Origin of the sequence: Microbacterium sp. P03, from assembly GCF_043556235.1 — a bacterium.
GTDB lineage: Bacteria > Actinomycetota > Actinomycetes > Actinomycetales > Microbacteriaceae > Microbacterium.
This window is the reverse complement of record NZ_JBIGIM010000003.1, coordinates 55,693-113,363: the sequence shown is the minus strand read 5'-3', so window position 1 is coordinate 113,363 and position 57,671 is coordinate 55,693. Positions and strand designations below refer to the sequence as shown.

The window sequence follows — 57,671 nt, the reverse complement described above, 5'->3', positions numbered from 1 at the left end:
TTCGAGCAGGGCGCTAAGGGCGTCGACGGAGGAGCGGTGCGCCTCGTGGGCGCGTACACGGACGGCCCCTCGTCTGCCGCCGCTGAATTAGATGGAGCGAACTGACACCCCATGTGCGGAATCGTCGGCATGGTGGGCCGTGGGCCCGTCAACCAGGAGATCTACGATGCCCTCCTGCTCCTCCAGCATCGCGGTCAGGATTCCACCGGCATCGCCACCGCCGAGAAGAACGGCGTGTTCCACATCTCGAAGGCCCGCGGCCAGGTGCGCGAGGGCTTCCGCACCCGCGACATGCGCAACCTGCTCGGTGAGATCGGTCTCGGTCACGTGCGCTACGCCACGAAAGGCGCGGCGACGAACGAGGAAGAGGCGCAGCCCTTCTACGTGAATGCGCCGTACGGCATCGTGCTGGTGCACAACGGCAACCTCACGAACACGCGCGAGCTGACCGACGACCTGTTCCACAAGGATCGCCGGCACCTGAACACGACGTCCGACACCGAGCTGCTGGTGAACGTGCTCGGCAGCGAACTGCAGTCCGAGATCGCCGGTCTGGAGCTCGACCCCGAGCAGGTCTTCGGCGCCGTCGCCCGCGTGCACGAGAGGGTCGAAGGCTCGTACGCCACCATCGCGCTCATCGCCGGGTACGGCCTGCTGGCGTTCCGCGACCCGTTCGGGATCCGCCCGCTCATCATCGGCACGCGCGCGTCCGACGAGGGCGGATACGAGTGGGTCGTGGCCTCCGAATCGCTCGTGCTCGAGAACGCCGGGTTCGAGGTCGTCCGCGACGTGATGCCCGGCGAGGCCGTGTTCATCGACCTCGAGGGACGTCTGCACACCAAGCAGTGCGCCGCGAAGACCCAGCTCGCACCGTGCTCGTTCGAGTACGTCTACCTCGCGCGCCCCGACTCCGAGATGAACGGCATCTCGGTCTACGAGGCGCGTCTGCGCATGGGTGAACGCCTTGCAGACACGATCGCGAAGTACACGCCGACCGGATCGATCGACGTGGTGATGCCCATCCCCGATTCATCGCGACCTGCGGCGATGCAGGTCGCCCGCAAGCTGGGGCTCGAGTACCGCGAGGGCTTCTACAAGAACCGTTACGTCGGCCGCACGTTCATCATGCCCGGACAGGCGGTGCGCAAGAAGAGCGTGCGACAGAAGCTGAACGCGATGTCGAGCGAGTTCAAGGGCAAGAACGTGCTGCTGATCGACGACTCGATCGTGCGCGGCACGACGTCGAAAGAGATCATCCAGATGGCACGGGATGCCGGGGCCAAGTCGGTCACGTTCGCCAGCGCCGCCCCGCCCGTGCGTTTCCCGCACGTCTACGGGATCAACATGCCCTCGCGTCAGGAGCTCGTCGCGCACGGCCGGACGATCCCCGAGATCGCGACCGAGCTGGGCGCGGACTATCTCGTCTACCAGGAGGTCGAAGATCTCAAGGCCGCGATCATCGAGGGCTCCGACCTCGACGATCTCGACATGAGCTGCTTCGACGGCCGCTACGTCACCGGAACCGTGACCGAGGAGTATCTGGCCTGGGTCGAGGGCTCGCAGGAGAGCTGACGCCCTTCCTTTCGCGCCCTTCCCCGGCTGCCCTTCCTCGCCGACGGTGAGGGTTGCCGCCGCATCCGTTCGCCTGCTGTTCAGCTGCCGCACCCGCGGCGTTCCGACGACACGGGGCAGCGGTTCTTCCCGGCGGTGTTGCCTGAGGGCAGCGCCGCGACTTCGTGGTGCGCCGACCGCGAAGGACGACAATGACACTCAGCAGCACAACTTCACGGCGAGTGGCGGCCTGGCTGGCCGTCGCCGCCCTGGCGGCAGGCGGGATCGGCCTGGCCGCTCCCGCGGTCGCCGCCGAGAGCGACGATGACCCCTCGATCACCGAGAACGGCGGCGCCGCGCGCCGCGATGGAGACCACACGCAGGCTCTGCGGGACTCCATCAAGGACACCCCCGCGAAGAACGTGATCCTGCTGATCGGCGACGGCATGGGCGATTCCGAGATCACGGTCGCGCGCAATTACGCCGAGGGCGCCGCGGGCGAATTCGCCGGCATCGATGCGCTGCCGCTGACAGGCAGCTACACGACCTATGCCGTGAACGATGACGGCACGATCAACTACGCGTCCGAGTCCGCATCGACCGCGAGCGGGTGGTCGACCGGCACGAAGACCGTCAACGGCAAGCTGAGCGTGGACTACCTGGACAACCCGCAGTCGACCCTGCTCGAGCTCGCCAAGGCGAACGGCAAGAAGACCGGCAACGTCTCGACCGCCGAGATCCAGGATGCGACGCCCGGTGCCGAGATCGCGCACATCTCTGCGCGCAGCTGCTACGGCCCCGTCGCCACGGCGCTGACCTGCCCGGACGAGACGGTCGAGGCAGGCGGCCTCGGGTCGATCAGCGAGCAGCTGCTCAACGTGCGTCCTGACGTCACCCTCGGCGGAGGCTCGAAGAGCTTCCTCGAGACGGCGACGGCCGGCCCGTGGGCGGGTCAATCGCTCTTCGCCCAGGCCGCCGACCGCGGCTACCAGGTCGTCGGCGACGCCGCCGGTCTTGACGCGGTGACCGCCGCCGACCAGACGCAGCCCGTGCTCGGACTGTTCAGCGAGGGCAACTTCCCCGTGCGCTGGGAGGGTCCCGCAGCGACCATCGGCGGCGGAGATCTGCCCGCGGCATCCTGCACCGAGAACCCCGCCCGCCTCGACACCGGCCTGTCGCTCGCCTCGCTCACGACGAAGGCGATCGAGCTGCTCGACAACGAGAACGGCTTCTTCCTGCAGGTCGAGGGCGCGAGCATCGACAAGCAGGACCACGCCGCCAACGCCTGTGGTCAGATCGGTGAGACGGTCGACCTCGACGAGGCCGTACAGGCCGCACTCGCGTTCGCCGAGCAGGACAAGAACACGCTCGTCGTCGTCACGGCCGACCACGCGCACACCAGCCAGATCGTCGGCGCGACGCCCCCGGGCGCGAGCGTCAACCTGCTGACCACCGAGGGTAACCCGATGATCGTGTCGTACGGCACGGCGCCGGTCGGCTCGTCGCAGCAGCACACGGGTTCCCAGGTGCGGATCGCGGCCTACGGCCCGGGCGCGGGCAACGTCGTGGGCCTGCTCGACCAGACCGACCTGTTCTTCATCTCGGCCGACGCGCTGGAGCTGAACCGCGATCTCGGCGCGCTGAGTGCGGGGGTCACCGTCACGGCCTCGCCCGCCGAAGTACGTCCGGGCGATGAGGTGACGATCACGGTCAGCGGCCTGGCGGGAGATCACCAGGTGACGGCGACGCTCGGGTCCGATCCGGTCGACCTGGGCCAGCGCGATCTCATCAGCGGCACCACCACCTACACGGTGACCGCGCCGGAAGAGGTCGGAACCTACGGCGTGACGGTCACGGGCGCGCAGACCGGCACGACGGCGCAGGCGACCTTCGCGGTCACCGAGACGCCGGCATCGCCGGCGCCGGCGCCCTCGACGTCGGAATCGCCCGCGGCAGCGGCCGGCGGCGTCTCCTCGGGCGGCATGCTCGGGAGCACCGGTGGCGGCGTCCCCGCAATGGCCATCATGGCGGCGATCGCTCTCATCGCCACCGGTATGGTTCTGCGCGCACGCAAGCGTCAGCGGAGCATCGTCTGATCCGTAGGACCTGAGGGGAAGGGGGTGGGGTGCTGCGGCATCCCACCCCCTTCTGCCGTGACGCCCCTTGCGCTCCTCTAGGCTCGGGAGGTGAGTAACGCCCCCGCCCGTCCTGTGTGGCAGGGGCGAACCCTCGCCCTGGTGGGCATCGTCCTCTTCGCGTTCACCCTGCGCACCGCCGTCGCCTCGCTGTCGCCCCTCACCGGGTACATCGCCGAGGATTTCGACCTGCCCGCCGTGGCGATCGGTCTGATCGGGACGGCACCCCCCGTCTGCTACGCGATCTTCGGGATCCTCACCCCGCAGTTCGAGCGCCGCTTCGGGCTCGAGCGGCTCGTCGTCCTCGCGGCAGCGGTGGCGGCGGTGGGCATGGTCGCGCGTGCGCTGTCGAACGACGCGGTCACGCTCCTCCTCCTCACCGCACTGACGTTCGCCGCCGTGGGGGTGGGCAACATCCTGCTGCCGCCCCTGGTGAAGACGTACTTCCCCGACCGGGTCGGCCTCCTCACGACGGTGTACACGAGCACGATGGCGACCGCGACGTTCCTGCCGCCCCTGATCGCCGTGCCGGCGGCGGATGCTGTCGGCTGGCGCGTCTCGTTGGGGATGTGGGCCCTCTTCGCCGTGCTGGCCGCCCTCCCGTGGATCGCGCTGGTGGCGCGGGAGCGCGCCGCGGCCGAGGACGACGATGACGACGTCCTGGGGGAGATCGCCCCCGGAGTGTTCGGCAGGCTGTGGTCGCTGCCTCTGGCATGGGCGCTCACCGCGACCATGGTGGTCTCGAGCACGGTCGCCTATACGTGTTTCGCCTGGCTGCCCACGATCCTCGTCGACATCGGCGGGGTGCAGCCCGCGACGGCGGGGCTGCTTCTCTCGCTCTTCGCGATGATCGGCCTCCCGTGCTCACTGGTGGTGCCGATCCTTGTGGCGCGACTGCAGATCGTCCGCACCCTCTTCGCGGTGGCGATCGTGTCGGGCCTCCTCGGGGTCGCGGGACTCGTCCTCGCTCCCGCAGCGGCGCCTGGCTCTGGACCGCACTGCTCGGCGTCGCGCCGCTGCTGTTCCCGATGGTTCTCGTGCTGTTGAGCCTGCGCTCGCGCACACACGAAGGCGCGGTCGCCCTGAGCGGGTTCGTGCAGAGCGTGGGCTACGCGATCACGGCGACGATCCCGCTGCTCTTCGGCCTGCTGCACGACGCGACGGACGGCTGGACGCTGCCCCTCGGCCTGCTGGCGCTCGTCATCCTGATCGGGATCCCGGCGTCATTCATCGTCGCGCGCGGCGGCACCATCGAATCCGCATGGGAGCGGCGTCACGGTGCATGGTGATCGCCGAGGGCGGCGATCCGTGCATGGTGATCGCCGAGGGCGGCGATCCGAGCGTGGAACAGACCTGGGTCAGGCCTTCTCCAGCTCGTCCTCGTCTTCGCCCTCGTATTCATCCGACCACTTGTCGACGTAGAGCTCGCTGTCGCCCGCGGGGTGCAGTTCGCGTTCGAGCGCACCGTAGTTCACCGTGGGGCTGTAGGACTTCAGCTCCCGGGCGATCTTGGTGTGCTTCGCCTTTTGACGGCCACGACCCATGCGAGACCCCCTCATATCTGAGATGCGAGCTGTGTGCGATGCCCGCCGCGTTCACGAAACCGGTAAGAGCCGGTAAGAGTAGCATTCAGAATAACACGGAGCATCCGGTCACCCGCGGCTCCGCCGACGATTCGGAAAGGGTCGTGACGAATATGTCGCAAGAGGCATCCGTTCCCGCAGATGAGACGGCGGCCGCTGCGCCGACCAACGCCGACGTTCAGGGGGCGGTCATCGTCGGGGTCATTCCCGGCCAGCCGAGCCGCGTGCTCAAAGAAGGAGCGCGCTACGCCCGGCTGATGAACGCCCCGCTGCTGGTCGTCTACGTCGACGTCACCCGATTCGTCACCTACGAGGACCCGGACGGCTACGTGCACTCCGCACCGATCGACATCAACATCGCCGCCGGCGACAGCGCGTTCGCCGAGGTGACGGCGACCGCCGCCGCAATGCTCGACGGTCACGACGTGCGCTGGAGCGCGCGCCAGCTGGTCGGCGATCCCGCGCTCGCGATCAAGCACCTGGCGGAACAGGTCGACGCAAAGCTGCTCGTGATCGGCACCCGCCGCCGCGGCTTCGGAGAGTCGATCCGCGAGTTCTTCACCGGCGCGGTCGCGGCCCGGCTGGCTCATCGGCAGCACCGACCGATCCTGGTGGTGCCGCTCGGCGAGCCGGTGGCCGACGATCAGGACATCTGGCCGGAAGGCTGATCGGCCGGTCGAGAACGGCCGGTCGACGACGGTCGCCGGACGAGAGGAGGGCCCGACGATCCGCCGGGCCCTCCTCTCGTGACCGGTCGCTCAGCTGCGCAGGGAGCGCGTCAACGCGCGTGCGGCGTCATCGAGACCGGAGACGAGCGCATCGACCACGTCGGCGGCCAGCGCACCTCCGCGTGCGACATGCGTGCGCAGGTCGGCACGGATCTGACCGCGGAACTCGTTGATCGCAGCATCCGCCCTCGCCAGCTGCTCGCGACTGGCGGCACGCGGCACGTCTTCGGGTGCGCTCCGGGTCGTGCGCGCGCGGTCCTCGTTCGCTGCCGCGGCGAGGTCGGCGCGAAGACTCCGCATGGCCTCGCGGACGCTGCCGCGCACCTCGTCGGCGATCAGACGCACGCTGTCGGCGAGTCCGGCCTCGATGCCCTCGAGGTCGCCCGCGCGGGAGGCGACTTCGGCGCGCCCGGCGTCGGTGATCTCGTACACGGACTTGCGCCCGTCGACGGACTTCGTGACGAGGCCCTCTTCTTCGAGCTTCGCCAGTCGTGGATAGACGGTCCCGGCGCTCGGTGTGTACGTGCCACCGGTGCGGTCCGACAGTGCCTGCATGATGTCGTACCCGTGGCGCGGGCCCTCATCGAGCAGATTGAGGAGGTAGAGGCGAAGGTCGCCGTGGGAGAAGACGGGACTCATCACCACTCCTGTCCGGCGTCTGCCGACGTGCTGTCGTGCGAGGCGGTCTCGGGCTCGGGCTCGGCGAGGGAGGACGCGGGTTCGGATGCTGCGACCGCGGTCCTGCGCAGCACCGTGATGTCGCCCGAGACGGAGTTGGCGCGGACGTCGACGAAGGACCCGCTCAGCTCGCCGGCGGAGCCCACGTAGTTCGTCGTCGGTCCGGTGCCCTTGCCCGATCGCTTGACGCCGTCCACCAGCACGCGTCCGCTGACGCTGCGAACGACGAAGTTGGCGGGCAGACTGTCGTCGATGCGGATCGTGCTCGCACCGCTCACCGTGTTGAGACCGACCTGGTGGATCGATCCGGTCGAGTCGACGAGCATCGCGCCCGACACGGTGTCGATCGTCGCCTTGCTGATCGACCCGGTGACGGCGACGTCGCCGGAGACGCTGTTCGCGCTGAGGGCACCGACGACCTCGCGTGCCTGCACGTCGCCCGAAACCGCATTGACCGTCAGGTCGCCGGTCAGGCCGTCGACGATGATGTCACCCGAGACGGTGTTCAGACGGGCGTCGTTGACGATGCCCGACACCAGAGCGCTCGCCGAGACGACGCCGAGGGTGAGCGCTACGTCGCGGGGTACGGCCACGCTGATCTCGGCCTTGGGCCCGCCGGCTCCGAAGTTGCGGAACACTTCGAGGAAGTTGTCCCAGCGCAGCTGCGGGTGGTCGATCTCGACGGTGTCGCCGGTGGCCTCGATGCGGAGGTCCTTGATGGTGACGCCGTGCACCTCGATGCGAACGCCCGGCTCGTCGTGTCCGACCACGTCGATCTGTCCGCCGACGAGGCCCACTTTGAGCTTGCGGATGGACTCGATGTCGATGACGCGCGTCTCGCCCGGGTGGATGATCCACTTCTCGAGGGTCATGAGTGCTCCTGGTGATTCGATGATGAAGACGCGATATATCGCGATAGCCGACGGTAACACGATATATCGCGTCTGGGCAACGTGCGGGGGCTGAGAGTTCACCGAGCACGGTTGACCTTGACGTTGCGTCAATCCCTATGGTCGAAAGAGATCGAGAGAGGAGAAGGCGATGGACTGGTCGATCCAGCAGGTGGCCAAGCTCGCGGGCACGACGAGCCGCGCCCTCAGGCACTACGACGACATCGGGATCCTGCGCCCGACCCGCATCTCGGCGAACGGCTACCGGCACTACGACGAGCTCGCCCTCGTGCGCCTGCAGCGGATCCTGCTGCTGAGGGACCTCGGGCTCGGCCTGCCTGCGATCGGCGAGGTGCTCGACCGGAATCAGAGTCCCCGAGACGCACTCACGGGGCACCTCGGATGGCTTCGGCAGGAGCAGGACAGGCTCGCCCGCCAGATCGCGGCGGTGCGATCGACGATCGAGACCCTGGAGGGAGGTGAACAACTGATGGCAGAGAACATGTTCGACGGGTTCGATCACACCGTCCACAAGGACGAGGTCACCGCGCGCTGGGGCGCCGACGCGTACGCGCAGGGCGACACCTGGTGGCGATCGAAGAGCGCCGAGGACCGGAGCGAATGGAAGCGACGTCTGTCCGACCTCACCCGCGACTGGGTATCCGCTGCGGAGAGTGGCGTCGCGGCCGACTCCGCGGAGGCGCAGTCGCTGGCCGCCCGTCACGTCGAGTGGCTGGGTTCGGTTCCCGGAACGCCCATGGCGACGGGTGAGGCGAAGGCCTACGTGCAGGGGTTGGGTGAGATGTATGTGGCAGACCCTCGCTTCGGCGAGAACTACGTCACGTCGGCGGGCGGATCAGCCGGCGCGGAATTCGTGCGCGACGCTCTCCAGGTGTTCGCGGACACGCGCCTGTAGACGCCGACACCGGCCTCACGAACGAAACCCCCGGCCGTATCGGCCGGGGGTTTCGTCGAAGGGATGACCCTAGGTGCGGTTGCGTCCGCTGATGACGCGGAACAGGAACGCGATCAGGGCGATGACGCCCACGATCAGCGCGACCCACAGAAGCCACTGGAAGGCGGCGTTCAGTCCACCGACGATGGCCAGCACGATGGCGACCACGATGATGATGATGAGGGCGAGGTTCATGGAGGGTTCTCCTTCTGATAGTCCGGCGCGGTGGGGGTGCTCCGCGCTCGGGCGCCTCGAAAGGCACGGGGTGATGTTGCCATACCTGCGGATTCGCCCGGAAGGGGTTGACGATTCACATCGTCGGTGGTATCCGGAGCCAGCCGCGTGGGCGCCTTAGCGACACGGCCCGGCACTGTCAACCGCGCCCGGGTGCGCGCGGTGCCGTTCTATCGTCGGCGAAGAAGAGAGAGGGCGCGGATGCCTGAACGACGGTCACACGGATCTCGGGAGAACGCTCCCGCTCGGCGTCGGCCGACGCGGGAGCACTGATCGGATGCCTCGGCTCACGAGGGTCGTCCCCTTCATGGATCCCGGCTACACGCGCGTGCGGGTCGGCACGTCCCATCAGTTCGTCACGGCGCGCGGGCGCACCGCCGGGAAGAAGGATCAGGCGCGCATCCAGGCGATGGTCATCCCGCCGGCCTGGACCGACGTGTGGATCAGCGCGCGACCCGACGGGCACATCCAGGTGGTGGGCACCGACGCCGCGGGTCGCAAGCAGTACATGTACCACCCGCAGTGGAGCGCCCGGCGCGACAAGGGCAAATTCGCCCGCGCCCTCGCTCTGGCGGAAGCGCTCCCGCGCGCTCGCGCCCGCGTGACCGCGGCGCTCCGGACCACGGGCATCACGCGGGAGCGCACACTCGCGGTGGCCTTCCGGCTGCTCGATCAGGCTGCGCCCCGCGTCGGATCGACCGCCTACCTCAAGGCCAACGGCAGCCGTGGTCTGTCGACGCTGCAGCGCCGCGACGCGACGGTCGCGGCATCCGTCGTCACCCTGTCCTTCCCCGCCAAGAGCGGCAAGCACGCGCTGCTCCGCATCGACGACGCCGACCTCGCGGCCGCAGTGACCGAGCTCAAGACCGGGCGACCCGGTGCGCCGCTGCTGGCTCCGCGCCGTGGGCGGAAGCGCGTCGCCCTCGGCGCGGGCGACGTGAACCGCTACGTGCACGAGGTGACCGGGGGCGCGTTTACGGCGAAGGACTTCCGCACGCTCCGCGGCACGGTCGCCGCGGCGGAGGAGCTGGCCAGGATCGGCGTGGCGCACAGCGAGAAGGAGCGGAAGCGAGCCGAGCTCCAGGCGGTGCGGGCCACCGCCGACGCGCTCGGGAACACCCCCGCGGTGGCGCGCGGCAGCTACATCGACCCGCGGGTGTTCACGGAGTACCGGAGGGGTCGTGTGATGACGCTGAGCGGTTCGCGGGACGCGGCGATCTGTGCCTTGCTGAAGCGGGACCCTCCTCCGGGCCGGTAGGTCACGCGCCTAGGCTGACCGCATGAGTCCTGCGCCGATGATCGACGCGCGCACCCTCGGCCTCGTCGTCCTCGGGGGGGTCCTCGGCGTCGGATTGCGCGCGCTCATCCTGCTGCCGCTCGGCGCTCCCGTCGCGCCCCTGGTCGTGCCGGCCGTGACCCTCGTCGTCAATGTCGTCGGCTCGCTCCTGCTCGGCATCGTCGTCGGCACCCTCGACGACCGGCACCCACGTCTGCGCGCCTTCCTCGGCACCGGCGTCATGGGCGGTTTCACGACGTACAGCGCCTTCGCGGTGCAGACGGCCGAGCTGTCGGCGGCGCAGCCTCTCTTCGCCCTGGCCCTCGCCGCGCTGAGCGTCGTCGTCGGGGTGCTGGCCGGTGCCGCAGGGTTGGCGGTGGGGCGGGTGATCGCCCGTACGCGCGGCCACATCGAGGAACCGGAGGAGGCCGAATGAGCCCGCTGATCGTGGCGGCGACGCTCGCCGCCGGCGGGATCGGCGCAGGTCTGCGCTACCTCATCGACGCGCTCGTCATGCGCGGGCGAAAGGGGGGATTCCCCGCGGGAATCCTCGTGGTCAACATCTCGGGATCGCTACTGCTGGGCATCGTCACGGCGCTGTGGGCAGGCACGCCTGCCGTGACGATCCTCGGCCTCGGGCTGCTGGGCGGGTACACGACATTCAGCACCGTGTCCGTCGAGTCGGCGCTCTTCAGCGAGCGCGGCCGCCGGCGGCGGGCGCTGCTGAACGCCGTGGGCACGCTCGTGGCGTGCGTGGCGGCGGCGGGTCTGGGACTGTTCCTGGGAGCCTCGGCAGCGGCTTAATCCGGATGCCGCGTCCTCGGCGTCCCGCGGATGGCCCGGGATCCACGTGGGATACTGGAGTTTCGATACACCTCCGTATCCGCCGACGTGCCGCGGCAGCCCGCTGCGGCATTCGTGCCCGGGCGTGCCCGGGGACGCGGCATCCCGCACCATCTCCGATCGAAGGTCGACCGTGTCGAAACTCGCCGTCCTGAGCCTGCGCAACCGTGCGCTCATCGCACTCGTCACGATCGTCGTCGCGATCTTCGGCGGGATCGCGTTGACGAGCCTCAAGCAGGAGCTGATCCCGTCGATCGAGTTCCCGCAGCTCGCGATCGTCACGACCTACCCCGGCGCGTCGCCCGAGGTCGTCTCCAACGACGTGTCCACGCCGATCGAGACGGCGATCCAGGGGGTTCCGGGTCTCGAGACGAGTTCGGCCACCAGCACGACCAACGCCTCGATCGTGCAGGCGTCCTTCACCTACGGCACCGATCTGGCCACGGCCGAGCAGAAGATCACCCAGGCGATCAACCGCATCAAGAGCACACTCCCGGACGGTCTCGAGCCGAACGTCATCTCGGCCAACTTCGACGACTTCCCGGTCGTGCAGGTGGCGGTGACCGGCTACAGCGACCCCCAGGCGATCCAGGCCGAGCTCGAGGCATCCGTCATCCCCACGCTCGAGAAGGTCGACGGCGTCAATCAGGCGCAGGTCGTGGGCGGGCAGGGTCAGCGGATCACGATCACCCCCGACACCGCCGCGCTGAGCACCGAGGGCTTCTCGCAGCAGTCCATCCGGGACGCCCTCGACCAGAACGGCGTGCTCTTCCCGGGCGGCGACATCACCGAGAACGACCAGACGCTCACGGTGCAGACCGGCCTGAAGCTCACCAGCGTCGAGGACATCTCGGCGCTGCCCCTCGTGCCGTCGGACGCGGCGCAGTTCCGCGAGGGGACCGTGACGATCGGGGACGTCGCGACCGTCGCGGAGGGGACCGATCCGATCACCACGATCTCGCGTGTCGACGGCGCCCCTGCGCTCACGATCGCGGTCACGAAGCTCCCGTCGGCCAACACGGTCGACGTCTCCCGCGGCATCCAGGCCGCGCTCCCCGACATCGAGTCCTCGCTCGACGGCGCCAGCTTCACCGTCGTGTTCGACCAGGCCCCCTACATCCAGCAGTCGATCGACTCGCTCGCGCAGGAGGGCCTGCTGGGCCTCTTCTTCGCTGTGATCATCATCCTGCTGTTCCTGATGTCGGTGCGCTCGACCCTCGTCACCGCCATCTCGATCCCCACCAGCGTGCTGATCACGTTCATCGGCATCCAGGCGTTCGGGTACTCGCTGAACATCCTCACCCTGGGTGCGCTGACGATCGCGATCGGGCGCGTCGTGGACGACTCCATCGTCGTGATCGAGAACATCAAGAGGCACTATGTCGGCGGCGCGGACAAGCTCGGCGCCATCACGCACGCGGTGAAGGAGGTGGCGACCGCCGTCACCGCATCGACCATCACGACCGTCGCGGTCTTCCTGCCGATCGCGTTCGTCGGCGACGTGACCGGGGAGCTCTTCCGGCCCTTCGCACTGACGGTCACGATCGCCATGGTCGCCTCGCTCCTGGTGTCGCTGACGATCGTCCCCGTGCTCGCCTACTGGTTTCTCCGCCCCGGCAAGCCGCTGCTCGATGAGAACGGCGCTCAGGTCGATCCCGAGTCTGCGGAGGCGCCGCCCACAAGGCTGCAGCGCGCCTACCTCCCGATCCTGCGGTGGACGCTCTCGCACTCACTGATCACGCTCGGCATCGCGGGCCTCGTGCTGGTGGGCACGGGCGTCGCGGCGCCGTTCATGAAGACGAACTTCCTCGGCGACTCGGGGCAGAACACGTTCACCATGACCCAGTCCATCGGCGCGGCGCCGAGCCTCGACGCCGAAGACCAGGCGTCCCAGCAGGTCGAGCAGACGCTGCTCGGCATCGACGGGATCGAGACGATCCAGGTGTCGATCGGCTCGAGCGGATCATCCCTGCGCGACGCGTTCAGCGGCGGCGGATCGGGTATCACCTACTCGATCACGACGTCCGCCGACGTCGACCAGGTGGCGCTGCGCGCCACCGTGCAGGACGCCGTCGACGCCCTCGGCTCGGACGCCGGCGAATTCACGATCGCGGGTTCGGGCGGCGGGTTCGGGTCGACGGACGTCGAGATCGACGTCGCGGCGCCCAGTCAGGGCGCCCTCCAGGATGCGACGGACGCCGTCGTGTCCACCTTGACGGGCAAGGACGGTATCGGCCAGGTCTCGAGCAACCTCTCGGCATCGCTGCCGTACATCGCGGTGCAGGTCGACCGCGACAAGGCCGCCGCCCTCGGGCTCTCGGAGGTCGCCGTGGGCGGGATCGTCTCGGGCACGATGCAGCCCCAGTCGATCGGCACCGTCGAGGTCGACGGCACGGGGCTGACCGTCTACCTGGCGGCGTCGCAGACGCCGGCGACCCTCGGCGAGCTCAGGCAGCTCGCGATCCCCTCGGCGACCGGCCCCGTGCCCCTGCAGGGCATCGCCACCGTCGAGGAGAGCCAGGGGCCGACCTCGGTCACCACCCAGCGGGGGCAGCGCACATCGACCGTGACGGTGACCCCGTCGACCGACAACCTGACGACGGCGTCGGCGTCGGTCACGACCGCGTTGGAGGACGTCGAACTGCCCAGCGGAGCGACCGCCGAGATCGGGGGCGTCATCACCGATCAGCAATCGGCCTTCTCGCAGCTCGGGCTGGCTCTGCTGGCCGCGATCCTGATCGTCTACATCGTGATGGTCGCCACCTTCAAGTCGCTGCGTCAGCCGCTGCTGCTGCTCGTGTCGGTGCCGTTCGCGGCGACCGGGGCGATCCTTCTGCAGATCGCGACGGGCGTGCCGCTCGGGGTCGCCTCGCTGATCGGCGTGCTGATGCTGATCGGCATCGTGGTCACGAACGCGATCGTGCTGGTGGATCTCGTGAACCAGTATCGCGTCCGGGGCATGAGCACGCTGGAGGCCACGGTCGCGGGAGGCTCGCGTCGACTCCGCCCGATCCTGATGACCGCGCTGGCGACGATCTTCGCGCTCACCCCCATGGCCCTCGGCATCACCGGGCACGGCGGATTCATCTCGCAGCCGCTGGCGATCGTCGTGATCGGCGGGCTCATCTCCTCGACGGTGCTGACGCTCGTCGTGCTGCCGACCCTGTACAACCTGGTCGAGGGCGCGCGCGAACGGCGGGTCGCCCGTCGTGGCGGGGGAGCGGACGCGTCGTCATCCGTCGACTCCCGTGAGCCGGCCCTTGCGGGGGCTGCCGGCGCCGCGGTCGGCGGCGCCGCTCCCTACGAGACGCGTCGGGAACGGCGCGAGCGCGAAGTGACAGCGCACGAGGAGTCGTCACGCATCGAGATCCCGGATGCCGCGGCATCCGGTGCGTCGGATCGCATCGGTCGCGAGCAGGGCGCGGACGGCGACGTCGGGGGCGAGGTCGCGGGCGAGCAGGGGTCGGCGGATCCGGCGGGTCTGACCGAGGAGGGTGCCGCGGATTCAGACGGTGACGAGAGCGGAATCGACGGGGACGCGCACCGCGGCAGCTGAGCGGCGCGGGCCGCGCAGACGCACGGAGCGTGATTCGGCGGCGATGCCCGTGAGGGAGGCGGAGACGCGACCCCCGGTCGCCTCACGACCGGAGTGCGCGCCGGTGGAGACGACGCGGCGGCGGGCAGGAGCGGAGTGGCGGACGGCGGCCCGCGGGGCGAGGGTGACACGCGGAGCCGGCCGCAGCGCCGTCAGGGAGTCGTGCGTGCACGTCGTGGCGGCGATGGGCCTCTCGGGCTGCGCATCGAGGGCGACCGACGGGGCCTCGACGACCTGCAGCGCGCGTGCGCCGTGGGCGCGGAGCTCGGCCGTGAACAGGAGGATCCACGTGAACATCGCGGAGAAGGCCACGAGCTCGAACGCGGCCAGATTGATGTAACCGAGCGTCATCGCCGTGCCACCGGCCACGAGGAGGACGGTGACGGGAATGCTCGTCTTCCGCAGATGCGTGCCGATTCCGCGCAGGACGATCGGGGCGCCGATGAGGACGGCGGCGAAGGAGAGCACCATCCCGGATGCGCCCTGCTCGTGGAGGGCTTTGAGGGTGTTGATCGGGACGAGGCCGACGATCGCGAGGTGGGCTCCGATGGAGATGAAGGCGCCGGCGAGGATGTGGGGCGCTTTGTGGTGCGACCGCGACCTCCCGACATGGGTGCGCAGATCGCGGTAGACGCGCACGGAGAAGGCGACGAAGAGGACACCGCAGAGCACCATGGTGCCGTTGAAGATCGCCGCCGAGAAGTCTCCGAGCGTTCCGAGCTGGCTGAAGTACAGGTGCCACCAGATGGGGTCGTTCGTGGTGACGATGGAGAACGCGATGCCGAGGACGAGGACCGCGACGATGCCGCCGAGCAGTTGACTCGTGGAGAGTGCGGGCAGCGCGATCGTCGGAACCGCCAGTCGCGGCATGCTCCACGGCCGGTCGCGACTGTGGATCGTCACGCTGCGGCGAAGCGTGTTCAGCGAAGGAAGGGAGATCAGGGAATCGGCGAGTGTCATTTTTTTCCACGCGGGGTCTACTGGTAGTCTCCCGACGCGGGTTCCCCAAACAACGTTGCCGCCGCCTTCTCCACCGCGGGTCGGGAGCGCTGATCGAATGCCGTCCCCAAAACGACTCCTTGCGGCGATCCTATCCTGTGTTCCTGATAGAACGTTACCCACGATTCAATGCGTGCCCGGCGTGTGCTGCAGCACCGACGATCAGGTCGTGATACCCCACCGCAGTGACCACGATTCTCCCGGCTGCAGCCACGTGAGGCCTGTACCCGAATTGAACGCGTCGGCCGGGGCCGTCATGGGCTCGACGGCCACCGCCAGCGGTCTCCCGGGATATCTGTCCGTCGTGTACACCTGCACGTAGTCGAAGCCGGCGCCCTGCCAGAGCGTCACCGACCGACCGTCCGGGGCGGTCAGCGTGGTCCGCGCCGTGCCCTCCGCATCCCGCGACAGCCGACCGTACGCCCGGTTCACGTCGATGTCGCCCAGCCGCGCACCCGACCGCAGGTCGGTCGCAGTATCCACCGGTACCTCCTCGACCGGCAGCAGGCGCTCGTCGAGGATGTCGTACGTGTCACCGGGCACGCGCAGAACGAGGTCGGCCGTGTCGACCGCGTCGAAGCACAGGTAGGGGTGCGTGCCGAGAGCCACCGGCGCGTCGTCGGCTCCCACGTTCGTCACGACGTGCTCGACGTCGATTCCGCGGTCGGTCAGCCGGTAGGTCACCGTCGTGTCGAGGTGGAACGGGTAGCCGGTCTGCGGGAACACCGTGGCGGCAAGCGTGGCTTCCGTACCGTCCTTCGACTCCGTGACGAGGTAGTCCCGGAAGCGCAGGAGTCCGTGCGTGGCCGTGTTCGTCGAAAGCTCGGTCACCGGCAGCTGCCGTGTCTCCCCGCGCTGGGTCCACTTGCCGTCGCGGATGCGGTTCGGCCACGGCACCAGCACGATCCCGGATGCCCCGGGGGTCGTCGACCCGGCCGGGTAGGGCGGGACGAGCGCGACACCATCCACCGTGAGAGCGCGGAGGGATGCTCCGACCTGCGCGATCTGCGCGGTGACGCATCCATCGGAACTCCGCAGCGCCACCTGGCGTCCGGTCGGATCGGCGGGTCGGAATGTCGTCATGTTCACCTCTGCAGCCACGGCCGCAGCAGCCGCGTGACCCAGGGTAGGACGAAGTAGGTCATCACGGGCGTCAGGAGCACCGTCGACACGAGCAGTCGCACCACGAGCGGCCACTCGGTGAAGCCGGGCACGTAGCCCAGCAACCAGGACGCGAGCAGATTCGTCGGGAAGAAGCCGAGCCAGATCGTCACGGCCTGCTTCCACCGGGGTGGCGCCGACGGGATCGGCTGCTGGATCGGGCCCGTCTGGGGTGAGGCATCCGTCTCGGTCTTCGACTCGATGTGCGTGGCGGCCACCGCATCGAACCACCCCTCGATACCCGTGCGGCGCTCGACCCGCACCTCGCTGGCGAAGGCGCGGCCCGACTCGAGCCACCATGCGCGCTGAGGCGAGTCCTCCCACGCCTCGAGGGTGGGGATGTCGCGGAAGCGGTAGAGCATGTACCAGAGGTCGCTCCCTTCGCCGGCGCGCACCCAGCCCGAGCCCAAGAACCCGTCGAAGCCCGTGGCGAGGTCGGTGCCGGCCTGCATCCAGCTCGTGGCGATCGTCGCGCGCTCCGGGTCGATGCGGCGCTCGATGGCGACGGTGATCGATTGCTCTGCCATGCGTCCATTCCACCGCATCGGCGGAGCCTGGTCGGCCGATGCGTGCGCGAGGTCCCCGTCTCGGGGCTCTCAGGGTCGCCGCGACCGGGTGCGCTACGATGAAGGGTCGGCTCTGGACACCGCGATGGTTCGCGGATGGGTTTGTGAGTCCAATGGGGCCGATGGTGGGAACGATCTGTTCCGACGACCATCCAGTGAATGGCCCCCGGCCGACAATGTCCGGGCAACTCCCCTTTGGCGGAGTCCGCGCAGCGCGGACTTCCGATCCTGCCGGAGGATGCCGCATGTGCGGCGGCGTCTCCGCGTGTGGCGGAGCGTTCTGGAGTGCTGTTCTCGTATCGAGACAACCCAGAAGGACCCCCTCATGGCACATCAGAAGAAGCCGTCCACCGGACGCCCGAATTTCGAGCCTCGCTACGGCCAGGCCAAGAACGGCGACAAGCGCACGTCGTTCCAAGACGCCAAGCGCCGCCCCGCGGCGGCCGGCGCCCCCAAGGCAGGCAGCCGGAGTGCGGGTCACCGCGGCCACCGTGCCGCGGAGGAGGGCGCTGCCGCTCCGAAGGCACGCTGGAGCGCGTCGCAGCGTGCCGGCCGCGACGAGTCCCGCGGAATCCGCGACCATGCGCCCCGCAACGACCGTCCGGCGCGTTCGAATGATGACCGTCCGGCGCGTTCGTTCGGCAATGACCGTCCGGCGCGGACGTATGACGATCAGCGTCCCGCGCGTTCGAATGACGACCGTCCGGCGCGTTCGTTCGGCAATGACCGTCCGGCGCGGACGTATGACGATCGTCGTCCGGCGCGTTCGAATGATGACCGTCCGGCGCGTTCGTTCGGCAATGACCGTCCGGCGCGGACGTATGACGATCGTCGTCCGGCGCGGTCGAACGACGACCGTCCGGCGCGTTCGTTCGGCAATGACCGTCCGGCGCGGACGTATGACGATCGTCGTCCGGCACGGTCGAATGATGACCGTCCGGCGCGGACGTATGACGATCGTCGTCCGGCGCGGTCGAACGACGACCGTCCGGCGCGTTCGTTCGGCAATGATCGCCCGGCGCGTTCGTTCGGCAATGATCGTCCGGCGCGGACGTATGACGATCGTCGTCCGGCACGGTCGAATGATGACCGTCCGGCGCGTTCGTTCGGCAATGATCGTCCGGCGCGGACGTATGACGATCGTCGTCCGGCACGGTCGAATGATGACCGTCCGGCTCGTTCGTTCAACAGCGACCGTCCGGCGCGCACGTATGACGATCGTCGTCCGGCGCGGTCGAACGATGACCGTCCCTCCCGCTCGTACGTCGAGCGTCCGCGCCACAGCGGTGCGGGTCGTGCCGTCGCCGGTGCGCACACGGCGAACCGTTCCGACTGGAACGCCGAGACGAAGGCCAAGCACCACGAGCAGCACGTCGACGTCGTGCACGAGCGTCTGCAGGCCGAAGCCGTTCAGGCGACCGAGGTCGGATCGATCTCGTGGGGCGACCTGGGTCTGGGTCAGAACATCGTGAACACCCTCATCGAGCTCGGCGCGCCGTCGCCGTTCCCGATCCAGGCGGCGACGATCCCCGAGGTGCTCGCGGGTCGTGACGTCCTCGCCCGCGGCCGCACCGGCTCGGGCAAGACCATCGCCTTCGGCGCCCCGCTCGTGGAGCGGGTGCTGAAGTCGCAGGCCGGCACGAAGCGCGAGTTCGCACGCGCTCCGCGCGCGCTCATCCTGGCTCCGACCCGTGAGCTGGCGCTGCAGATCGACCGCACCATCCAGCCCATCGCGCGCAGCGTCGGACTGTTCACCACGCAGATCTACGGTGGCGTGCCGCAAGCCCGCCAGGTGGGTGCGCTCCGCAAGGGCGTCGACATCATCATCGGCACCCCCGGGCGCATCGAAGACCTCATCAATCAGCGCAAGCTCGATCTCTCCGAGGTCATGGTCGCCGTGATCGATGAGGCCGACCACATGAGTGAGCTCGGGTTCCTCGAGCCCGTGCAGCGGATCCTCCGCCAGACCGCCGAGGGCAGCCAGAAGCTGCTCTTCTCCGCCACGCTCGACCGCGAGGTCGCGGGAGTCGTCGACGAGTTCCTCGTCGAGCCCGCCGTCTACGAGGTCGCCGGCGAGACGCAGGAGACCGGAACGATCGAGCACCGCGTGCTCGTCATCGACCATCGCGACAAGGCCGAGATCCTCAGCCGCCTCGTGGACCGCGATGGCAAGACGCTCGTGTTCGCCCGGACGCGCGCATTCGCCGAGATGCTCGCCGAGCAGTTCGCCGACGAGGGCATCCCGGCCGTCGCGCTGCACGGAGACCTCAACCAGGCCAAGCGCACGCGCAACCTCGAGCGACTGACGTCGGGCAGGGTCAACGTCCTGGTCGCGACGGACGTCGCGGCTCGCGGCATCCATGTCGATGACATCGACCTGGTGATCCAGGCCGATCCGCCGGACGAGTTCAAGACCTACCTGCACCGCTCGGGCCGCACGGGCCGCGCCGGTGCGCAGGGTCGTGTCGTCACCCTGATCACGCGTCAGCGCCGTCGGAAGATGACCGAGATGCTCGAGCGTGCCGAGATCGACGCGCCCTTCGAAGACGCCCGCCCGGGCGATGACGTCATCGCCGAGCTCGTCGGCGCGCTGCCGACCAATGCGGAGCTGACCTCCGCGTAGTCGCACACTGCATGCGAACCGCCCGTTCGACCCCCCGGTCGGACGGGCGGTTCGGCGTGCGCGTCAGAACAGCCGGTCTCCCTCCGCGGCGCGGCCGCGGGAGGTCGTGACGATCTGCGTGCGCGCCGCGAGACCCGGCTGCGGCCGCCCACGCGGGTGTTCGTCTTCGTCGCGGCCGTCCAGCCCGTGGGCGCGCAGGAGCGGACGCATGCGCGTGGCGAGCCACGCCCGATAGGGCTTCGGCGCCATCGACGCGGCTCCCGGGTACAGGCCGAGGTACGAGGAGACGAGTTCAGGATGCTGCGCCTCCAGCCACTGCATGAACCACGGCTTCACGCCCGGTCGGAGATGCAGCGCGCCGTAGATGACGGTGCCGGCACCGGCGGCCCTGATGCGCGCGAGGGCGTCGTCGATCGCCGCGATCGAGTCGGTGAGGTGGGGGAGGATCGGCATGAGGAACACCGTGACCCGGAAACCCGCTTCGGTGGCCGCGCGCACGGTGTCCAGCCGCGCTGCGGCTGACGGCGTGCCGGGCTCGAGCAGCTTCTGGAGTTCGTCGCCGAAGACCGCGATCGACATCGCGAGGGTCACCTTCACCGATGCCGCGGCGTCCTTCAGGAGCGGGAGGTCTCTGCGCAGCAGTGTGCCCTTCGTGAGGATCGAGAAAGGCGTACCCGCCTCCGTCAGCGTGGTGATGATCTCGGGCATGAGCCGGTAGCGCCCCTCGGCGCGCTGGTACGGGTCGGTATTCGTGCCGAGCATCACGGGCTCGTGCTGCCAGGAACCACGGCGCAGTTCGCGCGACAGCACGTCGGCGACGTTCACCTTCACGATGATCTGCGAGTCGAAGTCCCGCCCGGCGTCGAGATCGAGGTACTCGTGCGTCCCGCGGGCGAAGCAGTAGGTACACGCGTGCGAGCAGCCTCGATAGGGATTGACCGTCCAATCGAAAGGCATCGCCGACGCGCCCGGCACGTGGTTGAGGGCGCTCTTGGCCATGACCTCATGGAAGGTGATTCCGGCGAACTCCGGCGTGGTGACCGACCGGACGAGCCCGTCGAGGTGTTCGAGACCGGGGAGGGCGGCGGCATCCGCGGTGCCCAGCTGCTGCCCCTGCCATCTCATACTTCATGGGAACAGAATGACGAAGGAAAGTCAATCGCTTAGGTTCGAGAGTAGAAGATCGGGTGCTCGAGCCGACGCGCCTGCGTGAGGGTGACCCGCGCGAAGCGCGCGAGGGGGACAGAATGGACGGTGTGACGGAACCCCGGCCGCACGGAACACCCGCGACTCGTCGCGCTGCTCGGCTGCAGCGCGAACGGGATGCGGGGCATGCCCAGACGGGCGGGACGGGCTGGTCGTCGCAGGCGGCGGGAGCGCATCCGCCGATCTTCCGGCCTCCTCCGCCGCCGGAACGGCACCGCACCACGCCGGTCGAGCCCCTCATCGGCGCGCATGCCGAGCCCGCGCCGGTGCGGCACGCGGCCCGCCGGCGGGCCGCGCACGTGCGGGCCGTCTACGGGTTGACCGCAGCCTGCGTGCTGCTTTTCGGCGGCGTGGTCGCCGTCTCGGCCGCCGTCGCCGGTCATGCGGTGTCGGACACCGCCGACGCCAGACTGTCGGCCCCCGAGCAGAAGATCGTGAGCGACAGCGTCGAGGCATCCATCCCCTCCACGGTCCCCGTGCCGGCCGAGTCCCTCCCGGCCCCGACCATCAGCGGCGCGCCCGCGACCGTCGATCTCTGCGCATCGGCCGACTTCACCGCCGCACTGGCGTCCGGAGACGACGCCGCCACGATCGCGGCGGCGGGCGGCGCCGAGATGTTCCGCCAGTCGGTCGCCGCCGGCACGGCGCCGTGCGTGTCGCTCGCCGATCCCACCCGTACGTGGCTCGTCGTCAACAAGACTCGGCCGTACGATCCGACCGGATATGCGCCGAGCCCGCTGGCTCTTCCCGCGGGCGTGCAGAGCATCGTGGGAGGAGAGCTGCGAGCGGATGCGGCGGCCTCGCTCTCGTCGATGGCCGCGGCCGCAGCGGCCGCCGGTGTCGGGGAGATCGCGCTCGAGAGCGGCTATCGGTCGTATCAGACCCAGGTCACCTCGTACGGCAACCAGGTCTCGCAGAACGGAGCCGCCGAGGCCGACCTCTCCAGCGCTCGGCCGGGGTACAGCGAGCATCAGTCTGGTCTGACCGGCGATCTGGTCGCCTGCGACGGAGGCGGGTGCGGGACGCTGGACGACCTCGCCGCGACGGCGCAGGGCCAGTGGCTCACCGCCAACGCGTGGCAGTACGGCTGGATCACCCGATACGAGGACGGCCGCACCGACATCACCGGGTACATGCCCGAGCCGTGGCATCTGCGCTACATCGGCGTCGACCTGGCCAAGGCCTACCACGACGGCGGCTGGCACACGCTGGAGGAGTTCTTCGGGCTCCCCGCGGCACCCACCTACGTGGGGTGACGCCGGTCCGAGCATCCGTTCCCGCTGCCGACGGGTCGTCGTCGCAGCGAGGTGGAGGCATTCCACAACGCCGAAACCGGGTCTCAGCGTTCAGGGAACGCAATCCCACAGGTGCTCAGCGTGCGCTGACGCGTGGGGCCTAGGATCGACGGCGGCGAGGGAGCCGAAAGCGCCTCGCATCGACGCGAACCGCCCACGGCGGACAGGAAGGACCGGCAATGGACCGCGATATCTACGACGAGGACCACGAAGCATTCCGCGACGTCGTCAAGGAGTTCATCAAGCGCTTCGCGAGCAGCGAGAAGATCGCGCAGTGGGACGAAGCCGGAGAGATCGATCGCGCGACGATGATCGCCGCGGGCGAGCAGGGTCTGATCGGACTGTCGGTCCCCGAGGAGTTCGGCGGTGCAGGGATGCTGCAGGACTACCGGTTCCGCACCATCGTCAATGAAGAGGTCATCGCCGCCGGTGCGGGTTCGCTGGCGGGCGCCTTCGGCATCCAGGACGACCTCGCGGTGCCCTACATCGTGCACATGGGCACCCAGGCCCAGAAGGAGAAGTGGCTGCCGCGGATGGCGACGGGTGAGATCCTGGGCGCCCTCGCGATGACCGAGCCGGGTGCGGGCAGCGATCTGCGCGGCATCAAGACGACCGCGAAGAAGGTGGACGGCGGGTACATCGTCAACGGTGCGAAGACCTTCATCTCCAGCGGCAAGACTGCCGACATCGTGGTGACGTTCGTCAAGACCGGTGAGGGCAACCGACCCGACGCATTCAGCCTCCTCATCCTCGAGAACGGGATGGAGGGCTTCGACCACGGCAAGACGCTCCACAAGATGGGCTCGCACGGACACGACACCGCCGAGCTGTCGTTCAGCGACGTCTTCGTGCCCGAGGAGAACCTCATCAGCGGCACGGAGGGCCAGGGCTTCATCCAGCTCATGATGAACCTTCCGCTCGAGCGGCTCTCCATCGGCATCGCCGCGGCGTCGGCGTCGCAGGCGGCCTACGCGTGGACCGTGGAGTACACCAAGAGCCGCGAGGCGTTCGGCGAGCGGATCATCGACTTCCAGAACACCCGGTTCAAACTCGCAGACATCGCCACGACGCTGGACGTCATGTGGGCCTACCTCGATCGCGCCCTGCTGGCCTACAAGGACGAGGCTCTCACGCCTGAGGAGGCCGCGAAGGTCAAGTTCTGGACGACCGACCGCGAGTGGGAGATCCTCGACACGTGCGTGCAGCTGCACGGCGGGTACGGGTACATCACCGAGTACCCGATCGCGACGGCGTTCCTCGACGCCCGCGTGCATCGCATCTACGGCGGCACGAACGAGATCATGCGCGAGATCGTCGGCCGCCAGATCGCCGGCAAGCGCTGAAGACCACGGATGCCGCGCTCTCACTCCTTGCGCGAGGGGCGGGGGCGCGGCATCCGTTCTCAGGGGAAGAAATACCAGAACACCACGGCGGACACGGCCCACGACGCCACCAGGAACACCAGGTCGCGGACGCGGAACGGCACGAGGTGCCTCTCGGTGCGGTCGGGGTATGCGCCGAATGCGCGGGCGTCCATCGCCAGGGCGACCCGCTCGGCGTGACGGATCGCCCCGGCCAGCAGCGGGACCAGGTAGCCCGCCCCCCGGGCGATCGAAGCGAACGGCCCGCGTCCGCCGTGCGCGCCACGTACGCGGTGCGCCTGCCGGATGACCTCCAGCTCGTACCCGAAGCGAGGGACGAACCGGAACGCCGCGAGCGCCGTGTATCCGATGCGGTACGGCACGCGCAGCTGCTGGACCATGGCGCGCACGACCTCGACCCCGCTCGAGCTCAGCCCGGCGAGGAGGCCGAGCGCGACGATGGCGGCGAGCCGCAGACCGGTCGCGAAACCGACCTCGAGTGCTCCGCCGTAGAGCGCCCACCCGCCGACCTGCAGCACCACGACGCTGCGGTCGACCCCCGCGGGATCGGCCCACACGGCGAAGCCGACGCCGACCACGACGACGGCGACGGGGATCGCGACGAACAGCAGCAGAGCGGTGCGCAGGGTGAACCGAACGCCGATCAGCAGGACGACATAGGTCAGCGCGAGGAAGGCGAGCGGAGTGGCGAGGTCGCGGACGAACGCGAGCACGATCATCGCCGGCACGGGCCCGGCGAGCGTGGCGAGCGGGTTGAGGCGATAGAGGAAGCGCGGGGCGGAGCCCGCGACGACGGGAGCGTACGGATCGAAGGAGTCCCGGCCGGGGCGGGCGCCGACGTGCGCGGTCGCGTCGGCGCCCGCGTCCGGGATCACGCGTCGCCTCCGTCGGCCGCGGCCGCGACGAAGGGCAGGTCGCGGAGGCGTGCGAGGTCCGCGAGTCGCGGATGCCGTACCATCCCCTTCAGCGCGCGTCTGAGCGGCGGCGGCCGCAGTCCGGCTCGCACGATCCGGTCATCATCGGCGAACACCTCGGTGGTCGGCGCATCGGCGACGATGCGCCCGTCGGCGAGGATCACCGTGCGGTCGGCGTACTCGGTCACGAGCTGCATGTCGTGGGTCACGACGATGACCGTCGTCCCGTCGGCATTGAGCCGGCGCAGCAGACCGAGGAGTTCGTCGGCGCGGGCGCGGTCCTGTCCGAACGTCGGCTCGTCCAGGACCAGCACCGGCGCGCCGGCGATGAGGGCGGTGCCCACCGAGAGGCGCCGCTTCTGCCCGCCCGAGAGGAGGAACGGATGCACATCGGCCTTGTCGAGGAGACCGAACCGCACGAGCATCGCGTCGACACGCTCGGCGATCTCGTCGTCGGCGACGCGGGCCGATCGCAGTCCATGGGCGAGTTCGTCGAACACGGTATGGGCGATGAACTGGTGCTCGGGGTTCTGGAAGACGAACCCCACGCGCGACGCGAGTGTGCGCGCGGAGGCGCGTCCGACGTCGAGGTCGCCCACGTGGACGGTGCCGCGCGGCGGGGCGATCACGCCCGCGATCGCCTGGATGAGGGTCGTCTTCCCCGCGCCGTTCGCACCGATGACCGCGACGAACGCTCCCTCGGGGATGTCGAGGGCGACGTCATGCAGGACGGTGCTCGCGCCTCGGCGCACGGTCAGCCCGCGGACGCGGATGAGGGGCGGCGACGGCGGTGGGGCGCCACGAGAAGCCGTTCCGGGGTCGAGGCGCGGTGCATGGGCCTCCGACGGCGCGGGCGGGCCGGCGGGGGCGGGCTGGGCATCCAGCGCCGCGCGCAGCTCGTCGGGGGTGAGGGGGAGGGGGCCGAAACGCCAGCCGGCCGTCCGCAGCCGCAGGGCTGCCATCGTCGAGGTGGGGAGCCACACCCCGAGACCATGCAGCTCCTCGGCCCGACCGCGCAGGACGTCGTCGACCGGGCCGTCGGCGACCACGTGCCCCGTGTGATCGAGCACCACCACGCGGTCGACGAGGCCCACCGCCGCATCGAGGTTGTGTTCGACCAGCAGGATCGCGCGATCCCCGGCGGCGACCAGATCGGCCAGCGCGGCGTAGACCTCCTCGATGCCCTGGGGGTCGAGGTTCGCTGTGGGCTCGTCCAGCACGAGCAGCGGCGAGCCCATGGCGAGCGCGCACGCGATCGCCAAGCGCTGCCTGCCCCCGCCCGACAGGCGGTCGGGGTTCTGATGACGACGCTCCCACAGCCCCACCCTTCGCAGCGACTCCTCGGCGCGCCGCAGCACCTCGGTGACCGGCATCCGCAGGTTCTCGGGACCGAAGGCGACCTCGTCGAGCAGGGTGCCTGTGACGATCTGCGCGTCGGGGTCCTGGAAGACCATCGCGACCTGCGTGCTGAGGCGGGCGACCGTGCTGCCCGAGGTTTCATCGCCGCCCACCGACACCGACCCCCGCAGGATCGCCGGCAGGTCGTGCGGGATCAGGCCGTTCATCGCCAGCGTGAGCGTCGACTTGCCGGATCCGCTCGGTCCGAGGAGCAGGACCACCTCACCCGTCGCCACGTCGAACGACACGTCGGCGGGGGTCGCGGCATCCGCCCCCTCGTGCGTGATCCCGAGATCCCGTAGCCGCAGAAGCGGCTCGGCTGGAGTCGTGCCCACCCCGTCGGCGCCGTTGTCGGATGCGGCCACAGCGCGAACCGTCAGCGTCGCCCGCGACGGGCGACGCCGGCCTGGCGCAGTGCAGTCCCCACGCCGAGGCCGGCGGCCGTCCAGCCGATCGGTCCGAGGAACGACAGGATCATGTAGACGAGCTGCGCCCAGACCGGGAGGGTCGCGAGGTTCGCGGCGACGCCGACGACGGCCGCGACGAGCACGCCGATCACGGCGGCCGAGACGAAGAAGCGCCAGGCGCCCCATGCGCGATAGCGCGTGAGTGCAGCGACGCCCTCCTGGATGCCGCCGAAGAGCAGGGCGGTGCCGAGGAACCGCCCGGCGAAGGGCAGCGCGAACGCGCTCGCGACCAGAGCCGCCATGACGTGGGTGATGAGGGCGACCCAGGGCAGGCGCAGGACTTGCTGGGCGATGATCCCCGGCAGCACATGGGCGCCGAGGACCAGGCCGTACAGGATCGGCACGCCGGCGATCACCAGCGGCGTGATCAGACCGGCGATGCCCCCCACGACGCCCGTGGCGACACCGATCGCGGCGCACGTGAGCAGCACGCTCGTCGAGATCCGGGATGCCGCTGCCACGCTCTCAGCTTAGCCTCGCCTAAGTGGAGTGCCCGGGCGAGATCGTCCGCTGTCGAAGGAGTTGGTGCGCCCCTCACACCCGCCGTCGACGGCGCGTGAGACGCACGCCGGGAAGCGGCGGAGCGGGCACGCGCTCGTCGGCGTGACCGACCACATGCCCGAAGCGGGCGGATGCCTCCTCCCACGCATCCCGTGCGTCCACGACCTCTTCGTGCGAGCGCGCGACGAAGTTCCACCACATCACGATCTCGTCGGGGAACGGTTCGCCCCCGATGAGGAACGCCGTGACATCCGCGTCGCCGGCCGCGACCACGATCTCCGACCGCTTCGTACCGAGATAGAGCAGCTCGCGCACGTCGACACGGCTCGTCGCCACGTCGGGGGTGCCCGTCTCCGCCGAGACCGTTCCCGCGACACCGATGAGCGCAAACTCCCAGTCGGCCCGCAGCGGCACGCGGAGGCGTGAACCCGCACGCACCCGAAGCTCGGCGCCGACGATCGGCGTGTGCACGGTTGCGGGGGAGACGACATCGCCCAGTTCACCGAGCACGACCGTCGCCTCGCCCGGTGCTCCCGTTTCTCGTGCAGCAGGCTGCAGCGCGAGCGTCGGCAGGTCTTCGTGGCGTTCGAAGTCGGGCGCGCCGTGCCGGCGGGACTCGGGCAGGGCGACCCAGAGCTGCAGGGCGTCCAGAGGTGCGGCATCCTCTCCCATCGAGTACTCCGAGTGCGAGATGCCGGCGCCGCTGGTCATGAGGTTGAGCGCACCGCGGCGCACGATGACGTCGCTGCCGACCGAATCCCGGTGGTGCACCTCACCGACCAGCGGCCATGTCACCGTCTGCAGGCCGATGTGGGGATGCGGCTCGACGCGCATGCGCGTCACCTGGGGTCCGAAGCGGTCGAGGAAGCACCACGCGCCCACCATCGGAAGGTCGCGCTGGGGGAGCGCCCTGTGCACTTCCATACCCCGGAGACCCCCGAGCGGCACGGCACGCGACTCCAGGAGAAGCGCGCGCGGTCCGTCGCAGGCCGGTGCCGCCTCCGCCACCTCCTCGGCGTCGACGTCGAGCCGGGTCATACGCCGCCGCCTCCCGAGGCGTGGCCACCGCCCGCCGCCGGACGTTCGCGTGGCCAGTCCACGACGAGTCCGTCGATATCGTGCTTCTGCAGGTACGCGGTGACGAACGGGCAGGTCGGGCGTACGGTCTCGCCGCGGGCCGCGGCATCCGTCAGCGCCGCCTTCACGAGGGTGCTGCCGAGACCCCGTCCACCGAACGCGGGGTCGATCTCGGTATGCGGGAACACCACCCGGCCTTTGCGGTCGGTGAAGAACTCGCTGAACCCGCCCAGGACATCGCCCACCCGGATCTCGTACCGACCCGCCTCATCATTGCGCGTGACCGTCGTGTCGTCGTGGTCCTCGGTCATGGTCGTCCTCTCCTCGCCGGGTGCGTACTCCCCACAACGTACGGCGGAGCGCGCCATTCCGCCACGTGCGGTGCGAGGGCGTCGTCCGAATGCGGATTCGGCAGGATCGGGGGCAGACTCGGAGGATGCCCACGTCCCTCCTCGACCTCATCCCCCGCGGAGCCGGCGACGACGCCATCTACGAGGGATTCGTCGAGTGGGCGGAGGGACGCGGGCTCGGCCTGTATCCCGCCCAGGACGAAGCCGTCATAGAGATCGCGTCGGGGGCCCACGTCATCCTCTCCACACCGACCGGCACCGGCAAGTCCCTCGTGGCCGTCGCGGCTCACGCGGCGGCGCTCACCCGCGGCGGCAGGAGCTACTACACCGCGCCCATCAAGGCACTCGTGAGCGAGAAGTTCTTCGCGCTCGTCGACATCTTCGGCCCCGAGAACGTCGGCATGGTGACGGGCGATTCGTCGGTCAACGGTGACGCGCCGATCATCTGCTGCACCGCGGAGATCCTCGCGAATCAGGCGCTCCGGCACGGTGCCGACACCGACGTCGACCAGGTCGTGATGGATGAATTCCACTACTACGGCGACCCCGATCGCGGCTGGGCCTGGCAGGTGCCGCTGCTGCTGCTTCCGCGTGCGCAGTTCGTTCTCATGTCGGCGACCCTCGGAGACGTCTCCGACATCGCCGCCGACCTCACGCGGCGGACGGGTCGCCCGACCGCCCGCATCACCGGCGTCGAACGGCCTGTTCCCCTGCACTTCTCCTACGTACGGGTGCCGGTGCACGAGACCGTCGAAGATCTGCTGAACACCGGCCAGGCGCCGATCTACATCGTGCACTTCTCCCAGGCCGCGGCGATGGAGCGGGCGCAGGCCCTCTCTTCGGTGCGGATCGTCTCGCGCGAGCAGCGCGACGAGATCGCCGATGCGATCGGCGGCTTCCGATTCACGACGGCTTTCGGCCGCACCCTCTCCCGCTACGTCCGCGCGGGCATCGGCGTGCACCACGCCGGCATGCTCCCCCGGTACCGGCGGCTCGTGGAGACCCTCGCCCAGCGCGGACTGCTCCGCGTCATCTGCGGCACCGACACCCTCGGCGTCGGCATCAATGTGCCGATCCGGACGGTGCTGCTGACGGCGCTCACCAAATTCGACGGACAGCGGATGCGGCAGCTCAGCGCCCGGGAGTTCCATCAGATCGCCGGCCGTGCGGGGCGCGCGGGCTATGACACTGCCGGAACCGTCGTGGTGATGGCGCCCGAGCACGAGATCGAGAACGCGGCCATGTTCGCGAAAGCGGCGGACGACCCCAAGAAGCTCCGCAAGATCGTCCGCAAAAAGGCGCCGCAGGGGTTCGTCAACTGGAGCGAGGCGTCCTTCGAAAGGCTGGAGACGGCCGAACCCGAGCCCCTCGTGCCGCAGCTGCAGCTCACGGCGGCGATGATGATCAACGTCATCGCCCGTGGCGGCGACGTGTTCGCCCACGTCCGGTCGCTCGTCTTCGACAACCACGAGCCCCGTGCGCGGCAGTACGAGCTGGCCCGGCGGGCGCTCGGGATCTTCCGGACGCTGGTGGCCGCGGGCGTGGTGGAGGTGGTCGATGCCGGAGCGGAAGCCCCGGGTATCCGCCTCACCGTCGATCTGCAGCCGAACTTCGCCCTCAATCAGCCGCTGTCGCCCTTCGCGCTCGCGGCCATCGAGCTGCTCGACCCCGAGGACGGACGCGATTCTGCGCAGAACTCCGCGAATCCGGGCCCGGCGTCCCCGGATGGGGCGGAATCCGGCTCGATCTCGCCGGATGCGAGGAGTTCCACCCGCGGAGTCGGCACGGGCCACTACGCGCTCGACGTGGTCAGCGTCATCGAGTCGACGCTCGACGACCCGCGACCCGTGCTGTCCCAGCAGCAGTTCCAGGCCCGGGGCGAAGCCGTGGCGGCGATGAAGCGCGAGGGCATCGAATACGAAGAACGCATGGAGGCGCTCGAGGAGGTCACCTATCCCAAGCCGCTCGAGGCGCTCCTGGCGCAGTCTTTCGAGGTCTTCGCGGCGAGCCAGCCGTGGGTGCGGGACTTCGAGCTGTCTCCGAAGTCGGTGGTCCGCGACATGTTCGAGCGGGCGCTGTCGTTCGCCGAGATGATCCAGGTGTATCAGCTCGCGCGCAGTGAGGGTCTCGTGCTGCGCTACCTGAGCGACGCGTTCCGGGCGATCCGGCAGACGGTTCCCACCGACGCCCAGACCGAAGAGCTGCTCGACATCATCGAATGGCTCGGCGAGCTCGTGCGCCAGGTCGACTCGAGTCTGGTCGACGAGTGGGAGAGCCTGATCAACCCGGCCGACGACCCCACCGCCCCGATCGTGCCGCCGGCGCCGCCGTCGGTGCTCACGAACCGGCGCGCGTTCCTGGTGCTGATCCGCAACGAGCTGTTCCGCCGGGTGCAGCTCGCGGCGCTCCAGCGCGACGACGCTCTCACCGAGCTCGACCCCGATGTCGACTGGCCGGCCGCCCTCGACGCCTACTACGACGAACACGACGAGCTGCTCACCGGCGGTGCCGCGCGGTCGCCGGCGCTCGTGAGCGTCGATGAGACGGATGCCGCGGCATCCGGTCTCTGGAATGTCGAGCAGACCCTCGACGACCCCGACGGAAACCACGACTGGCGCATCCGTGCGGTCGTCGACCTCGCGGCCTCGGAGGAGGTCGGCACGGCCGTGGTGCGTGTGACCGAGGTGCTGCGGCTCTAGCGCGGATCGCAAGATGGGCAGTTCTGATCATGCCACCGGTGTGCGGGACGACGACACTCGGTGTCGACCTCAGATCGGGGCCGGGAGCGAACGGAGTCGTCCAGATGTCTCACCACACGCCATCTCCAGCCCGCGATGCCGGGCCGACGCGCGGCATCCGCCGGGCTCGCGCCGTCGGACTGCTGTTCGTCGCCGGCGCGGCGCTCGCCGCCTGTGCTCCGGGCGCCTCACCGGCCGCCGTGAGCACGGCGCATTCGTTGCACGACGCGTCCGCGGCGGCCGAGTCGGATCTGCAGGCGGCGCGCGCCGCGACGGCGGACTTCGCCGATCTCGAGCTCGCGCAGGCCGCCGGATACGCGAGCACGATCGACGATCTGGGCTGCTTCCAAGACGAGGACAAGGGCGGGATGGGGCTGCACTACCTGGATGCCGCGCAACTGGATGACGTGCTCGACGTCGAGCGCCCGGAAGCGCTGGTCTACGAGCTCGACCCAGCGGGCGCGCCAGCCGCGCTCGTGGGTCTGGAGTTCATCGTGCCGGTCGACGCGTGGACCTCGGACGAACCGCCGACCCTCTTCGGAAACGAGCTGCACCGGCATTCGGTCCTGCCTCTGTGGGTGATACACGCGTGGGTGCACCGCGAGAATCCTGACGGGGTCCTCAGCGACTACAACCCCGACGTCGCCCTGTGCCCCGACGGAGTGCCGATCTTCGGCGTCGACCTCCCCAAGAGCGGCTGACGGTCGTCCCGGCGGCCGGCCGACGTCCGGCCGGGGAGGTCGGAGGCCCCGGCTACCCTGGACGGATGACCTCCCCCTTCGCCGGCGACCCGTACGCCGACCTCGCGTGGGACCCCGATGAGCTCGCTCCGCCGCCCGACGACTCCTGGGCCCCGCCCGCGGACGATGGATGGATGCCGCCGCCCGAGCGCGCGGGTGCCGGCCGGAGCACATCGCCCTCCCGTGGCTCGTCGGCCGCGGCATCCGTCCCGCCCGCCATCGGCGTCACGCCCTCCCGATACGCGACACCGCTGGAGGCGCTGCACACCGTCTTCGGCTACGACAGCTTCCGCGGCGACCAGGCCGAGGCCATCGACGCGATCACGGCCGGTGGCGATGCGATCGTGCTCATGCCCACCGGCGGTGGCAAGAGCCTGATCTATCAGGTGCCGGCGCTCGTGCGAGAGGGGACGGGACTCGTCGTGAGTCCGCTGATCGCCCTCATGCACGATCAGGTCGACGCTCTTCGCGCCAACGGCGTGCGCGCCGCCTACCTCAACTCGACGCAGCAGGCGGGCGAACGTGCGGAGGTCGAGCGCGCCTACCTCGCTGGCGAGCTCGACCTCATCTACGTGGCCCCCGAGCGTCTCTCGAGCGCCGCCACCCTGCGCCTCCTCCAACGCGGCACCCTGAGCCTGATCGCGATCGACGAGGCGCATTGCGTGTCGCAATGGGGCCATGACTTCCGTCCCGACTACCTCGCGCTCGGCGGGCTGGCCGAGTCTTTCCCCGGAGTGCCGCGCGTCGCCCTGACGGCGACCGCCACCGAGGCGACGCACGCCGAGATCGGGGAACGGCTGCGGATGCCGCGCGCGCGGCACTTCGTCGCCAGCTTCGACCGCCCGAACATCCAGTACCGCATCGCGCCCAAGGCCGAGGTGCGCCAGCAGCTTCTCGGCTTCATCCGCTCGCAGCCCGAGGGGTCGGCGGGCATCGTCTACGCGCTCAGCCGAAAGAGCGTCGAGCAGACGGCCGAATTCCTGCGGGGGAAGGGCCTCGACGCCCTGCCCTACCACGCGGGTCTCGACGCCGGCGTGCGCGCGGCCAACCAATCGAGGTTCCTCCGCGAGGACGGCGTGGTGATGGTCGCCACGATCGCCTTCGGCATGGGCATCGACAAGCCCGACGTGCGGTTCGTCGCGCACATCGACCTGCCGAAGTCGGTGGAGGGGTACTACCAGGAGACCGGTCGCGCCGGTCGCGACGGCGAACCGTCGATCGCCTGGATGGCCTACGGCCTCGGTGATGTGGTGCAGCAGCGTCGACTGATCGAGCGCGGCGACGGTGATCGGGCGCACCGCATCAGGCAGGGCCAGCACCTCGACGCGATGCTCGCGCTCTGTGAGACGACCGGATGCCGCCGCGTCGACCTGCTCGGTTACTTCGGGCAGCCCTCCACGCCCTGCGGCAATTGCGACACCTGCCTGGAAACGCCCGAGATCTGGGACGGTCTGATTCCCGCGCAGAAACTGCTGTCGACGATCGTCCGTCTGAAGCGCGAGCGCAACCAGGCCTTCGGCGCCGGTCAGCTGATCGACATCCTCCGCGGCAACCGCACCGAGCGCGTCCTGCAGCAGGGGCACGACAAGGTGGCGACCTTCGGCATCGGCGCCGACCTCAGCGAGCAGGACTGGCGGAGCGTCATCCGACAGTTGCTCGCCCGCCGTCTTCTCGTCGCGCAGGGGGAGTACGGCACGCTGGGTCTGTCCGAGCAGAGCGCGGGAGTGCTGTCCGGCTCGACCGCCGTGCCGCTGCGACGCGACACGATCGGCCGCGGCGGGTCGTCGTCGGGGTCGCGCGCCCGCAGGTCCGAGGCATCCGCAACCCTCGATGCGGGTGATCGCTCGGTCTTCGACGCGCTGCGCGCGTGGCGCTCCGAGACGGCGAAGGCGCAGGGCGTTCCCGCCTACATCGTGTTCGGCGATGCGACGCTGCGGGCGCTGGCCGAGGTGCGGCCGTCCACGGCGGCGCAGCTCGCGGGCATCAGCGGCATCGGCGAGAAGAAGCGCGAGGCCTACGGTGAGGCCGTCCTCTCGGTGATCGCCTCCGCCTGACGCGGCCGGCGACCGTCGGGGCGCGACAGGCCTCCCGTCGGGTCTCCGGCGTTCAGCCGGTTGCAGACGCGAGGTCGAGGCACGGCAGGATGGGGGGATGCCTCCTCCGCCGCCGCCGGGCCCGACGCCGCCGCCGCCGGGGCCGCCGGGTACGAAGGCGGTTCCCATCGTGGTGATGGGCGTCTCCGCGGCGGGGAAGACATCGGTCGCCAAGGCGATCGCGGCGGCGGGCGCCTTTCCGTTCGTCGATGCCGATGCCCTGCATCCCGCGGCGAACATCGCGAAGATGGCGCGCGGTGAGGCGCTGGAGGACGTGGACCGGTGGCCGTGGCTCGACGACGTGGCGCACGTCCTCGCCGACGGCGCGGAGGCCGGGGGAATCGTGGTGGCCTGCTCGGCGCTGCGCCGCCGCTACCGGGATCGCCTCAGAGCGGGGGCGCCCGGCACGGTGTTCGTCCACCTGACCGGTGCCCCCGAGTTGCTGGCGCAGCGGGCGGCCGCCCGCACAGGCCACTTCATGCCGCCGGCGCTGCTGCGGTCCCAACTCGACACCCTCGAAAACCTCGGAGCGGATGAGGCGGGCGTCGCCGTCGATGTCACGCCCTCCGTCGCCGATGTCGCGGCCACGGCGGTGACCTGGTTGGCCGGTCACGCGGCCGAACGCGTCAAGGACGGCGCCTGATCCAGGGTCGACCCGCGGGATGACGCAGGGGTGATCGAGGCTCCGAGGGATTCTTGAGGAGTCGGGTCGGGCTGACCCGGTGCATCGCGCGCCCTCCGACCGACCACATGTGGGGTGTGCACAACCTACCCGTCGGAGGCGGTCCGACCCTCTTGGAGGTATCGCCCAACCGGTTTCAGCGTTCGTTGTCGGACTCCTACCGTTGATGGTGTCTTCTTCTTTCTCTGACGAAAGGTCCCGACAATGGCCGACGCCGTCGTTCGCTCCCTCAAGCCCGCCATCAACCGGCGCACCCCCGCCGGTGGCGCCGCGCGCGCCCCGCATACCGCCGCCGAGGCATCCGACCCCCGCATCGACGTCGCGGACGTGACGGAGCGTCTGCTCGGCACCTGGGCCGACACGCGACGCGAAGCGCGGGAGATGATCAAGGACCCCGCCTTCTGGCGCGTCGACGGCCAGAGCATGTCCGAGCACCGGGAGCGGGTGCTCAGCCAGATGCACCTGCTCGTCGAGCAGGGCGGCGTGCACCGCGCGTTCCCGAAGGAGTACGGCGGAGCAGGCAACAACGGCGCGAACATCGCCGGCTTCACCGAGCTCGTCGCCGCTGACCCGAGCCTGCAGATCAAGGCGGGCGTGCAGTGGGGGCTGTTCGGCTCGGCCGTCCTGCAGCTCGGCACGAAGGAGCACCACGACAAGTGGCTGCCCGGCATCATGAGCCTCGAGATCCCCGGTGCGTTCGCGATGACCGAGACGGGACACGGCTCGGATGTCGCGGCCGCCGGCACCACGGCGACCTACGACCCCGAGACCGAGGAGTTCGTGATCCACACCCCGTTCCGCGCGGCGTGGAAGGACTACCTCGGCAACGCCGCGCTCCACGGCATCGCGGCCACGGTGTTCGCCCAGCTCATCACGAACGGCGTGAACCACGGCGTGCACTGCTTCTACGTGCCGCTCCGCGACGAGAACGGCGATTTCCTGCCCGGAGTCGGCGGCGAGGACGATGGCCTCAAGGGCGGTCTGAACGGCATCGACAACGGCCGGCTGCACTTCGACCACGTGCGCATCCCCCGCACGAACCTGCTGAACAAGTACGGAGACGTCGCCCCCGACGGCACGTACTCGAGCGAGATCTCGAGCCCTGGCCGTCGCTTCTTCACGATGCTCGGAACACTCGTGCAGGGTCGCGTGTCGCTCGATGGATCGGCAGCCTGGGCCTCGGCCCTGGGTCTCGACATCGCGATCACCTACGGCAACCAGCGACGGCAGTTCGACTCGGGTGCGGGCACGGACGAGGTCGTGCTGCTGGACTACGGCAAGCACCAGCGCCGGCTGCTGAGCCGCCTGGCCACGACGTACGCCACGATCTTCGCGCACGACGAGTTCCTCCAGAAGTTCGACGCGGTCTTCAGCGGCACGGCCGACACCGACCACGACCGTGAAGACCTCGAGACCCTCGCTGCCGCGCTCAAGCCGCTCTCGACCTGGCACGCGCTCGACACCCTCCAGGAGGCTCGCGAGGCCTGCGGCGGCTCGGGCTTCCTCGCCGAGAACCGCCTCGTCGGACTGCGCAGCGACCTCGACGTCTTCGTCACCTTCGAGGGGGACAACAACGTCCTGCTGCAGCTCGTCGGCAAGCGACTGCTGAGCGATTACGCCAAGCAGTTCCGGGGTGCGGATGCCGCGACCATCGCCAAGCTCGCCGTCGGCCAGACCGCGGGCAAGCTCTTCCACGGTGCCGGCCTCCGGCAGTTCGGGCAGTCCGTGTCGGACTTCGGTTCGACGGCGCGCTCGGTCGAACGCGGTCTGCGCGGCGACCAGCAGCACGAGCTGCTCGCCGGCCGGGTGCAGCAGATGGTGGCCGACATCGCGGGGCGTCTGCGTCCGGCGGCCAAGCTGTCGCCGGCCGAAGCGGCTGCGCTCTTCAATGCCAACCAGTCCGAGCTGATCGAGGCCGCGCGCGCCCATGGCGAACTGCTGCAGTGGGAAGCCTTCACGGATGCCGTCGCCAAAGTCACCGACGCGGGGACGAAGCATGTCCTCACCTGGCTCCGGGACCTCTTCGGTCTGGGCTTGATCGAGAAGCACCTCGCCTGGTACCTCATCAACGGACGGATGTCGGCGCAGCGCGCGGCCGCCGTGTCGAGCTACATCGATCGCCTCTGCCTGCGGCTGCGCCCGCACGCGCAGGACCTCGTGGACGCGTTCGGGTACGAGCCGGAGCATGTGCGCGCGGCCATCGCGTCGGGTGCCGAGCAGGCCCGTCAGGACGAGGCGCGCGCGTACTACGCCGCGCTGGCCGCCTCCGGCGAAGCCCCCGTCTCGGAGAAGTCGCTGAAGAAGAAGTAGCGCGCTCTGCAGCGAGGACGCCGAGGCTAGGGTGAGCGGATGACCGTGAGCCGTGACATCCGACTCGGCGACGACGGCATCCCGCGCTGCGCATGGGTCGGCGACGACCCCGAGTATCGGCGCTACCACGACGAGGAGTGGGGCCACGCGCTGCACGGCGACAGCGCCCTCTTCGAGAAGATGAGCCTGGAGGGCTTCCAAGCAGGGCTGTCGTGGATCACGATCCTGCGCAAGCGCCCTCGGTTCCGCGAGGTGTTCGCCGGCTTCGACCCCGACACGGTCGCGATGTTCGGCGACGACGACGTCGAGCGGCTGATGGGCGACGCGGGTATCGTCCGCAACCGCGCGAAGATCACGGCGGCGATCTCGAACGCCCGTCTCGTCGCCGAGATGCCGGACGGCGCCCTCGACGCGCTGCTCTGGTCGTTCGCTCCGGATGCCCCGGGCCCGCGTCCTTCGTCGTTCGCGGATGTGCCTGCGACCACCGCGGAGTCGACGGCGATGAGCAAGACGCTCCGCAAGCGCGGCTTCCGGTTCGTCGGGCCCACGACGATGTACGCGCTGATGCAGTCCGCCGGCATGGTCGACGACCACGTCGAGGGATGCTGGCGCGCCGCCCCCGGGGTCTGACCGCGCCCGACGTCGTGCACGGAGCGCCGTGCGAGCGAACGTCGCGGCCGGCGGGTTAGCCTGAGCGAGCCTCGCCCCGTCCGCGTGGTCTGCCGAGGAGTCACATGCCGTTCGCCGTCCGCGCCGCCCGCGCGCGTCGGATTCAGCTCGCGGCGTTCGCGGGCGTGGTCGGCGTGCTCGTTGCGGCGGTCGTGAGCCTGGATGCCGCCACGACGACTGCGCTCGACGAGGGGGCGGCGGCGATCGTCGCCGCCGCCGTCCCGCAGGCGCAGGGGGTCGCGCTGGACGCGCTGCTGGCGGCGGATCCTGATGCGCAGGATGCCTCGGTGACGGTCGCCGTCACCGAGGCGTTCGGGGCCGCATCCGTGACGGTGCGTCGAAGCGTCTGGGGAGAGGGTGTCACCGAGGACGGCGCTGCGGAGCGGCGGATGCTCGCCGATCCGCACGTCCCGGAGCTCTCGCGGCTGGTGGAGGGTGCGTGGCCGGGGACGGCGGACGAGGTCGCGGTGTCGGCCCGTGCAGCCGAACGCACGGGCGACGAGGTCGGGGGAGAGATCGTCCTCGACGGCGTGCCGGCGAAGATCTCGGGCATCTGGGAGCCCCTCGACCCCTCGGACCCCGCCTGGTTCGGAGAGCCGTCGGTGGGTTCCGGGCGAACCGGCGAAGCGATCGGTCCCGTGCTCGCCGCGGAGGAGCGGGTGGCGGCGCTCGGCCAGGTTCCCCGTGTTCGCTGGATCGTGACCCCGGCATCGCCGATCACGGCCGGGCTGCTGTCCGCTTACCAAGACGGCGCACAGCGGCTCGCGGGTGCTCGGGCCGCCCTCGACCCGGGGGGACGGCAGAGTCTGCGCATCGAAGGCGAGCTCGGCAGCACGATGGCGCGCGCGTCCGCGGCGGTGGCGGGCTCCCGGGCGATGCTCGCGGTCCCCCTCGCCGTTCTGCTCCTGGTGGGGGCGATCGTGCTCGGCGTGCTCGCCCGCACCCTCGCGCGCAGCCGCGACGACGAAAGACGCGTTCTGCTCGCGCGGGGTGCGTCGCCCGGTGCCCTCGTCGGCGTGATGATCGCGGAGACCTCGATCGTCAGCGTGGTCGGAGCGCTCGCCGGCGCGGCGGTCGGCCTGGCTGTGGCGGTGGCGGCGGGAGCCACAGGCGTCCTGGAATCGACGCCCGCGACCGTTCCGGGGATCGCCGTCGCGATCGCCCTCGCTGCGGTCGCGGTCGCGACGGCGTCGGCTGCGCCGGGGGTCGCGGTCGCCCGGTCTGCGAGAGCGGATGCGGGTCGACGCAGTGCGCTCGCCCTGCTGCTGCCTCTCGTCGCCGCGGTGGCCGTTTCGCTCCTGGCGAGCGCGCAGTTGCTCAGCGGCGGCCTGATCAGCGCGGGACGGCCCGATCCGCTCGCCGCATCGGCACCCGCCGCCACACTTCTCGCCGCGAGCCTCCTCATCACCGTCGGCGCGCTGCCCGTTGCGACACTGGCCGAGCGGGCGGCGCGCCGCACTCGCGGGCTCGCGGGCGTGCTCGCGATGCGTCGACTCGCCCGACAGGCGGGCCCGCTCACGGCCGGCGTCCTCAGTCTCGCGCTGCTGGCGTCGTCGGGTGTCTTCGCCTCGGTTCTTTCGGCACGTGTCGCGGACGCGCAGCAGGGCGGGGTGACACGCCTGCTGGGTGCGGACGTGCGTGCCGTCTTCGACATCCCCACCACGATCGACGAGCGACACGCCGGGGTCGACGCCGACACGGTGGAAGGCCTCCCCGGCGTCGACTCCGCGTTCGCCGTGCTCACACGTCGGGCCGCACTCGGATCGCTCGACGTCGCGCTGGTGGCGGCACCCGCGGCGTTGCTGGAGGCCTCGTCGACGACGGGCGGCGCTTCCGGCGTCGGTGGGCTGATCGTCGGCACGACGCCGCCGCTCCGAGGCGGATCGCTGGCGGTGGACGTCGCGGCCCGGGGGTCCGTCCCCGGTACGACCGTGACGGTCGTCGCCTGGGTCACGGACGGCGACGGTGCCGTCCGACGCGTCGACCTCGGCGCCGTCGCGACCGCCGGCAGGGCGGCGACGGGCGCCGCCGCGCAGACGGTGACGGCGGACGTCGGTGAGGGTTCACGCCTGAGTGCACTCGAGGTGTCGGCGGTGTTCCCCGACGACGACGCCGCCGGCAACGTCCCCGAGGCCCGGATGACCCTGGCTGCACGCGACGCCGAGGGCGAGCTGACGCTCCCCGAGGACGAGGTCACGCTGAACCGCAGGCAGCAGAGCTTTCGAATCCCGACCGTGACCGGGCTGCCGGAGGCCCTACCCGTCGTGCTCACCTCCCAGCTGGCCGACCGACTCGCGGTGCAGGACGGCGCCGAGCTGGCTCTCCGGGTGGGCTCGATCACTCCGCCCATCGCCGTGGAGGTCGATGCGATCGTGCCCGCTCTCCCCGGGGTGGGAGGGGAGGACGGGATCGCCGTGGACCTCGCCGCCTTCGAGTCGCGCGCGATCGAGCTGGGCGGTTCGGTACTCACGGCGAACGAGCTGTGGATCGACAGCTCCGCCACAGACCTGGCCGCGGCATCCGTTCGGTCTGTGGCTGTCGACCCCGTCCGGCCCGAGACGGCGGCCTCCGTCGGCACCGCGGCTGTCACCGCGCCCACCATCGGGCTGCTCGCGGCCGGCGTCGGCGTGGTCGCGGTGCTCGCGGCCCTGGCGTTCAGCGTCGTGGCGGCGTCCGCGTCGCGGCGTCGGCGGGCGGAGTTCGTGCCCCTGAGGTCGTTCGGCTTCTCACCCGCGCTTCAGCGCAGGACGTCCGTCGTCGAGGCCGGGCTCGCGATCGGCTACGGGCTGATCGCCGGTGCGCTCGCCGGGGCAGTCGCCGCCGAGCTGCTGGTGCCGGCGCTCATCGCGGGACTGCCGGGGGCCGCATCATGACGGTGTCGCGTCGATTACGCCGGCAGTCCGCCCGCACCACGTCGGGCGCCGCGTTGGCGCTGGCCGCCGCCTCGACCGCACCGGCGATCTCGATGTTCATCGTGATCCTCGTCGCCCTCGTGTCCTACGCCGGCGCAGCCGGACCTCTGCTCCTCCAGGAGGCGAGGACCGGCACCGTGCGGGCGGCGATCGACGATGTCGCGCCTGCGGAACGCGACCTGACCGCCTCCACCCGGGGTATCGCGACACCGGGACCCGCCTCGGGAAGCGCCGAGTCCGTCCCGTCAGGCGCCGCGTCCGCGCCGCCCGAGGCCGCGTTCGACCTCCCGTCCGAGCTGGCGCCCGTCTGGGGGGCGCCGCTCGAGCAGCTCGCGCAGACGCGCGCCGCTCTTCCCGAAGACCTGCGGGGGGTGCTCGACCCGCCCCGCCTGGTCGTCGCACTCGACAACATCGCGGCGGTCCCGCCCGCGGGCGCAGCGCGCCCCGCGAACCGCGTGATGCTGACATTCGACCCCGACTCGCCACGCAGGACCCGGTTCGTCGAGGGCGTCGCCCCCGACACCACCGCGCCATCGATCACCCCCGACGAGACGGCGTCCGGCGTCGTCGACGCCTTCTCGATCGGTCTGTCCCGCGTGGCCGCAGCCGATCTCGCGTGGCCGGTGGGCGAGAGCCGCACGATGGGCTATCCCCGCGGTATCGCCTTCAAGGTCACGCTCAGCGGGATCTTCGAAGCGGCCGACCCGGACGACCGGGAGTGGGACCATGTGCCGACGGGGCTGAATCCCGATGTCGTGTACGACGGTTCCGGCAGCGCAACGTACTACGCCACGGCGTACGCGTCACCCGGTCGGCTCTCGGACGCACTCGTGGTGCCGGACTCGGCGGCCAGCGTCGCCTGGCTCCCGCTCGCGGTCGACCGCGAGCAGGGAGCCACGGCCGCATCCGTCGCCGCGCAGCTGCGCGGGTTCGCAAGTACTCAGGTGCCGTTCGCGGTCGTCGTCGAGCGACAGCAGCCGACCGGACTGGCGTTCCGCAGCTCGTCGGCGAACGCGATCGACGCGGGCATCGGGCGGGCGGACGCGATGACCGCGGTCGTCTCCCTCGTCGCGGTAGGACCGGTCGCCGTGGCGATCGTGGCGCTCGCCCTCACGGGTCGCATGCTCTCCACGCGTCGCGTGGGGTCGGTGCGGCTGGCCCGCGCGCGCGGCGGCTCGATGCCCCGTCTGGCCGTGCTCCTGGCCATCGAGGGGCTGATCCTCGGCGGCATCGGAGCGACGATCGGATGCCTCGCGGCGGCGGTGGCGCCCGGCTGGGGCGGTGCCGCGTCTGTGGTGATCCCGTTGCTCGTCGCGCTCACCCCCGCGGTCGTCGTGCCCGTCCTCACGGTGCATGCCGCAGCGCAGACCGCCCGGTCCGACCTCGGCGTCCCCGCAACCGCCGATGCCCGACGACGACTGGTGGCCGAGGCATCCGTCCTCGTCGGCGCGGCGGTGGTCGTGTGGCTCGTGGCCACCCGCGCGACGTCGGATGGCGTCGATCCCGTCCTGACCATGCTGCCTCTCGCCCTGGCCGCTGCCGGTTGCGTCTTCGCGCTGCGTCTCGTGCCGCTCGTGCTGTCGGTCATCGAGCGGGGCGCGCCGTCGCGGAGCGGCCTCGTCGGCCTGCTCGGGCCCGCGCGGGCCCGACGCGACCCCGCCGTCCGCGCGGCGCCGGTGCTGGCCGTGGTGGTCGGGATCGCGATCGCGCTGTTCGCCGTGGCCTTCTCCGAGACGGTGCGCACGGGCATCCACACCTCGGCGCAGGCGCAGGTGGGCGCCGACGTCAGACTCACCGCGCCCTATCTGCCGCAGGACCAGCTCGAGCGCCTCGCGGGTCTCGACGGCGTGGAGGCGACCGCGCCGGTGTACTTCGATCAACGGGTGGACGGCGAGGTCGGCGGCCAGCGCGTGCCGCTGGTCGTCTACGTCATGGACGTCGAGCAGCTCGCCGCGGTGCAGGCGGGACTGCCCACCGCGATCGCACTGCCCGCGACGCTGCGCGATCGGGCGGGCGACGCGGTACCGGTCGTGGCGTCGCGAGCGCTCGCGAGCAGGATCGGGTCGTCGACGCTGGAGATCGACGGCACGGTCGTCGACGTCGTATCGGAGGCGCCGACGGTGTCTCCGTTCGGCGGCGCGGAGTCATGGGTGCTCGTCGACCGCGCGAACGCCGAGCGCCTCGTCCGTGACCGGTTCGCCCCGTCGGTGGTGCTGGTGGACGTCGCGACATCGGCCTCCGCAGAAGAAATCGCCGAGGCAGCCCGCGCCGTCGCCGGGCCGGAGGCGTCCACCACGACGCCGACCGATGTGCGGGACCGACTCCGCGACGACCCCGCCCTGATCGCCGTCGAGACGGGGCTCGTGGCATCCGTCATCGCGGTCGCCCTGCTGCTGGGCTTCGCGGTCGGCATGACCCTCGTGCTGGGGGCAGCTGCGCGTGGGCGGATGCTCGCGCTGCTGGGTGCGCTCGGGTACCCGCGTCGACGCGAGCTGCCGCTCGTCGCCTGGGAGGTCGGACCCGCCCTCCTCCTCGCGCTCCCCGTCGGGGTCGGGGTCGGGCTGGTGATGCCCTACCTCGTGCTGCCCTCGCTCGATCTGTCGCGCTTCATCGGCGCTGCGGAGCAGCCCGCGGTCCACATCGGCGGCTGGCTGTCGCCGGTCGTGATCGGGGCCTTCCTGATCGTGGCCGTGGTGGCGGTCGCGTTGGCGACCGCCGCGGCATCGCGGGTGTCGGCAGCGACCACGCTGCGCTCGATCGACGAGGAGGGTTCGCCGTGATCAGCACGTCGACCGAGAGGATGTCAGCATGACCATCGCGACCGAGAGCGATCCGGATGTGGAGTGCGAGGGACTCGTGCGCATCTTCACCGCGCAGGGTGTGGAGGTGCAGGCGCTGCAGGGGCTCGAGCTGACGATCGGGCGCGGCGAACTGGTCGCGCTGGTGGGCGCGTCAGGGTCGGGCAAGTCGACCCTGCTCGGCATCCTGGCCGGCCTGGACGTGCCGACCGCCGGCACCGCGAGGGTCGCGGGCCACGACCTCGTGACCATGAAGGGTCGGGAGCGGGTCGACTACCGGCGCCGCAGCGTCGGCTTCGTGTGGCAGCAGTCGGGCCGCAATCTCCTGCCCTACCTCAGCGCGCGGGAGAACATCGCGATGGCGCACGCGGTGGCGGGGGTCGTGCCGCGTCATCGCCGCGCCGCCCTCACCGGCGACCTCCTCGGCCAGCTCGATGTCGCGCACATCGCGGACAGGCGACCGGATCAGCTGTCGGGCGGGCAGAAGCAGCGCGTGGCGATCGCGGTGGCGCTCGCCAATGAACCCCGGGTGCTTCTGGCCGATGAGCCCACGGGAGAGCTTGATGAGGCGACGAGCGCAGAGGTGCTGGCCGCGCTCGAAGCGGCGAACCGGCAGCGCGGTGTCACCACCCTGATCGTCACTCACGACGCCGCCGTGACCGAGCACGTCGATCGCACAGTGCGCATCCGCGACGGGCGGACGGCCACCGAGACGTTCCGGAGCACGCAGACGGATGCCGCCGGTCGCAGCATCCGTGTCGCAGAGGAATTCGCGGTCCTCGATCGCTCCGGCCGGATGCAGCTGCCCGCGGACTTCGTCAGCGCGCTGTCGTTGCGCGAACGCGTGCGCCTGTCGCTCGAGTCCGACCGCATCGAGGTGCGTCCCGGGGCGGGCGCGGACCGTTCGAGGGACGACCGGGAACCCGGGCACGGGGACGGGCCTGCGCAGACGCCGGAGGGAAGTCGATGAGTGCTGCGCTGCGGGCCACGGGGGTATCACGGGTCTTCCGCACGCCGGCAGGGGACGTGACGGCGGTGCGCGAAGTGGATCTCGAGGTGCAGCCAGGCGAGCTCGTCGCCCTGCGGGGGCGTTCCGGATCGGGCAAGACGACACTGCTGACGATGCTGGGAGGGCTCGACGTCCCGACGACGGGACGCATCGAGGTGAGCGGTCACGACCTGTCGGATCCCCGCACGGATGTCGCGTCCCTGCTCGGTACCGAGGTCGCCTCCGTGTTCCAGGCGTTCGGGCTGATCCCCATCCTCTCCGCCGCGGAGAACGTCGAGGTCCCGCTGCGCATCCGGCGGCTGGACCCGCGGGAGCGCGCTCGCCGGGTCGCCGACGCACTCGACGCGGTGGGACTGACCGATCACGCCGCCCAGCGCCCCGGCGAACTCTCCGGCGGCCAGCAGCAGCGGGTCGGCATCGCGCGGGCGCTCGTCGCCGACCCTGCCGTGCTGCTGGCCGATGAGCCGACCGGCCAGCTCGACTCCGAGACCGGCGCGCAGATCATGGAGCTGATCGCGCGCGTCGCACACGAGCGCGGCACCGCGACCATCGTCGCGACGCACGACCCCGCCATGCTCGCCCGCGCCGACCGGGTGCTCGAGATGCACGACGGCCGCTTGGTGCCGGTCGCTTCCGTCTGACCGCGGGCCCCCCAGATGTCGGTGCCTTCGGGCACACTGGGGTGGACTACTCGGGAGGCCCGCATGACCGCTACCGACGCCGCGACGCCGGCCGCAGCATCCGTCCCCGCGACCGCTGACGCGCACGAGGTCATCCGCGTCGTCGGCGCGAGGGAGAACAACCTAAAGGACGTCAGCGTCGAGATCCCCAAGCGCCGGTTGACCGTCTTCACGGGAGTGAGCGGGTCGGGCAAGTCCTCGCTCGTCTTCGGCACGATCGCGGCCGAATCGCAGCGGCTGATCAACGAGACGTATCCCTCCTTCGTGCAGCAGTTCATGGGCACCCCGCAGCGGCCCGACGTCGATGCGCTCGAGAACATCAGCCCGGCGATCCTGGTCGACCAGGAGCGCATGGGTGCGAACGCGCGCTCGACCGTCGGAACGGCCACCGACGTGCACGCGATGCTGCGCATCCTCTTCAGTCGCCTGGGCACTCCGCATATCGGCTCGTCGCAGGCGTTCTCCTTCAACGTGCCGTCGGTGAGCGGCGCGGGCGCGATCACCAAGGCCGGCGGGGCGAAGGAACGGCGGGAGTTCAGCATCACGGGCGGTATGTGCCCGCGCTGCGAAGGACTCGGCGAAGCGAGCGATGTCGACCTCGACGAGCTCTTCGACAGCAGCAAGTCTCTCGCCGACGGGGCGCTCACGATTCCGGGGTACAACGTGGACGGGTGGATGGTGCGCGCGTTCACCGAGTCGGGGTTCCTCGACGCGCAGAAGCCGATCAAGGACTACACCCCGCAGGAGCGCGCCGACTTCCTCTACAAGGAGCCGACGAAGGTTCGCATCCAGAACATCAACATGACGTACGAGGGGCTGATCCCGAAGATCACGGCGAGCTTCCTCAAGAAGGACCGTGACGCGCTGCAGCCCCATGTCCGCGCATTCCTCGACCGCGCCGTCAAGTTCACTGCCTGCCCCGAGTGCGAGGGCACCAGGCTGAGCGCTCCGGCACGCTCGTCGAAGATCGGGGGAGTGAGCATCGCGGATGCCGCGGCCATGCAGATCTCCGATCTGGCGGTGTGGCTGCGCACGATAGACGACCCCTCGGTGGCTCCGCTCATGACCGGGCTGAGGGAGACCATCGACTCGTTCGTCGAGATCGGCCTCGGCTACCTCTCGCTGGACCGGGCGAGCGGAACCCTCTCGGGCGGGGAGGCGCAGCGCACCAAGATGATCCGCCACCTCGGATCGAGCCTGACCGACATCGCCTATGTGTTCGACGAGCCCACGGCGGGCCTGCATCCCCACGACATCCAGCGCATGAACGAGCTTCTCCGGCAGCTGCGCGACAAGGGCAACACCGTGCTCGTCGTCGAGCACAAGCCCGAGGTGATCGAGATCGCCGATCATGTCGTCGACCTCGGGCCGGGAGCGGGCAGAGCGGGAGGCGAGATCCAGTACACGGGGGATGTCGCGGGCCTGCGCGCCTCGGGCACGCTGACCGGCCGCCACCTCGACCATCGGGCCCGCCTCAAGCCCGCCACGCGCACAGCCACCGGGGCGCTCGAGATCCGCGGTGCCACGCAGCACAACCTCCAGAGCGTCGACGTCGACGTGCCGCTGGGGGTGCTGACGGTCGTCACGGGGGTCGCCGGCTCGGGCAAGTCGTCGCTCATCCACGGCAACGTTCCCTCCTTCGACGAGGTGGTGGTCGTCGACCAATCAGCGATCAAGGGGTCCAGACGCAGCAGTCCCGCGACCTACACGGGGCTCCTCGACGCGATCAGGGCGTCGTTCGCGAAGGCGAACGGCGTGAAGCCGTCGCTGTTCAGCGCGAACTCCGAGGGCGCGTGCCCGGCGTGCAAGGGGCTCGGCGTGATCATCACCGAGCTGGGGTTCGCCTCATCGGTCGAGACCCCGTGCGAGATGTGCGGCACCACCGGGTTCAGCGACGAGGTGCTGGAGCACCGACTGGCCGGGAAGAACATCGCCGAGGTGCTCGCGATGTCGGTGGCCGAGGCATCCGAGTTCTTCGCCTCCGTCAGTGCGAAGGGGCCGGCCCAGACCACCCTCGCGCGCATGATCGATGTCGGCATCGGCTACATCACCCTCGGGCAGGCGCTGAACACGCTGTCGGGGGGAGAGCGTCAGCGGCTGAAGCTCGCCATCTCGATGGCCAAGAAGGGCGCGATCTACGTCCTCGACGAGCCGACGACCGGCCTGCACCTCGCCGACGTCGACAATCTGCTGGGGATGCTCGACCGGCTCGTCGAGGCGGGCAACAGTGTGATCGTCATCGAGCACCATCAAGCCGTGATGGCGCACGCCGACTGGATCATCGACCTCGGCCCGGGGGCAGGGCGCGACGGCGGTCGAATCGTCTTCGAGGGGACGCCCGCCGACCTCGTCGAGAGCGGCGACACCCTCACGGCGACGCATCTGCGCGCGTACGTCGCTCAGTAGCCCCGCAGCCGGGTCAGGCGCGGTTCGCGTACGGGTAGTCCGACTCCCTGTTCTGGAACTGCAGGATCGCCTCGTTGCGGACATGCCCGTTGTCGATCTCGATCGCGCGGCGGATCGTGTCGGATTCGGCCCACGCCGTCGGCCCCTCCATCACGGTGCGCAGGAACGGCGTGAGAGCGCTGCTGATCTCCCATGTCGCGGAGTTCCACAGCACAGACGGGCTGTGATCGACCGCGTAGTAATTCGTGTTCTCGCCCACGGTGATCATGGGCTCGGCGAAGGAGGTCGGTCGCGCCCACTCGAACCCCATACCCTCGTCGATCGACACGTCGACGATCAGGCTGCCCGGACGGAAGGCCGAAAGGTCTTCGGTGCGCAGGTAGGTGAGGGGGGCATTCGGGTCCTGCAGGGTGCAGTTCACGACGATGTCGTGGGCGGCGAGGAACGGAGCCAGCGGCACAGGGCCATCCGCCGTGTTCACGGTGCTGTCGAACGGGGCGTCGGGATTGTGCTCGAACCGGATGATGTCGATCGAGGGGATCGGCGAGCCGACCGCGGCGGTGTCGCGGTTGGTCAGGACGCGCACGTCGTGGATGCCGTGCGCGTTCAGCAGCGTCACCGCACCGCGGGCGGTCGCGCCGAACCCGATGACCACGGCATTCAGGCGCCGTCCGTAGTCGCCGGTCGAGCCGCACAGCTGCAGGGCGTGCAGTACCGAGCAGTACCCGGCGATCTCGTTGTTCTTGTGGAAGACGTGCAGCCCGAAGCCGCCGTCGCTCTTCCAGTGGTTCATCGCCTCCCACGCGATCAGCGTGAGGTTCTTGTCGATCGCGTGCTGCGTCATCGCGCGGTCCTGCACGCAGTGCGGCCATCCCCACAGCACCTGCCCGTCGCGCAGATCGGCGAGGTCGGAGGCGAGCGGCTTCGGCAGCACCACGACGTCGGCCCCGGCGATGATCTCGTCCCGCGAGGCGACGGCGCCCACCCAGGGCGCAAGCTCGTCGTCCGTGAGGCCGAAGCGCAGCCCGTAGCCGGTCTCGAGCATGATGTTCGCGCGCAGATCCTCGTCGATGCCCTCGAAGTGCGCGGGGTGGATGGGCAGCCGCTTTTCGTCGGCCTTCCGGGAGGTCGCCATCACGCCGAGGCGCAGGAGCGGGGATGCAGTCGTGTTCACGGGGTCTCCATCGCTCAGCGGCCGGCGTCGTAGAGGTGACGGCCGCCGTGTCCGAGCACCTTGATCATGACGCCGCGGCGACGAAGCTCGGCGACCGTCCGCGTCTCCTCGTCGATGTCACGACCCAGGGCATGAACGTTCGCCACGACGAGCACATCGCCCGCGCGGAGCGTTCCGAACAGACGGGCCAGTCGCGTCTCCCAGTTCTCCATCGTCTCGGGCGCCGGATGCCGGAACCCGTCGATGGGGACGCCGAAACGCGTCAGCTCGGTGCGCTGCTGGGTGACGGACGGCATGTCATCGCGTGTGACGACCAGGCCGACCAGGCGTGATCCTGCCGGTCTGGCCAGCCACCAGTCGCGGTCACGCTGCAATTCGGTGAAGCACTCCGGGCACTCGGCGGCGGGGTGCACGACGGGGGTGGGGCTCGTCAGGTCGGTGACATCGGCCAACGGGCACCTCCTTCGTGTTCCGGGTGACTCCATTCTGCCCTGATCGCCGGACGCCGGGTGTCAGTCGTCCCCGCCGAGCCGTAGTCGCAGGCTGATCTCGTCGGCGTCGAGTTCGGCCAGAGCGTGGCGGAGGGCGGCCGTGCTGTAGATGCCGTCCGACGAGAGGTCGTTCAGGCGGGCCCGCATCGCGCCGAGCATGGCGAGACGCAGCTCCGACATGTCGGCGGCCAGCGTCGAGGTCTCGTCGTTCTCGGAACGGGTGAGCCGTTCCGCCACCCGCTCGATCAGCGCCGGGGGGAACTCCGAGCCGTCCCGCCGCGTCAGCTGGGCGCTGGCGAGAGCGGATGCCGCGGCCTCCTGCAGCTCGTCATCGAGGGCGTCCTCCTCCTCGTCCGACAGGCCCGTCTCGCCGGCGCCGACGAGTCCCACGCGTTTGGCCACCCCCGGCAGCGTGAACCCCTGGATCATCAGGCTTCCGACGGCGACCAGGAACGCGACGAACACCAGCAGGGGGCGCTCGGGCGTATCCCGGGGCAGCGTCTGCGCGGCGGCAAGGGTCACGACGCCGCGCATGCCGCCCCAGACGATGATCGTCCCGTGCCGCCAGCCCAGCGGCGACGCCTGGTAGTAGTCGATGTCCGCCAGCGAGCGGGTGATCCGCGTGCGCATGCGCGCCAGCCAGCGCTCGCGGCGCTCGGGTTCCCGGAGCAGGCGCCGGCGACCGCCGGTCATCATCCGACGTCGGCGGCGCACCATGCGGGCGCGCTCGCGTTCCGACAGCTCGCGGGTCGGCGGGGCCGGCCGGGGCGGCCGGGGCGCAGAAGACGGCGCTCCCGGCATCGCGTCCGCCCGTGTGATCCGCTCCTTGAACGCTTCGAGATTCTCCCGCTCCTTGTCGCGGGCGCGACGGCTCTGCAACCGGATCAGGACGGAGACGTACGCGGCCCGAACGAGCAGGATGATGCCGAGAGCCGCCGCCGCCAGCCACAGCGCGTGGCCGATGCCCTGATGATCTCGCTGGTTCTGGGTCACGATGTCTTCGAGCTCGAGCCCCATCAGCAGGAACACGGAGCCCTCGAGCACCAGCTCGACGGTGCGCCAGTTCAGCTCGTCCGACATGCGCTGCTCGGGCGTGAAGAACCGAGCCGCCCCCTGCCCCGTGACGATGCCCGCGACCACCGCGGCCACGAGCCCGGAGCCGCCGAGGGCTTCGGTGGGGAGATAGGCGACGAACGGCACCGCGAAGCTCAGCGCGGTGTTGGCTGCCGAATGCGACACCCAGAGACGCACGCGCAGGTTGAGGGCGCCGATGACCGCCCCGATGACGATCGCGATGACGATGCCCCAGACGAAGGAGCCGATGGCCTCGCCCCACGAGACCGAGCCGGCGACGAACGCGGCCACGGCCGTGCGCAGCAGGACGAGGGAGGTCGCGTCGTTCAGCAGGCTCTCGCCCTCGAGCATCGTGATGACGCGCCCGGACAGGCCGACACGTTTGGCGATGGACGTGGCCACGGCGTCGGTGGGGCTGAGGATCGCGCCCAGGCCGATCGCCAGCGGCAGGCCGAGGGTCGGGATCACGAGGTAGAAGAAGCCCCCCAGCACGACCGCGCTCACCAGCACGAGCAGCACGCTGAGCCCGGCGATGGGGCGGAAGTCGCGCCGGAACTCGATGGCCGGCAGCGATACCGCCGCCGAGTACAGCAGGGGAGGCAGGACTCCGACCAGGATGATCTCGGGATCGAGCTTCACTTCGGGGATGAACGGCAGCAGGCTCACGATCGCGCCGATGGCCACGAGCATGAGCGGACCCGCGATCCCGAGCCGGGGGGCGATCGCGCTCGTCAGAGCGACGACGATCACCCCCAGGATGACGACGATCAGCGGGTCGAGCATGTCAGAGCAGCCCGAGCTCGCGAACGGCGTCGCGCTCGGCGGCCAGTTCCGCGACCGATGCGTCGATGCGGGCGCGGGCCCGGGCGTCGACGTCGAGGCCCTCGACGATGCGGTAGGCGCCGTCCTCCGCCGTCACGGGGAACGAGCACACCAGCCCCTCCGGCACGCCGTACTCTCCGCGCGAGATCAGCGCGGCCGACGTCCAGCCGGTCCCGGTGCCGAGAATCCAGTCGTGCACGTGCTCGATCGCCGCGTTCGCAGCCGATGCGACCGACGACGAGCCGCGCACCTCGATGATCTCCGCCCCGCGCCGGGCGACCCTCGGGATGAACGTGCCGTCGAGCCAGGCGGCGACGGCCGCCGCGGAGCCGAAACGCTCGGCGAGGGCATCCGCCACCGGACGCCCGGCGACCGTCGCGTGGGTGACGTCCGGAAACTGCGACGCCGAATGGTTGCCCCAGATCGTGACGCCGGCGAGGTCTCGGACGGGCGCCTCGAGGGCGGAGGCCAGCTGTCCGAGCGCGCGATTGTGGTCGAGGCGCGTCAGCGCGGTGAATCGATCCGGCGCGATGTCAGGGGCGGATGCTGCGGCGATGAGCGCGTTCGTGTTCGCAGGGTTGCCCACCACGACGATGCGCACGTCTGCGGCCGCGTTCTCTCCGATCGCGGCGCCCTGGGGTCCGAAGATCCCTGCGTTGGCGGCGAGCAGATCGGCACGCTCCATCCCCGGCCCGCGTGGCCGAGCCCCCACCAGCAGACCGATGTGGCAGGCCTCGAACGCGGTCGCAGGGTCGGTCGTGACCTCGACATCGCGCAGCAGGGGGAACGCGCCGTCCTGCAGTTCGAGGGCTGCGCCCTCGGCCGAGCGCACGCCCTGCTCGATCTCGAGCAGCCGCAGACGCACGGGCCGGTCGGCCCCCAGCATCCCCCCGGCGGCGATGCGGAACATGAGGGCGTAGCCGATCTGTCCGCCGGCTCCGGTGATGGTCACGGTCGTGGCACGCGGTTCCATGCCCCGAGCCTATTGCCGGGCCGTCGGCGGCGCTGGCCCGCTCAGGGCGTGCATCGCTCCGCCCGAGCGCATCCCCAGTACGGTGTCCACATGACCTTCAACGACAACGCAAAGGTCGGCCGCACCACTGCGCGTCGTCGGGGCCGCGGTGTCGCCATCGCGGGCGGCGGCATCGCGGGCGTCGGCGCCATCGCGGTGCTGCTCATCAGCCTGTTCACCGGGCAGGACCTCAGCGGTCTCCTCGGCGGCGGCGCCGCGCAGCCCGCGGGCGGTGACAGCGGCAGCGAGATCGCGAACTGCGAGACGGGCGCCCAGGCCAACACGAACGACGACTGTCGTCTGGTGTTCGCCGCGACCGTCATCGACGAGTACTGGGAGACGAACGTCGAGGGCTACCGGCCGCCGCAGCTGATCATCGTCGACGGGTCGACCTCGACGCAGTGCGGCACCGCCTCCAACGCGACGGGACCGTTCTACTGCCCGCCGGAGGAGACGGTGTACGTCGACCCGACCTTCTTCGGCCTGCTGCGTTCGCAGTTCGATGCGACGGCGGGCCCACTCGCCCAGCTGTACGTGCTGGCGCACGAGTACGGCCACCACGTACAGCAGATCACGGGCGTCATGAACGACCACCCCGACAACGGCACCGGCCCCGACAGCAACGGGGTGCGCACCGAACTGCAGGCCGACTGCTTCGCCGGCGCCTGGGTGGCGTACGCCCCCGACATCGTCGACGACAGCGGCACGCCGTTCCTGCAGACGCCGACGCCCCCGCAGATCGATGACGCGCTCAATGCCGCGGCATCCGTCGGCGACGACCACATCCAGCAGGAATCGGGCGGAGCGGTCAACCCCGAGAGCTGGACGCACGGATCGAGCGAGCAGCGCCAGCGCTGGTTCACGACGGGCTTCGACGGCGGCCCGAACGCCTGCGACACCTTCAGCGTCCCGGCGAGCGGACTGTGATGCAGGTGTCGGGACTCGATTCGCTCTACCCGCCCATCGAGCCGTACGAGACCGGCGAGCTGCTGGTGGGCGACGGCAACCGGATGTACTGGGAGCAGAGCGGCAACCCCCAAGGCAAGCCGGTCGTCTTCCTCCACGGCGGGCCCGGATCGGGCTCGTCCCCGTGGCATCGCCGCTTCTTCGACCCCGAGCGCTACCGGATCGTGATGCTCGACCAGCGCGGATGCGGGCGGAGCACCCCGCACGTGAGCGCTGCCGACGCCGACCTGCGCTTCAACACGACGTGGCATCTCGTCGCCGACATCGAACTGCTGCGCCGCAACATCGGCATCGACCGATGGCAGGTCTTCGGCGGCTCGTGGGGGAGCGCCCTCGCGCTCGCGTACGCCCAGACGCACCCCGGCGCGGTGTCGGAGCTCGTGCTGCGGGGCATCTTCACCCTCCGGCGGCACGAGCTCGAGTGGTTCTACGAGGGTGGGGCATCGTCGATCTTCCCCGATCTGTGGGAGCAGTTCACCGCTCCGATCCCGGTGCTCGAGCGGTCCCACCTCATCGAGGCCTACCACCGCCGGCTGATCGACCCAGACCCCGCGGTGCATGGTCCAGCCGCGATGGCCTGGACGACGTGGGAGGCCTCGACCCTGACCCTGCGACCCGACCCGAACCTCGTGGCGTCGATGACGGATCCCGACGCCGCCACCGCGTTCGCCCGCATCGAGAACCACTACTTCATGCACGAGGGCTGGTTCACCGAGGGGCAGCTGATCGCGAACGTCGGCATCATCCGCGACATTCCGGCCGTGATCGTGCAGGGGCGGTACGACGCCTGCACGCCCATCATGACCGCGTGGGACCTGCATCGGGCGTGGCCCGAGGCCGACCTCGTGGTGGTGCCGGATGCCGGGCATTCGGCCTCGGAGCCGGGAATCGCCGCCGCCCTTCGCGCCGCGACCGATCGGTTCGCCGGGGCCTGAGCAGCCGCGGGTCACCTCGACGAGCTACGACCACGGAGCAGGTCGGCGGCGACCTCCCCGATCACGATCGCCGGCGCGTTGGTGTGGCCGCGGATGAGGTTCGGCATGACCGACGCGTCCGCGACGCGCAGTCCGCTGACGCCACGCACGCGCAGTGCGGGGTCGACGACGGACGAGGAATCCGTTCCCATCCGGGCCGTGCCGACCGGGTGGTACAGGGTGTGGGAGTAACGGCGCATGGCCAGTTCGGCCCGCTCGACGGGCGTCATGTGCTCGCCGCCGGCGGGCTGTATCCACCCTCCGGTGGTCACGGTGCGCATCGCGTCGGTGTCGATGAGCTCCTCGCACGCCGCGAGCCCCGCGCGCAGCGTCTCGGCATCGATGCCGTCGGCGTCGCTCAGGTAGCCGGGATCGATGAGGGGTTTGTCGCGCGGGTCGGTCGAGGCGAGCCTGATGGTGCCGCGACTGCGCGGGCGCAGGAGGATGGCGCCGACGGTCAACCCCTCGGCGGGAAGCGGGACGAGACCCTCGCCGACGTAGGGCGCGGACGCGAAGATGATCTCGATGTCGGGGAGGTCGGCCGCCATGCCGATCCGGTCCGCGACCGCGGTGCGGACGAACCCGTATGCCTCGGCGACGTTGGAGGTCAGCATCCCGCGACGCCGCAGCAGATAGTTCGCGAGCTCGGCGGGCTTCTCGGCCGCGTACAGCGTGCCGCCCCGCGCAGCCGGTGCGAGCCCCGCGACGAGGTGGTCGCGGAGACCCTCGCCGACCTCGGGGGAGTGGGCGACGATCCGGATGCCCCGCTCTCCGAGGTGCTCCGCCGGACCGATGCCGCTCAGCAGGAGCAGCTGCGGCGTGTTGACGGCGCCTCCGCAGAGGATCACCTCGCGGCGGGCGCGGGCATGACGGGTGATGCCGTCGATCTCGAGATAGACGCCGGTGGCGCGCGGCACGGCGGGATCGTCCGGCCCGGCCTCGAAGGTGACACGGCGCACCAGCGCGCCGGTGACGACGCGGAGGTTCGGGCGGCCATTCGCGGGGCGGAGGTAGGCGTCGGCGGTCGAGGAGCGCGACCCCCGATGCTGCGACACCATCGTGCGGGAGAACCCCTGGCCGGCCGGGAGGTTGGCGGCCGTGACCCGGTGGCCGGCCTCGCGCGCCGCGTCGAGGAATGCCGCGGTCTGCGGACGCGGATCGCGCTGATGTTCGATCGGCTGCGCGCCCGCGGCGCCCTGGGTCGGGTCGGCGGGGTCCTCCGTGCGCTCCACCCGCCGGAAGTAGGGCACGAGGGCTTCCCACGACCACGCGGGACCCGCGGCATCCGCCCACTCGTCGTAATCGGCGGCGAACCCCCGCACCCACATCATCGCGTTGAGGGACGACGAGCCCCCGAGGGTCTTGCCGCGCGGCCAGTACACCGTGCGGTCCTCGAGTGCCGGCTGCGGAACGGTGTCGTAGTTCCAGTCGAAGGGTCCGCGGAAGAGCTTCGAGAACGCCGCGGGGACGTGCAGCTCGAGCGCCGTGTCGGGCGCACCGGCCTCGAGCAGCAGCACGGTGACATCCGGATCCTCGGTCAGACGCGCAGCGAGGGCGGCGCCGGCCGAGCCGGCGCCCACCACGATGTAGTCGGCCTCGTCGACGCGGGCCGCCGCAGATCTGCCACTCACGCCCGGAACGCCTGCACGAGCGTCGCCGCCAGGCGCGGCAGGTTGCCGTCGATCTTGAAGCGCGTGAAGCCCTCGCTGACCGCGGCACCCGTCCGCGAGGTGACGAACCACGGCGGCTTGGGAAGCACGCTGAACGTGCCCGGGCGCCCGATGGCGCCGGCCGAACGCGGGAACGGCCGGAAGGGTCCGCGCACGACCGATCGCTCGACGCGGTCGAGCAGATAGCCGTTGTGCACGATGCCGATCCCGCTCTGCACGTCATCGGCGGTGCCGCCGGGGAACGCCCCCCACGTCACGGTGGGGGTGAGGAACGCGAACGCCGTCCACGTGTTGATCGCGATCGCGCCGTAGCGCAGATCGGCGATCGCGCGCTCGAAGCCGTCACCCAGCGCCGCGAGCGTCGTCGGGTCGATGAGCACGTTGGCGCCGAGCGTGCCGGTGAGCTTCTGGTTGGCGTGCGCGACCGCCGCGTCGAGGAACTCCTGGCCGTTGCCCGGCAGAGAGACCACGCCGAGGACCGGGGCGAAGTACTCGGTCGTCTCGAGCGCCGTCGCGTCGGCGTCGGCGTCCAGCTCGACGAGTGCACGAGTGCGGTCGGCGTTCCAGATCGCGGAGGGATACGCGGATGCCGCGGCCTGCAGCTTCTCGTCGGCCTTCGGGTACCAGACCGACCTGGCCGGCGCGGCGTCATAGGCCGTGGCGAGCGCCGTGAGGAAGGCCTCGCGCTGCGGCCAGTCCGCGCTCACGATGACGACCTGGCCGGCGATGCAGTTGTGCCCGCTGTTCTGCAGACGCATGGTCGCGACGTGCTCGGCGTGGAAGCGCAGATCGGCGTCGCTCCAGGCGCCCGGCACGATGATGACCGGAGAGACGCCCCCGAGCTCGGCGGTGATCGGCTTGTGGAGGGCGGGCCGGTTGTCGCGCCGGTTCTGCTCACCGGTCTCGCCCGGTCCCCAGACGATCGCGTCGAATGTGGTCGCCGCGCCCGTGATGTGCACGTGCGCGATCCCGGGATGCCCCGTCAGGTGAGCGCCCACGTCTCCCGCGCCGCGGACGATCCGCAGGAAGCCCGGCCCGATGAGCGGCGCGAGCGCCCGCTCGTAGATCGGCACCAGCGCGTCCTGGGTGGGGTTGACCTTCAGGATCACCGTGCGGTTGTGGGCGAGCAGCTCGTAGAAGACGTCGAGCACGGGGATCGACGTGACGTTGCCGGCGCCGAGGACGAGCCCGACTCCGCCACTCGCGGTCGGTCGACGTTGCCCGAGCCCCGCCGAGCCCACCGCCTCTTCGGCGGTCACGCCGGGCTGAAGCCACACTTCACCGGTGTAGCCCGAGAGCAGGAGCCCGTCGATGGCACGGGAGGGGAACGTGTGCGCGCGGATGCGTCCGCCGGGCGCAGCATCCGTCCGTACTCCCTCGAGCGGGCTCCGACCCGACGCGAGCGCGCGCAGCGACACGAGGTACGCGTCCAGCGACACCAGGACCGCGTAGGGGCCGGCGAGCCACTCCTCGCCGCGGAGCGGATGCCCCGGCGCGAGGTCCTTCGAGAGCGACGCGGTGTCGGCCCACTCCTCGGCCACGGCGCCGACCGCGGCGCGCACCCGCTCGAACAGACGCGCGCGCTGACCCAGCGTGAGCCGGGACCACGTGCGGGCGCCGGTTGCGAGCTCTGCGATCGCATCGTCGACGACCGTGAAGCGCGGGTCGTCGGACGGGCGCGGGGAGCTCGGGCTGGCGGTCTCGGTGCGGGACCCGTTCGCGATGGAAGACACGGCGCTCTCCTTTGTGCGGTGCATCCAGCCTACGACTGCGCGGCCGGGGTCGCGGTGGCGTCGGACGGCCGCTCGACGCGCGCCGGTAGTCTGTGGAGAGACGGGGGGATGCATGGGCGAGACGACGAACGATCCCCGCGACTGGGTGCGGCACGTCATCTGGTGGCACGTGTATCCGCTCGGTTTCACAGGCGCGTACCCCGATCCGGAAGACGGCGGGGACCACGGCCTCGACCGCATCGTCCCGTGGCTCGATCACCTCGTCGAGCTGGGTCTCTCCGGGCTCGCGCTCGGACCGATCTTCGCCTCCG

47 protein-coding genes (2 of these 47 only partly in view) are annotated in these 57,671 nt (G+C 70.4%); 28 read left to right on the top strand and 19 right to left on the bottom strand.

Annotation, left to right across the window (positions count from 1 at the left end; all coding sequences use genetic code 11):
• The 5 genes from purM to ACFXOO_RS10140 form a co-directional block, all read left to right on the top strand.
• Positions 1-105, top strand: the 3' portion of a protein-coding gene (gene purM / locus ACFXOO_RS10160; RefSeq protein ID WP_394563592.1) for a phosphoribosylformylglycinamidine cyclo-ligase. 972 nt of this gene lie to the left of the window's left edge; only the last 105 of its 1,077 coding nucleotides appear in the window; its start codon lies off the left edge, out of view; the stop codon is at positions 103-105.
• A gap of 6 nt (positions 106-111) precedes the next feature.
• A complete protein-coding gene (purF, locus tag ACFXOO_RS10155; RefSeq protein ID WP_378842482.1) occupies positions 112-1,572 on the top strand; it encodes an amidophosphoribosyltransferase in 1,461 nt (486 codons plus the stop codon).
• Positions 1,573-1,763: 191 nt separating this feature from the next.
• Positions 1,764-3,647: an alkaline phosphatase gene (phoA, locus tag ACFXOO_RS10150; RefSeq protein ID WP_394563456.1), complete on the top strand. Its 1,884-nt coding sequence runs from the start codon at positions 1,764-1,766 to the stop codon at positions 3,645-3,647.
• Between the two features lie 90 nt (positions 3,648-3,737).
• Positions 3,738-4,733, top strand: coding sequence for an MFS transporter (locus tag ACFXOO_RS10145; protein ID WP_394563455.1), 996 nt, complete (start codon positions 3,738-3,740; stop codon positions 4,731-4,733).
• A complete protein-coding gene (locus tag ACFXOO_RS10140) occupies positions 4,715-4,975 on the top strand; it encodes a hypothetical protein (protein ID WP_394563454.1) in 261 nt (86 codons plus the stop codon). Before ACFXOO_RS10145 ends, ACFXOO_RS10140 begins: the two co-directional genes overlap by 19 nt.
• Positions 4,976-5,044: 69 nt before the next feature.
• Here the strand turns inward: ACFXOO_RS10140 and ACFXOO_RS10135 are convergent, their stop codons facing one another.
• Positions 5,045-5,230: a DUF3073 domain-containing protein gene (locus ACFXOO_RS10135; protein ID WP_378842488.1), complete on the bottom strand. Its 186-nt coding sequence runs from the start codon at positions 5,228-5,230 to the stop codon at positions 5,045-5,047.
• A 152-nt stretch (positions 5,231-5,382) separates the two neighbouring features.
• On the opposite strand from ACFXOO_RS10135, the gene ACFXOO_RS10130 reads away from it, so the two are divergent.
• Positions 5,383-5,937: a universal stress protein gene (locus ACFXOO_RS10130; protein WP_378843027.1), complete on the top strand. Its 555-nt coding sequence runs from the start codon at positions 5,383-5,385 to the stop codon at positions 5,935-5,937.
• Positions 5,938-6,027: 90 nt separating this feature from the next.
• Here ACFXOO_RS10130 and ACFXOO_RS10125 read toward each other — a convergent pair whose 3' ends face one another.
• Both ACFXOO_RS10125 and ACFXOO_RS10120 read right to left on the bottom strand, forming a co-directional pair.
• Positions 6,028-6,636: a PadR family transcriptional regulator gene (locus ACFXOO_RS10125; protein ID WP_378842490.1), complete on the bottom strand. Its 609-nt coding sequence runs from the start codon at positions 6,634-6,636 to the stop codon at positions 6,028-6,030.
• Positions 6,636-7,547, bottom strand: a complete 912-nt coding sequence (locus tag ACFXOO_RS10120) for a DUF4097 family beta strand repeat-containing protein (RefSeq protein ID WP_394563453.1) — start codon at positions 7,545-7,547, stop codon at positions 6,636-6,638. Before ACFXOO_RS10120 ends, ACFXOO_RS10125 begins: the two co-directional genes overlap by 1 nt.
• Before the next feature lie 169 nt (positions 7,548-7,716).
• On the opposite strand from ACFXOO_RS10120, the gene ACFXOO_RS10115 reads away from it, so the two are divergent.
• The gene (locus ACFXOO_RS10115) at positions 7,717-8,481 is read left to right on the top strand and encodes a MerR family transcriptional regulator (protein WP_394563452.1); all 765 of its coding nucleotides are present in this window, start codon (positions 7,717-7,719) and stop codon (positions 8,479-8,481) included.
• Positions 8,482-8,550: 69 nt separating this feature from the next.
• On the opposite strand, the gene ACFXOO_RS10110 is transcribed toward ACFXOO_RS10115, so the two are convergent.
• Entirely contained in the window at positions 8,551-8,715 is a 165-nt protein-coding gene (locus tag ACFXOO_RS10110) for a hypothetical protein (RefSeq protein ID WP_378842496.1), read from the bottom strand.
• A 316-nt stretch (positions 8,716-9,031) separates the two neighbouring features.
• On the opposite strand from ACFXOO_RS10110, the gene ACFXOO_RS10105 reads away from it, so the two are divergent.
• The 4 genes from ACFXOO_RS10105 to ACFXOO_RS10090 all read left to right on the top strand — a co-directional run bounded on the left by ACFXOO_RS10105 (position 9,032) and on the right by ACFXOO_RS10090 (position 14,429).
• The gene (locus tag ACFXOO_RS10105; protein WP_378852694.1) at positions 9,032-10,012 is read left to right on the top strand and encodes a DNA topoisomerase IB; all 981 of its coding nucleotides are present in this window, start codon (positions 9,032-9,034) and stop codon (positions 10,010-10,012) included.
• A 22-nt stretch (positions 10,013-10,034) separates the two neighbouring features.
• On the top strand, positions 10,035-10,466 hold the full coding sequence (locus ACFXOO_RS10100; protein WP_394563451.1) for a fluoride efflux transporter FluC: 432 nt from the start codon (positions 10,035-10,037) through the stop codon (positions 10,464-10,466).
• Positions 10,463-10,834, top strand: a complete 372-nt coding sequence (locus tag ACFXOO_RS10095; protein ID WP_394563450.1) for a fluoride efflux transporter FluC — start codon at positions 10,463-10,465, stop codon at positions 10,832-10,834. The genes ACFXOO_RS10100 and ACFXOO_RS10095 overlap by 4 nt, the downstream gene beginning before the upstream one ends.
• Positions 10,835-11,006: 172 nt before the next feature.
• Positions 11,007-14,429: an efflux RND transporter permease subunit gene (locus tag ACFXOO_RS10090; RefSeq protein WP_394563449.1), complete on the top strand. Its 3,423-nt coding sequence runs from the start codon at positions 11,007-11,009 to the stop codon at positions 14,427-14,429.
• Here the strand turns inward: ACFXOO_RS10090 and ACFXOO_RS10085 are convergent.
• The 3 genes from ACFXOO_RS10085 to ACFXOO_RS10075 all read right to left on the bottom strand — a co-directional run bounded on the left by ACFXOO_RS10085 (position 14,379) and on the right by ACFXOO_RS10075 (position 17,155).
• Positions 14,379-15,428: a DUF998 domain-containing protein gene (locus ACFXOO_RS10085; RefSeq protein WP_394563448.1), complete on the bottom strand. Its 1,050-nt coding sequence runs from the start codon at positions 15,426-15,428 to the stop codon at positions 14,379-14,381. The genes ACFXOO_RS10090 and ACFXOO_RS10085 overlap by 51 nt on opposite strands.
• Positions 15,429-15,629: 201 nt before the next feature.
• On the bottom strand, positions 15,630-16,550 hold the full coding sequence (locus ACFXOO_RS10080) for an aldose 1-epimerase family protein (RefSeq protein ID WP_394563447.1): 921 nt from the start codon (positions 16,548-16,550) through the stop codon (positions 15,630-15,632).
• A 2-nt stretch (positions 16,551-16,552) separates the two neighbouring features.
• Positions 16,553-17,155, bottom strand: coding sequence for an antibiotic biosynthesis monooxygenase (locus ACFXOO_RS10075; RefSeq protein WP_378852703.1), 603 nt, complete (start codon positions 17,153-17,155; stop codon positions 16,553-16,555).
• Between the two features lie 364 nt (positions 17,156-17,519).
• Here ACFXOO_RS10075 and ACFXOO_RS10070 point away from each other — a divergent pair, with 364 nt between their 5' ends.
• Complete coding sequence (locus ACFXOO_RS10070; protein ID WP_394563446.1) at positions 17,520-19,817, top strand: DEAD/DEAH box helicase; 2,298 nt, start codon at positions 17,520-17,522, stop codon at positions 19,815-19,817.
• A gap of 63 nt (positions 19,818-19,880) precedes the next feature.
• On the opposite strand, the gene ACFXOO_RS10065 is transcribed toward ACFXOO_RS10070, so the two are convergent.
• Positions 19,881-20,942, bottom strand: a complete 1,062-nt coding sequence (locus tag ACFXOO_RS10065) for an Rv2578c family radical SAM protein (protein ID WP_378852707.1) — start codon at positions 20,940-20,942, stop codon at positions 19,881-19,883.
• A gap of 131 nt (positions 20,943-21,073) precedes the next feature.
• On the opposite strand from ACFXOO_RS10065, the gene ACFXOO_RS10060 reads away from it, so the two are divergent.
• Both ACFXOO_RS10060 and ACFXOO_RS10055 read left to right on the top strand, forming a co-directional pair.
• On the top strand, positions 21,074-22,279 hold the full coding sequence (locus ACFXOO_RS10060) for a M15 family metallopeptidase (protein ID WP_394563445.1): 1,206 nt from the start codon (positions 21,074-21,076) through the stop codon (positions 22,277-22,279).
• Positions 22,280-22,497: 218 nt separating this feature from the next.
• Positions 22,498-23,661 carry an acyl-CoA dehydrogenase family protein gene (locus tag ACFXOO_RS10055; RefSeq protein ID WP_394563444.1) on the top strand — a complete coding sequence of 388 codons (1,164 nt, stop codon included), beginning with the start codon at positions 22,498-22,500 and terminating at the stop codon, positions 23,659-23,661.
• Positions 23,662-23,720: 59 nt separating this feature from the next.
• Here ACFXOO_RS10055 and ACFXOO_RS10050 read toward each other — a convergent pair whose 3' ends face one another.
• The 5 genes from ACFXOO_RS10050 to ACFXOO_RS10030 all read right to left on the bottom strand — a co-directional run bounded on the left by ACFXOO_RS10050 (position 23,721) and on the right by ACFXOO_RS10030 (position 28,368).
• A complete protein-coding gene (locus ACFXOO_RS10050) occupies positions 23,721-24,572 on the bottom strand; it encodes an energy-coupling factor transporter transmembrane component T (RefSeq protein WP_378843029.1) in 852 nt (283 codons plus the stop codon).
• Entirely contained in the window at positions 24,572-26,377 is a 1,806-nt protein-coding gene (locus ACFXOO_RS10045) for an ABC transporter ATP-binding protein (RefSeq protein ID WP_394563443.1), read from the bottom strand. The genes ACFXOO_RS10050 and ACFXOO_RS10045 overlap by 1 nt, the downstream gene beginning before the upstream one ends.
• 11 nt (positions 26,378-26,388) lie before the next feature.
• Positions 26,389-26,940 (bottom strand): ECF transporter S component, encoded by a 552-nt coding sequence (locus tag ACFXOO_RS10040; RefSeq protein WP_378842523.1) that lies wholly within the window; start codon positions 26,938-26,940, stop codon positions 26,389-26,391.
• A gap of 73 nt (positions 26,941-27,013) precedes the next feature.
• Positions 27,014-28,018, bottom strand: a complete 1,005-nt coding sequence (locus ACFXOO_RS10035; protein ID WP_394563442.1) for a pirin family protein — start codon at positions 28,016-28,018, stop codon at positions 27,014-27,016.
• Complete coding sequence (locus ACFXOO_RS10030; protein WP_378842527.1) at positions 28,015-28,368, bottom strand: GNAT family N-acetyltransferase; 354 nt, start codon at positions 28,366-28,368, stop codon at positions 28,015-28,017. The genes ACFXOO_RS10035 and ACFXOO_RS10030 overlap by 4 nt, the downstream gene beginning before the upstream one ends.
• A 125-nt stretch (positions 28,369-28,493) precedes the next feature.
• Between ACFXOO_RS10030 and ACFXOO_RS10025 the strand changes: the two genes are divergently transcribed.
• The 11 genes from ACFXOO_RS10025 to ACFXOO_RS09975 all read left to right on the top strand — a co-directional run bounded on the left by ACFXOO_RS10025 (position 28,494) and on the right by ACFXOO_RS09975 (position 47,444).
• A complete protein-coding gene (locus ACFXOO_RS10025; RefSeq protein WP_394563441.1) occupies positions 28,494-31,106 on the top strand; it encodes a DEAD/DEAH box helicase in 2,613 nt (870 codons plus the stop codon).
• Positions 31,107-31,210: 104 nt separating this feature from the next.
• A complete protein-coding gene (locus ACFXOO_RS10020) occupies positions 31,211-31,846 on the top strand; it encodes a hypothetical protein (protein ID WP_394563440.1) in 636 nt (211 codons plus the stop codon).
• Between the two features lie 65 nt (positions 31,847-31,911).
• Positions 31,912-33,939: a DNA helicase RecQ gene (gene recQ, locus ACFXOO_RS10015; protein ID WP_394563439.1), complete on the top strand. Its 2,028-nt coding sequence runs from the start codon at positions 31,912-31,914 to the stop codon at positions 33,937-33,939.
• A 97-nt stretch (positions 33,940-34,036) separates the two neighbouring features.
• Positions 34,037-34,621, top strand: a complete 585-nt coding sequence (locus ACFXOO_RS10010; RefSeq protein ID WP_394563438.1) for a gluconokinase — start codon at positions 34,037-34,039, stop codon at positions 34,619-34,621.
• A gap of 243 nt (positions 34,622-34,864) precedes the next feature.
• Positions 34,865-36,970: an acyl-CoA dehydrogenase gene (locus ACFXOO_RS10005; protein ID WP_378852722.1), complete on the top strand. Its 2,106-nt coding sequence runs from the start codon at positions 34,865-34,867 to the stop codon at positions 36,968-36,970.
• A 39-nt stretch (positions 36,971-37,009) separates the two neighbouring features.
• Positions 37,010-37,600, top strand: coding sequence for a DNA-3-methyladenine glycosylase I (locus ACFXOO_RS10000; protein WP_378852724.1), 591 nt, complete (start codon positions 37,010-37,012; stop codon positions 37,598-37,600).
• Positions 37,601-37,704: 104 nt separating this feature from the next.
• Positions 37,705-40,512 (top strand): FtsX-like permease family protein, encoded by a 2,808-nt coding sequence (locus ACFXOO_RS09995; RefSeq protein ID WP_394563437.1) that lies wholly within the window; start codon positions 37,705-37,707, stop codon positions 40,510-40,512.
• Complete coding sequence (locus tag ACFXOO_RS09990; protein ID WP_394563436.1) at positions 40,509-43,331, top strand: hypothetical protein; 2,823 nt, start codon at positions 40,509-40,511, stop codon at positions 43,329-43,331. Before ACFXOO_RS09995 ends, ACFXOO_RS09990 begins: the two co-directional genes overlap by 4 nt.
• Before the next feature lie 28 nt (positions 43,332-43,359).
• On the top strand, positions 43,360-44,319 hold the full coding sequence (locus ACFXOO_RS09985; RefSeq protein WP_378842545.1) for an ABC transporter ATP-binding protein: 960 nt from the start codon (positions 43,360-43,362) through the stop codon (positions 44,317-44,319).
• The gene (locus ACFXOO_RS09980) at positions 44,316-44,999 is read left to right on the top strand and encodes an ABC transporter ATP-binding protein (RefSeq protein ID WP_378842547.1); all 684 of its coding nucleotides are present in this window, start codon (positions 44,316-44,318) and stop codon (positions 44,997-44,999) included. The genes ACFXOO_RS09985 and ACFXOO_RS09980 overlap by 4 nt, the downstream gene beginning before the upstream one ends.
• A gap of 63 nt (positions 45,000-45,062) precedes the next feature.
• Complete coding sequence (locus tag ACFXOO_RS09975; RefSeq protein ID WP_378842548.1) at positions 45,063-47,444, top strand: ATP-binding cassette domain-containing protein; 2,382 nt, start codon at positions 45,063-45,065, stop codon at positions 47,442-47,444.
• 13 nt (positions 47,445-47,457) lie between these two features.
• On the opposite strand, the gene ACFXOO_RS09970 is transcribed toward ACFXOO_RS09975, so the two are convergent.
• From ACFXOO_RS09970 to ACFXOO_RS09955, 4 genes are read right to left on the bottom strand one after another with little or no spacing between them, the layout of a single operon-like run.
• Positions 47,458-48,579 (bottom strand): N(5)-(carboxyethyl)ornithine synthase, encoded by a 1,122-nt coding sequence (locus ACFXOO_RS09970; RefSeq protein WP_378843031.1) that lies wholly within the window; start codon positions 48,577-48,579, stop codon positions 47,458-47,460.
• 53 nt (positions 48,580-48,632) lie between these two features.
• Positions 48,633-49,070: a recombinase family protein gene (locus tag ACFXOO_RS09965; protein WP_378842550.1), complete on the bottom strand. Its 438-nt coding sequence runs from the start codon at positions 49,068-49,070 to the stop codon at positions 48,633-48,635.
• 60 nt (positions 49,071-49,130) lie between these two features.
• Positions 49,131-50,966 carry a cation:proton antiporter gene (locus ACFXOO_RS09960; RefSeq protein WP_378842552.1) on the bottom strand — a complete coding sequence of 612 codons (1,836 nt, stop codon included), beginning with the start codon at positions 50,964-50,966 and terminating at the stop codon, positions 49,131-49,133.
• Position 50,967: 1 nt separating this feature from the next.
• A complete protein-coding gene (locus ACFXOO_RS09955) occupies positions 50,968-51,978 on the bottom strand; it encodes a malate dehydrogenase (RefSeq protein ID WP_378842554.1) in 1,011 nt (336 codons plus the stop codon).
• 90 nt (positions 51,979-52,068) lie between these two features.
• Here ACFXOO_RS09955 and ACFXOO_RS09950 point away from each other — a divergent pair, with 90 nt between their 5' ends.
• Both ACFXOO_RS09950 and pip read left to right on the top strand, forming a co-directional pair.
• Positions 52,069-52,944: a neutral zinc metallopeptidase gene (locus ACFXOO_RS09950; protein ID WP_378842556.1), complete on the top strand. Its 876-nt coding sequence runs from the start codon at positions 52,069-52,071 to the stop codon at positions 52,942-52,944.
• A complete protein-coding gene (gene pip, locus ACFXOO_RS09945) occupies positions 52,944-53,918 on the top strand; it encodes a prolyl aminopeptidase (protein ID WP_394563435.1) in 975 nt (324 codons plus the stop codon). Before ACFXOO_RS09950 ends, pip begins: the two co-directional genes overlap by 1 nt.
• Before the next feature lie 11 nt (positions 53,919-53,929).
• On the opposite strand, the gene ACFXOO_RS09940 is transcribed toward pip, so the two are convergent.
• Both ACFXOO_RS09940 and ACFXOO_RS09935 read right to left on the bottom strand, forming a co-directional pair.
• On the bottom strand, positions 53,930-55,588 hold the full coding sequence (locus ACFXOO_RS09940) for a GMC family oxidoreductase (protein WP_394563434.1): 1,659 nt from the start codon (positions 55,586-55,588) through the stop codon (positions 53,930-53,932).
• Positions 55,585-57,384 (bottom strand): aldehyde dehydrogenase family protein, encoded by a 1,800-nt coding sequence (locus tag ACFXOO_RS09935; RefSeq protein ID WP_394563433.1) that lies wholly within the window; start codon positions 57,382-57,384, stop codon positions 55,585-55,587. Before ACFXOO_RS09935 ends, ACFXOO_RS09940 begins: the two co-directional genes overlap by 4 nt.
• Positions 57,385-57,472: 88 nt before the next feature.
• Between ACFXOO_RS09935 and ACFXOO_RS09930 the strand changes: the two genes are divergently transcribed.
• Positions 57,473-57,671: the 5' portion of an alpha-amylase family glycosyl hydrolase gene (locus tag ACFXOO_RS09930; protein WP_394563432.1), read on the top strand. 1,088 nt of this gene lie beyond the right edge of the window; 199 of the gene's 1,287 nt are visible here — the first part of the coding sequence; it begins with the start codon at positions 57,473-57,475; the stop codon falls past the right edge of the window.

Coding starts and splice junctions, on each gene's coding strand:
- ACFXOO_RS10115 (WP_394563452.1), top strand. CDS start 7,717: ATGGACTGGTCGATCCAGCAGGTGGCCAAGCTCGCGGGCACGACGAGC.
- ACFXOO_RS10070 (WP_394563446.1), top strand. CDS start 17,520: ATGGCACATCAGAAGAAGCCGTCCACCGGACGCCCGAATTTCGAGCCT.
- ACFXOO_RS09955 (WP_378842554.1), bottom strand. CDS start 51,978: ATGGAACCGCGTGCCACGACCGTGACCATCACCGGAGCCGGCGGACAG.
- ACFXOO_RS09970 (WP_378843031.1), bottom strand. CDS start 48,579: ATGGCGACCTCCCGGAAGGCCGACGAAAAGCGGCTGCCCATCCACCCC.
- ACFXOO_RS09975 (WP_378842548.1), top strand. CDS start 45,063: ATGACCGCTACCGACGCCGCGACGCCGGCCGCAGCATCCGTCCCCGCG.
- ACFXOO_RS10105 (WP_378852694.1), top strand. CDS start 9,032: ATGCCTCGGCTCACGAGGGTCGTCCCCTTCATGGATCCCGGCTACACG.
- ACFXOO_RS10125 (WP_378842490.1), bottom strand. CDS start 6,636: ATGAGTCCCGTCTTCTCCCACGGCGACCTTCGCCTCTACCTCCTCAAT.
- ACFXOO_RS10100 (WP_394563451.1), top strand. CDS start 10,035: ATGAGTCCTGCGCCGATGATCGACGCGCGCACCCTCGGCCTCGTCGTC.
- ACFXOO_RS10025 (WP_394563441.1), top strand. CDS start 28,494: ATGCCCACGTCCCTCCTCGACCTCATCCCCCGCGGAGCCGGCGACGAC.
- ACFXOO_RS10110 (WP_378842496.1), bottom strand. CDS start 8,715: ATGAACCTCGCCCTCATCATCATCATCGTGGTCGCCATCGTGCTGGCC.
- ACFXOO_RS10095 (WP_394563450.1), top strand. CDS start 10,463: ATGAGCCCGCTGATCGTGGCGGCGACGCTCGCCGCCGGCGGGATCGGC.
- recQ (WP_394563439.1), top strand. CDS start 31,912: ATGACCTCCCCCTTCGCCGGCGACCCGTACGCCGACCTCGCGTGGGAC.
- ACFXOO_RS10130 (WP_378843027.1), top strand. CDS start 5,383: ATGTCGCAAGAGGCATCCGTTCCCGCAGATGAGACGGCGGCCGCTGCG.
- ACFXOO_RS09960 (WP_378842552.1), bottom strand. CDS start 50,966: ATGCTCGACCCGCTGATCGTCGTCATCCTGGGGGTGATCGTCGTCGCT.
- ACFXOO_RS10140 (WP_394563454.1), top strand. CDS start 4,715: ATGGTTCTCGTGCTGTTGAGCCTGCGCTCGCGCACACACGAAGGCGCG.
- ACFXOO_RS09980 (WP_378842547.1), top strand. CDS start 44,316: ATGAGTGCTGCGCTGCGGGCCACGGGGGTATCACGGGTCTTCCGCACG.
- ACFXOO_RS10010 (WP_394563438.1), top strand. CDS start 34,037: ATGCCTCCTCCGCCGCCGCCGGGCCCGACGCCGCCGCCGCCGGGGCCG.
- ACFXOO_RS10020 (WP_394563440.1), top strand. CDS start 31,211: ATGTCTCACCACACGCCATCTCCAGCCCGCGATGCCGGGCCGACGCGC.
- pip (WP_394563435.1), top strand. CDS start 52,944: ATGCAGGTGTCGGGACTCGATTCGCTCTACCCGCCCATCGAGCCGTAC.
- ACFXOO_RS09995 (WP_394563437.1), top strand. CDS start 37,705: ATGCCGTTCGCCGTCCGCGCCGCCCGCGCGCGTCGGATTCAGCTCGCG.
- ACFXOO_RS10000 (WP_378852724.1), top strand. CDS start 37,010: ATGACCGTGAGCCGTGACATCCGACTCGGCGACGACGGCATCCCGCGC.
- purF (WP_378842482.1), top strand. CDS start 112: ATGTGCGGAATCGTCGGCATGGTGGGCCGTGGGCCCGTCAACCAGGAG.
- ACFXOO_RS10055 (WP_394563444.1), top strand. CDS start 22,498: ATGGACCGCGATATCTACGACGAGGACCACGAAGCATTCCGCGACGTC.
- ACFXOO_RS10005 (WP_378852722.1), top strand. CDS start 34,865: ATGGCCGACGCCGTCGTTCGCTCCCTCAAGCCCGCCATCAACCGGCGC.
- ACFXOO_RS09950 (WP_378842556.1), top strand. CDS start 52,069: ATGACCTTCAACGACAACGCAAAGGTCGGCCGCACCACTGCGCGTCGT.
- ACFXOO_RS10135 (WP_378842488.1), bottom strand. CDS start 5,230: ATGGGTCGTGGCCGTCAAAAGGCGAAGCACACCAAGATCGCCCGGGAG.
- ACFXOO_RS09935 (WP_394563433.1), bottom strand. CDS start 57,384: ATGCACCGCACAAAGGAGAGCGCCGTGTCTTCCATCGCGAACGGGTCC.
- ACFXOO_RS10075 (WP_378852703.1), bottom strand. CDS start 17,155: ATGGCAGAGCAATCGATCACCGTCGCCATCGAGCGCCGCATCGACCCG.
- ACFXOO_RS10030 (WP_378842527.1), bottom strand. CDS start 28,368: ATGACCGAGGACCACGACGACACGACGGTCACGCGCAATGATGAGGCG.
- phoA (WP_394563456.1), top strand. CDS start 1,764: ATGACACTCAGCAGCACAACTTCACGGCGAGTGGCGGCCTGGCTGGCC.
- ACFXOO_RS09990 (WP_394563436.1), top strand. CDS start 40,509: ATGACGGTGTCGCGTCGATTACGCCGGCAGTCCGCCCGCACCACGTCG.
- ACFXOO_RS10065 (WP_378852707.1), bottom strand. CDS start 20,942: ATGAGATGGCAGGGGCAGCAGCTGGGCACCGCGGATGCCGCCGCCCTC.
- ACFXOO_RS09985 (WP_378842545.1), top strand. CDS start 43,360: ATGACCATCGCGACCGAGAGCGATCCGGATGTGGAGTGCGAGGGACTC.
- ACFXOO_RS10120 (WP_394563453.1), bottom strand. CDS start 7,547: ATGACCCTCGAGAAGTGGATCATCCACCCGGGCGAGACGCGCGTCATC.
- ACFXOO_RS10085 (WP_394563448.1), bottom strand. CDS start 15,428: ATGACACTCGCCGATTCCCTGATCTCCCTTCCTTCGCTGAACACGCTT.
- ACFXOO_RS10080 (WP_394563447.1), bottom strand. CDS start 16,550: ATGACGACATTCCGACCCGCCGATCCGACCGGACGCCAGGTGGCGCTG.
- ACFXOO_RS10035 (WP_394563442.1), bottom strand. CDS start 28,018: ATGACCCGGCTCGACGTCGACGCCGAGGAGGTGGCGGAGGCGGCACCG.